Raw genomic sequence first — 55,630 nt, 5'->3', positions numbered from 1 at the left:
TGGATTATTGAACCCAAAACACAAGTCGTGGAAATTTATGCCTTCCAAAACGGCGACTACGATTTGGTTGAATATGCAATGGAAAAAGGTTTGGTAAAATCAAAAATTTTGCAAAATTTTCAATTGGAAGTAGAGCAAATTTTCAAAGCATAAGCAATGGAAATGGTTTTAGAAAAATATCAAGTAAATGACTTCCTTCAAAAAGAAGATTTTGAAGAAGGCTTCATCTATGAACTTTTGAATGGTACGATTGTGAAACGCTCCGCACCCAATCCTTTTCATCAAATTATTTCAGGAAAATTGTTTGAACTATTAAGCAAACACATCAAAGAAAAACAATTAGGCATTGCTATCTATGCTCCCATTGATGTAATTTTAGACGAAGAAAATTTAGTAGTACCTGATTTGGTTTTTATACAAGAAAGCCGAAAAAATATCATTACTGAAAAAGGCATTGAGGGCAAACCCGATTTGGTTGTAGAAATTCTATCACCTTCTACGGCTCGCTACGATAGAGGCGAAAAAATGAAACTTTACAAAAAACACCAAATCCCTGAATATTGGATTATTGAACCCAAAACACAAGTCGTGGAAATTTATGCCTTCCAAAACGGCGACTACGATTTGGTTGAATATGCAATGGAAAAAGGTTTGGTAAAATCAAAAATTTTGCAAAATTTGCAGTTTGAGGTAGAAAGTATTTTCAAAACATAAAAACTATGGGATATGTTCTTTGTGCAAACGGACATTACTACGAAGACACCAATCAGGTTTGTCCGTATTGCCCCACACCACAAGCTACCGATTTCAACAAAACCCAAATTATGAACAACGACAAAACCAAAGTAATGCAGGGTAACGAAGATAAAACCTTTGTGCAAAACGAGAAAATTGCAAATTTCAACAAAACTGCAATTTTTACAGGTACGCCTTCGCAAGAAATAACCCCGCAATCTCAAACCGTTCAGCCACAAAGCACTGGCAGAAAGCTCGTGGGTTGGCTTGTTTCTTACACCTTAGACCCGCTGGGGCAAGATTTCAAACTTCGCGAAGGGCGAAACATCATAGGCTCGGATAGTGCTTGCGATATTGTAATTCCTGACAGCCAAGTTTCAGGTAAACATCTCACCATTTTGTACCGAATGGGTGATTTTAAGTTCAAAGATGAACTTTCTACCAACGGAACTTTTATCAACGAGGAATTTGTAGAAGAGGGAAATTTGAAAGATGGCGATACCATTCGCATTGGGCAAACCGTACTGAAATTTAGAACAGCTCTCTGAAAAAATAACGCATAACCTTTTGAAATATTAAACTTTTTCAATATGCCTTTGGATAGAAACGGAATTGCTAAACGCATCGCTCAAGAACTCAAAGATGGCTACTATGTAAATTTGGGTATCGGTATACCTACCTTGGTGGCAAATTACATTCCCAAAGGAATGAACGTAGTTTTGCAGTCGGAAAATGGCTTGCTGGGCATAGGTCCTTTCCCTACGGAAGCCGAAGTAGATCCCGACCTTATCAATGCAGGCAAGCAGACTATTACAATGATACCCGGCTCCTCGCTGTTCAGTTCTGCTGATAGTTTTGCTATGATACGCGGCGAACACATTGATTTGACCATTTTGGGAGCTATGGAAGTAAGCGAAAATGGCGATATTGCCAATTGGAAAATACCCGGTAAAATGGTAAAAGGTATGGGTGGAGCTATGGATTTGGTAGCGGCGGCAAAAAATATCATTGTTGCAATGCAACAGGTTAATAAAGCAGGGGAATCCAAACTTTTACCCAAATGTACGCTTCCGCTTACAGGGGTGCGTTGTGTGAAAAAGGTTGTTACGGAACTAGGCGTATATGAAATTTTACCCGAAGGAGGCTTCAAACTCATTGAAAAAGCCGCAGATGTAAGTATAGAAGACATCAAAAAAGCCACCATAGGCAAACTCGTAATTGCAGACGAAGTGAAAGATATTGCAGTTTGATGAATAGTTTGGCTCAAACGGCTGTTGTGATACTCAATTACAATGGCAAGCATTGGCTCAAAGCATTTTTGCCTTCGTTGATTGCTCATTCTGCCAATGCTCAAATAATTGTTGCCGATAATGCTTCCACTGATAATTCAGTGGATTTTTTACGTACTCACTATCCACAAATCCGACTGATTTGCTTTGAGCAAAATTTAGGCTTTTGCAAAGGCTACAACGAGGCTTTGAAAAGCATTGAGGCAAAATATTTTGTTTTGCTCAATTCGGATATTGAAGTAAGTCCGAATTGGCTTTTGCCTATGATTGATTTTCTGGAAAAAAATAAGGAAGTTGTTGCCGTTCAACCCAAAATCAAATCTTTTCATCAGAAAACGCATTTTGAATATGCAGGTGCGGCAGGAGGCTTTTTGGATAAGTGGGGATATGCCTTTTGCCGTGGCAGAATTTTTGATACTTGCGAAAAAGATGAAGGTCAGTATGATGAAATTTGTGAAATTTTTTGGGCAACAGGGGCTTGTATGGTAGTTCGTGCCGAATGGTGGCACAAGCTCGGCGGTTTTGATGAAAACCTATTTGCTCATTTTGAAGAAATTGATTTTTGTTGGCGAGTACAAAGAGCAGGTGGTAAAATATTCTGCATTACAGAAAGTGAAGTTTTCCACGTGGGCGGTGGTACGCTCAATGCGAGCAATCCTCGCAAAACTTTTCTAAATTATCGCAACAACCTTATTATTTTGGCTAAAAATTTGCCTTTTCCGCAAAGTTTTTACAAGGTATTTATACGGCTTTTTTTAGACGGATTTTCCGCTTTGCTTTTTCTCAAAAAAGGCGAATGGAGGCATATTTGGGCAATTATCAAGGCTCATTGGGCTTTTTACGCTTATCTGCTTTTTAGTAAAAAGCAAATACAAGATTTGCCTAAAAAAGCAAATTTACCGAATTTTTCAGTAGTTTGGGCTTATTTTGTGAAAGGGAAAAAGACTTTCAGAAGGATAACATAGCAAACTGTTCTATTTTATTTCATTACGCAATCGTTCAATTTCGGTAAGGGGTAAATCAGTAATTTTAGCAATAAAATCGTTATCAGCACCTTCTCTGATAGCCTTTTTGGCAACTCGTATAATGGCTTCATCTATGCGGGCAGTTTCATCAAGGTATCTTTTATACTGCCCCTCGTAATATTCACGCTCTTTTTCGTTGAAATACATCATTTCCAGCTTTTCAGTTGCTTTTCTGATAGCTTCTATTTCAGCAAGTTCGGGAGGCAAATTTTCTTTGGAATACAGATTGGCACTATTCAGAAACTTAATCCACCTATCCAATGCTGTTTTGACTTGCTTATGTTTTTTTTCAAATTTTTGTAGCTCAACAAAATATAAATCTAAATAATTGAGGTCAGTATGCGTTTCATTCGTTTCTCGGTCTTTGAGCATAAAACAACGATGATACCGCTCATCACTGAAAAAATCAAAATCCATCAAGCTAATCACAATGCACTTGTTCAAATCAATGTATGATTTTCCCTTCTTTTCTTTTTTCCTAATTTCCTCTTCTGTTTGGTAGTCTAACTGCGAACCAAACATTTTTGCCCAATAGTACAAAGTACGTTTTCCGTAAAAATCGCTTCCTCTGATTTGAATTTCAATGTCATAAAGATTGCCTACCTCATCTTCTGCTTTGATGTCTAAAATAGAGAGTTTGCCTTCTGCATAATCGGAAATGTTGTAAGGATTTTTTATTTTCAAATTTGCTATTTGCTGGTTTTCAGGCAAAATTGCATTTACCAAAGACAAAAGAATATCTTTGTTTTCCTCAGAGCCAAATAGCTTTTTGAATACCAAATCAATTTTGGGATTTACCTTGCTCATACAATTTTTTTTCAGAACAAAAGTAATAAACTTCTTCCACTATTTCGCTGTTTAGATATTACTTGCTACTTCTTTGGCAAAGTAAGTCAAGATAATATCTGCCCCTGCCCTTTTGATACTCAAAAGGCTTTCCAAAATTACCTTTTCGCTCAACCATCCTTTTTCTATGGCGGCTTTGAGCATAGCATACTCACCACTCACATTGTAAGCGGCAATAGGAACTGCATAGTTATCTTTCAGCAAGCGTATTACATCTAAATAAGGCAAAGCAGGTTTTACCATAATTATATCTGCCCCTTCGGCAATATCTAACTCTGCTTCTAGCAGGGCTTCACGAGCATTAGCAGGGTTCATTTGATACGTTTTTTTATCACCAAATTTAGGAGCAGATTCCAAAGCATCACGAAAAGGTCCATAAAAAGCACTTGCATATTTAGCCGTATAGGCGAGAATGGATACATTGGTAAAGCCATTTTGGTCTAAAACGCTTCGCAAATAGCCTACTCTGCCGTCCATCATATCGGAAGGAGCAATGCAGTCAGTTCCTGATTGGGCTTGCACAAGAGCCATTTTACCCAAAATTTCCAAAGTTTCATCATTCAAAATTTCGCCATTATGTACAATGCCATCGTGTCCGTCAGAGCTATAAGGGTCTAAGGCAACATCAGTAAAAAGCATTACTTCGGGGAAGTTTTCTTTGATAGTACGAATTACACGGGGATATAAACCTTCGGGATTGTAGCTTTCCGAGCCAATTTTATCTTTTTTATCTTCGGGAATTTGCGGAAAAGGAGCAAAAGCATTGATACCCAATTTTACACAAGCCTCTATTTCTGCCAAAAGCAAATCCAAGGAATAACGAAAAATGCCGGGCATTGAAGGTATCGGAATTTTCTGATTTTTGCCTTCGCATACAAAAAGCGGGAAAATTAAATCATTTTTAGAAAGCCAAGTTTCTTGGGTCAGGTTTCGGATAACTTCATTTTTACGATTACGGCGAGGACGACGCCAAAGCAATTCATTCATAGCTCTAATCAAAGTTTTTTTTCAAGAATTGATGCAAAACAATCAGTACCCACAAACGATTGTAGAAAAAATCATTGCCTTTCAGGAATTTTTCCTTCAATTCTTTTACCTTTTCATATTTCACAAGGTCGTAATGAGTAACTATCTTATGGTTCAAAAATTCATCAATCAGATAACGTAAATCCGTTCTAAGCCATTGCATCAGTGGAATGGCAAAACCCCATTTAGGTCGTCTGAATAGCTCGCTGGGTAAGTAATGAAACAATATTTTTTTAAGCAAATACTTGGTAGTTTTGTTCTGATATTTGAGCGAAGTATCCAAATTGAGAGCAAACTCTACTATTCTATAATCCAAAAGCGGAGAACGTACTTCCAAAGCATAACGCATAGAAGCTCTATCAACTTTTACAAGCAAATCATCTTGCAGATAGTATTGCAAGTCAAAAAGGGCTTGTTGCTCACGAGGCGGGCATTTCATCAGACCAAACTGCGTAGAAAGTAAAGGCTCGGAGCTTGTTATAGGAAAAGTAACCAAATCTTCCACTTCTTTTTGGGAAAAAAGAAACTGCTCTTGCGAAAAAATATGGCTTGCTAAATGCTTACCTTTGGGATAGCGAAACATTTGAGCCCCTTTCTGAAAGGAAACATCTTTTTTCAGGCTCAAAATTTGAGCAATGGCAAAACGCCAAGGTTTGAAAAAAGGCTTTTTCAGTCGCTCTGCCCATTCATACATTCCATAACCTTGGAACAGCTCATCGCCCCCATCGCCTGCAAGTGCAACGCTCACGTATTTTTTAGCAAAAGCCGAAATAAGCATTGTAGGCACAGCAGAGCTATCGGCAAAGGGTTCGTCATACACATCAATAATTTCAGGAACAAGTTTTTTGGCTTCTTGGGCAGAAAGTATGAGTTCGTGGTGTTCGGTTTGGAGATGCTCGGCAACTTTGCGAGAAAAAGGAGCTTCGTTATATTTTTCATTTTCAAAACCAATAGAAAAGGTTTTGATTTTTTCATTGCTTACATTTTGAGCAAGTGCCGCTACAAGGCTGGAGTCTATCCCACCACTCAAAAAAACGCCCAAGGGAACATCGCTTATCAAACGATAGCGAACCGAACTTTGGAGCAATGTTTCCAACTGCTTTTCGGCTTCGCTTTCGTTATTATTTTTCTGTTTTTTGATGCAGGCTTGAATATCCCAATACATATTTTCCTCAATGCCCTTACGAGAAACTTTCAGCCAGTAGCCCGAAAACATCTTGAAAACATCTTCGTAAATACTATGTGGGCGAGGGATATAGCCTAAATGCAAAAAATCCTCAATGGCAAGATAGTTCAAATCTTTTTTGATAAAAGGCAAAACCATCAAAGATTTCAGTTCGGAGGCAAATGCAAAATAATGCCCATTCCAGAAATAATAAAGTGGTTTTTTCCCGATTCTATCTCGGCACAAGTGCAATTCTTTTTTGTGAGTGTCGTAGATAGCAAAAGCAAACATTCCATTGAACAATTGCACGCAAGCCATACCTTTTAGAGCAAAGGCTTCTACCAAAATTTCGGTATCGGAAGTAGTACGAGGCTTGATTTGCAATTTTTCGGCAACTTCTCGGTAGTTGTAGATTTCGCCATTAAATACTACCACATATCTGCCGTCTTTTGAAAAAAAAGGCTGATTTGCCTGTTCCGAAAGGTCAATGATGCTCAAACGGCGATGTCCTAATCCACAAAATTCGTCTTGGAAAAAGCCTTCGGCATCAGGACCGCGATGAGCGAGCTGGGCAGTCATTGCTTGCAGAAGGCTTCGGTCTAATGTTTTCTCAAAACAGAGAAAACCCGCAATACCACACATAAAAGAGGGTTTCTTGAATAAAATTTCAGAAAGCAAAAATACATAAAAGTTGAGAAAGTTTGAGAGGTGAATGTTATTTTACAAACTTTTTTGAAAACCTTGCTTATCAATTAAGATGAAATGCTTCTAGCAATTTTAATACTTGTTCTTTTTTCACTCCCTCAAAATCTTCTAAAAAAGTTTCAATTGTTTCCCCTGTTTCTAGATAGTCAAAAAGATTTTTTATGGGTACTCTTGTACCATAAAAGACGGGAGTACCACCCAAAATTTCAGGGTCAATATGCAAAACTTTAGCTTCCATAAAACAACTAAATTCAATCCCACCTCAAATGTTTTACCGATTCTCCTGAATGAGCCAGTTCCAAAAGAGCATCTATACCAATTTGAAGGTGTTTTTCTACATATTGAGCAGTAACTTTTTTATCACTTTCACTGGTTTTTACGCCTTCGGGAATCATTGGATTATCAGAAACCAGTAGCAAAGCCCCTCTTGGAATTTCATTGATAAAACCCACGGTGAAAATAGTAGCCGTTTCCATATCAATAGCGGCGGCACGTATTTTACGCAAATATTCTTTGAATTCCTCGTCGTGTTCCCATACGCGGCGATTGGTAGTATAAACCGTACCTGTCCAGTAGTCTAACTCGTGTTTTTTTATCATTGACGAAACAGAACGAAGCAAACGGAACGAAGGCAAAGACGGCACTTCGGGGGGCATATATTCGGCACTTGTACCTTCGCCTCGTATAGCGGCAATAGGCAAAATCATATCGCCTACTTGGGTTTTTCGCTTCAAGCCACCACATTTACCCAAAAATAAAACAGCCTTAGGAGCAACTGCCAATAGCAAATCCATCACCGTTGCCGCCATAGCACTACCCATACCAAAATTGATTAGCGTAAGTTCATCGCTACTTACGGCTTGCATAGGTTTCTCTTCGCCATAGATAGGTGCATTAAATTTTTCAGCAAACATATCTACATAATTGCGAAAGTTTGTGAGCAAAATATAAGGGCGAAATAGCTCTAAGGGCATTCCTGTATAGCGTGGTAGCCAGTCGCGTACAATTTCTTCTTTCGTTTTCATAAATCTGTCTTTTTAGTTTTTTTCAGACGAATAAGAAGCCAAAAACCTACAAGCACAAAAGGAATACTGAGTAGTTGTCCTAAGTTTAGTTGAATGGCTTGTTGCATAGCATTTTCGCCTTCTACTTGGTTTTCTTTGAGGAATTCGTACAAAAATCTAAGCGAGAACAAGATAATCAAAAAAAGTCCGAAAATCAAGCCTTCGGGTGTTTTTTGTTTGTAACGATAGTACAAAGCAAGTAAAAAAGCAAATAATAACAAGCTGGAAATACTTTCATAGAGTTGTGAAGGGTGGCGAGGTATGCCATAGGCTTGCCAGGTTACTTCTATCTCTTTATCGTTTTCTGTCGCTGAAAAATTAGGCTTCGGACTTAAAACAACGTGTTCGGCTACATCTTTGTTTTTGCTTACTATTACAGGAATATTCATTTGCAAGAACTGCATAGCTTCGCTTTGAGAAACTTTTTCAGCATCAAAATACGTATGCACCCGTAAAGGTACAAGCCGAATGCCATTGATAGTGGTATCTTTGAAATCTGCTTTTTCGGTAAAATTTCGCTTGTAACCTATCTGATAGCTTTCATCATAGCTTTCCAAAGCATTATCAATCCATCTGTTGGCAAAAACAAAAGCAAAAGGTATATTGGAAGGTTTCCCAATAATTTCAGAGTTCATCAGGTTGCCTAAACGTATAAAACAACCTCCCAAAGCTACCACTATCACAAGCCTATCCAAAATCCACAGATAAGAAACTTTATATTTTCGGCTAAAAAGATACACCGCCAGCAAAATACCCATAGCGGCACCGTGGCTGGCAAGTCCGCCTTCCCAAACCTTAAAAATATCTATTGGATGGCTAAAATAATAATCAGGTTGGTAGAAAAGTACGTGTCCGAGTCTTGCCCCTATTACGGTGGCAATGATAACATAGAACGAAAAAGTCGCTAAATCGTCTTCGGTTTTACCTTCAATTTTGAATATTTTGCCCAAAATGTACTGCCCTGCAAGAAAAGCAAATGCAAACAGCAAGCCATACCAAGCGGCTCGTATAGCACCAATTCGGATAAATTCGGGGTGAATGTTCCAGATAATATAGGAAAGCATTGGTCTATTTTTTGATTTTGCCCCAAAGTTTGAAAAAAATTAGCCAAAAGACAAATCTTTCAGAAAATATGCGGATTAGCCTCCAAGAAATCTGCTAATTTTTTCACAGCAATAGCCCTATGGCTGATAGCATTTTTATCTTGCATATTCATTTCGGCAAAAGTTAGTCCATAGCCTTCGGGTAAAAAAACAGGGTCGTAGCCGAAACCTTGTGAGCCTCGTTTTTCCTCTAAAATTTTCCCTTTTACAATGCCTTCAAATTGCCACTTTCCTTTTGCTGTAATGAGTGTAATACAAGTCCGAAATTGAGCTTTACGATTGGGTTTGTTTTGCAAATTTTGCAAAAGCAAAGCTATATTTTTTTCATCATTTTTGGGCAAACCCGCATAGCGAGCCGAATGCACCCCTGGTGCATTGGCAAGGCTTTCCACTTCCAAACCGCTATCATCTGCAAAACAAGGGATTTGGTATTTTTGCCAGACATATTCCGCTTTTTGAGCAGAATTTTCTTCCAGAGTATTTCCTGTTTCGGGTAACTCTTCCAAACAGCCGACTTCGGCAAGCGAAACAAGTTCAAATTTTTTGCCTACAATGGCTTGCACTTCGGCAATTTTGTGCGAGTTGTTGGTTGCAAAACAAACTTTCATTGTGTTGAGACTTACTGATTACTTGTTCAAAAAATATTCTATTGCCAAATCATAACCCTGCAAGCCCAAACCCGAAATAATCCCTGCCGCCACCATAGAAATATAACTTTTGTGCCGAAAAGCCTCGCGAGCAAAAATATTTGAAATATGCACTTCTATCACAGGCGATTGTATAGAACGAATTGCATCGGCAAGGGCAATAGAAGTATGTGTATAGGCTCCTGCGTTCAAAATAATACCTTTTGCCGAAAAACCTACTTCGTGTAAGCGATTGATAAGTTCGCCTTCAATATTGGACTGGAAATAGCCAATTTCTGCTTGTGGATATTTTTTTTGTAATTTTTCCAAGTACATCTCAAAAGTGTCCGAACCGTAAATATGCGGTTCTCTTTTGCCCAAAAGGTTCAGATTTGCCCCATTGATGATTTCTATTTGCATATTTTTGTGTTTTAGACTTTAGAAAAAAGCCATAAATTAAAAAATTGCTTGAAAATTTGCCTTAAATTTCTGCATAAAATTCGGATTTCCGTATATTGCGAAAAAATTTTTTCAGCAATGAAATTTGGCGTAGTTGTTTTCCCTGGCTCCAATTGTGATGATGATATGGTTGATGCCCTTGAAAGTTTAGGGCAAAAAGTAGTAAAACTTTGGCACAAAGAAAAAAACTTGCAAGGCTGTGATTTTATCGTATTACCCGGTGGCTTTTCGTATGGAGATTATCTGCGTACAGGAGCAATAGCCCGCTTTTCGCCTATTATGAGTGAAATTGTTGATTTTGCTGAAAAAGGGGGCTTTGTTTTAGGCATTTGCAACGGCTTTCAGATACTCACCGAAGCAGGTCTTCTGCCCGGTGTTTTGCTCAAAAATACTTCGCAAAAGTATATTTGCAAAAATGTATTTATTCGCCCTCAAAACGATGATACACTCATCACCTACAAATTGCCTCGCAAAAAAGCCTATAAAATTCCCATTGCTCACGGGGAAGGGCGTTTCTATGCTCCCGAAAAAGATTTACAAGAAATTTTAGCCAATGGACAAGTAATTTTCAGGTATTGCGATGAAAATGGCGAAATCACCAAAGAAGCCAATCCCAATGGCTCTTTGGAAAATATTGCAGGTGTTTGCAATAAAAAAGGCAATGTAATGGGAATGATGCCTCACCCTGAAAGAGCCTCTAATGCTCTGCTCGGAAATACTGACGGCGAATTTTTACTCAAAAGTATTATTGAAACTATCTCGCTATGAGATAGTTTCTGCTTACTTCTTATAGTTTTTCTCTTGCCGTTCTTTTTCATTTTTACCTTCTTTGAGTTGTCTTTTGAACTCTCGCCAAGCCGAAGGACTAAAAACATTGAGCGTAGGCAAAGAGCTACTCGTTACAGGTTTCATTGATTGCATTTGTAACTGCTGTTGGGCGGAATTTTGACTATCTTGGGACATCTTGCGAGAAGCATCTAACATTTTGCCCTTATCTAAATTTTCTCTCATTGCTTTTACTTCGTCAGTTTCAGTTTCCATATTCAAGAAAGCCTCGCGAAAGGTATGCTCATCGGAATAAGGAAAAACTTGAATAGGAGCAATAGTTTCAACAGCTTCTTCCAGGGGCAAAATGACAGAATAAGATTCTTCCTGCTTGGTAGGCACTTTGTAAAAGGCTGTTCTATAATGAGCAGAACGAATAATTAGGCTATCTCCTGCACTAACCCGCAAACTAAACATTCCTTTTTCGTTGGAAATTGTACCACGACTAGCAGTATAATTGATTACCCGAACCCCCGAAACTGGTGTTTTGGTATGCTTATCAATCAGCATACCCGAAAGCATAATCTGTTGGGCTTGTGCTTGTAAAGCTATCACTAAGAAAGCTACCCAAAAAAATTTTGCAAGTTTCATAAATTTGCTTTTTTGAATTTTTAACACAAAGCTGAACATAAAAGTTTTTCTCTAACTTAATTTTCCAAATACTTTTGTATCATATCTAACTTTTTTTTAACTTCCTCATTAATATTATTCAAAAAGTCTATCAGTACATAAAAGTTTGATTTAGTGAGTAATAAAGGTTCTTTTTCAAGTTCTGATAACCTATTAAACACGTTCTCCAACAACTTACTCAATTTATGATTGACTGCCATATTTTGAAATTGCTGATTTTGTAAGTTTATAGTCAAATCTTTAAAATCTTGCAGTGCTTGCAAGTCTTGATTTAACACGGGTAAAATCAATTCACTTTCAATAATGTTTCGTAACCTTTCTACCTTTTGCTGAATGTACTCCGAAAAAATACTCCCTAATCTTTTTTCCCACTCTTTCCTAGCAAAAGCCTCAATAGTTTGAGGTGTTATGAAGTAATTTTCTATTTCATATCTTTCCCAGAAAAGAATAGCCAAATGGTCATTGATTTCATTTTGGCGTTTTTGGGCATCGCTATCAAAAATACCAATGCCTTTCAGACGAGGTACAACGCTTTTGATTGCCTGAAAATGTGATTTACAAGAGCGATACCCTCCTGATATTCTACCCAATTCATCTTCAATGGTTTCTTCCGATATTTCGTTTTTTATGAAATAATAGTTTAGTAATCCATTCAAAGTGTTTAATGCGGGGTGATTGAGTTTTCTAGCAAATGCACGTAAGATTTCTAAATCGCTACTACTCTCTACATACAAGATGTGTGGATTAATTTGAGCTTTATAGTAATGTTCAATACCAAAATGTCTAAGTGCCTCTTTTACAAATTTAGTTTCATTGTTTTGATTTGAAATTTCTTGAGCATTTGCTGTTTGCAGAAAAATGACATGCTCTGCTTCATTCAAAATAACTTCAGAATGTGTTACAATGATTATCTGAGAGCTATACTTTTGGGCAAGATATTTCAGCAAGGCAAAAATCTGACTCTGCCGCAAAATTTCTAAATGAGCATCAGGTTCATCAATCATCAAAACAGAATTTGGATTGGCAAGCAAATAAGCTATAACAAGCAACATTTGTTGCTGTCCATAACCAGCAAGAGAAATATCTAAATCTTGAATACTTTTTAGCTCTTTTGTAGCATAGTTGAAATAGAGTTCTATCAATCCATTAGGTAGTACAATTGGTTTTTTTAGTTCTACTGCAAAGAGCGTTTTTATCAAATTTACCAACTCTTGCCATTTTGCTTTATCATTTTCGTAAAGATAATTGCAAATATTTCTAATCACAGAAGCCGCTTGCCCTTGTCCAATAATTCTTTGAATAGAGCCATAACCTAAATAATCTTCTTCTGGCTTCATTCCTACAATGGGATAAAGCAAATTTATTTTTATTTGTTCAGCATATTCTAATATTTCTTTGTTGGCTAAACTTTTTTCATCAGGTTGGCAATAAATAATCTCAGGACTATGATATTTGAATAAAACCCCTACTTCTTGTAACTGATTTTTCCAAAATAGACCTACTTTAATTTTCAGTTCAGTATTGGTGTTACTATCCTTACGAATTTTTGCTTTATGCCAAAAAAATCGCATTTCTTTAATCATAACTTGAGGGATTTCTTTTCTATAAAGTGCCACCCCTCTTTCTTTAAGTGATTTTGATTTTTTCTTCTTCTCAATCCAAGTCTGAATAGCCCAACTCCACAAGGAAAGAGCTTGAATAACTGATGTTTTCCCTGAATTATTTGCACCGATAAGCACTGATAAATTGCTTAAAGGAATAAATGTCTCTTGCTCAAAAATTTTGAAGTTCTCTAATTTGATATAATGAATTGGGTGCATAAATCTTACCACTTAATATCCTTAATTCGCAATTGGAGTGTTGTATTTTCCCTGTAATGATTCTCTTCCAAATGATAGCAAATATGAAAGGGCTTCCCTGTGCGTAACTCTTCGGCTAAATGTCCCATTCCGAATGCAATACAATCAAACACCGCCGAATTTTCTTGCTTTACTCTGAATTTGAGATGAGTTTTGGGGTCTTCTTTGCCTACCAGCGAGACACTTTCAGGAAGGACTCTTACATCTTCCGAAACAAACAGCGGTTGCATATTCCCAGGTCCAAAAGGAGCAAGTTGGTTCAACATACGCATAAACTTATCTGTCGCATTTTTGAGTGGCAGTTTCATATCTACTTCCAAGTGGGGAGAAAGTTGTTCGGGCTTGATACGAGATGCTACTACCTGCTCAAATTTTTCTTGAAAAGCACGCAAATTTTCAAGTTTGAGCGTAAGTCCTGCGGCGTGTTTATGCCCACCAAATTGCTCAAGCAAATCGGCACAAGCCTCAATGGCTTCATAAACGTCAAAATCGTGAACAGAGCGAGCCGAACCAGCTATTTTGCCATTAGATTGGGTAAGAATAATGGTTGGTCGGTGATAATGTTCTATGCAACGCGATGCCACAATACCAATCACGCCTTTGTGCCAATCGGGCTTGAATAGTACGGTAGTTTTGGCATTTTGTAGGTTTTGAGCCTCAATCATTTGTAAAGCCTCTTGGGTAATAGACTTGTCAAGGTCTTTGCGGTCTTGGTTATGTTCGTGGATAATTTCAGCAAATCGTTTAGCTTCTTCCTCATTTTCAGCTAAAAGCACTTTTACCGCATTACGGGCGTGTTCTATTCTGCCTGCGGCATTGATACGCGGTCCTATGCCAAAAACTACATTCGTAATGCTCATTGCTTTATCTTCGCCATAGCCTGCTACTTCCCGAAGTTTTCGCAAACCTCGCAGAGGTCTGCTGTTTAGTTTATCAAGTCCGCAAAAAGCAAGCACTCTATTTTCGCCTGTAATGGGTACAATATCGCAAGCAATGCTTACTACTACCAAATCCAAAAATTGGTGCAGATGCTCTTGTGTTATTTTCTTATGCAAAGAAAAGCCTTGCAAAAGTTTGAACCCTACTCCACAACCCGATAGCTCTTTGTAAGGATACTGACAATCGGGGCGTTTGGGGTCTAAAACAGCTACGGCTTTGGGAATTTCGGCACCGGGCAAATGGTGGTCGCAAATAATAAAATCAATACCTTTTGATTTGGCATATTCTACAAGTTCTATGGATTTAATACCGCAATCCAGAGCTATCATAAGCGTAAAGCCATTTTCTTTGGCATAATCTATTCCCTGTTTGGAAATGCCATAACCTTCTTTGTAGCGGTCGGGAATGTAAAAATCAAAGTTATTTTTATCAGGGAAAACCCTTTTGAAAAATTGATACACCAAAGCCACCGAAGTTGTGCCATCTACGTCGTAGTCGCCGTAAATCATAATTTTTTCATTATTTTCAAAAGCCTGCTCCAAACGCAAAACAGCTTTGTCCATATCTTTCATCAGAAATGGGTTGTGCAAATGTTCTATTCTGGGGTTAAAAAAAAGACGAGCTTCCTCATAATTAGTAACTCCTCTTTGCACAAGCAAATAAGCGGCAACTTCATCTGCCCCCGTTTCTTTCATAAAATTTTTTACCATTATTGGGTCAGGTGTAGGACGAAACAACCAACGAATTTCGGGCATAAGTTTTAAGGTTTTTACGAAATAATGACAATTTTACCTGAAAAATAGTTTATAAGAATAGGCTCAAAACTTGGAGCAAAAAACGAGCCTTATAGGGGCTTTTTAATAAAAATTTTTCCCAAAGAAACCAACAAACCCCATTCAAAGGTAGGAATTTTTGAAAAATTTTCCTTGATTTTTTGTAATTTTGAGCAAAAAATTGTAGCTTTTGTTAAAATTGAACAAAATTTATGAAAAAAGTTGCTGTATTACTTGGAATTTGGTGCTACTCGTTACTGCTTTGGGGGCAAGCATTAGACAAAGAACAAGAAAAAATTTGGCGTGAAAAATTAGAAAAAACTTCGGTAGAAGAATTCAAAGCTATTTCGGAGGCAAATAGCCTTTTACCTGCACGCATCAGTAAGACCAAAAAAGAACTTGCTGAAACTCAAGCTCTTGTTAGTGCTAAAAATGAGGAAATCAATCTTTTACAGAAAAGAGTACAAGAACTAGAAAAAGAACTTGGGGGGAAACCCACTGCTTCTGCTAATTCTGCAAGCAATACTAAAACAGAACCCACCAACTACAACAATACCTCTACTGCAAGCAAAGAAAATTTTGACAAAGGGGTGGTATTTCGCTTGCAAATTGCCGCTTCCGACAAATTAGACCTCGCTGTAAGCAATGAATACGATTTAAGAGTAGAGCAAGACGGCAAAATGAAAAAATACACTTTGGGTAATTTTAGAAATTTTGAAAAAGCCGACAGCTTCAAGAATTGCTTGCCTGAAATTGGTGTAAAAGGTGGCTGGATTGTTGCATACAAAGACGGCGTGAGAGTGCCTCTGAAGGAAGTTAAATAGTTTCTTGTAATTGTTTTATAGTTTGCAGTAAAGAAACTATATTTTACACAATTGATGTCAAACACAGAAAAAGCCCTTGGACTCTTGAACTTCAAACATCAAACTTTTTGAACGTAAATAATAAATAATTACTTCTTGATACAAAATTTATTAGGTATGAAAGCAAAATTATTCGGTGTAATAGTCTGTTTGGGAGCAGTATTTAGTGCTTTTGCCCAAGAATTGAGCAAAGAAGAAAAAGCCCTTTTGCGTCAGTGGGAAAAACGTAAAAAAGAAACCACTGCCGAACAATTCAAGGCATTGGTAGAAAGCAAGGAAGCCAAAGAAAAAGAACTGCAAAGTTTAGAAGCAGGTATTGAAGGCAATGAACGACAAATTTCACAGAAAAATGCTGAAATAGCTCAACTGCGTGCCAAAATCAAAGATTTAGAGCAGAAAAGAGCCGAAATGAATAGTCAAGAAACTGATGAAATACCTTCTACGCCTCAAAAAGAAAGCCCTAAAAAAAATCAGAAAAAAACTGAAAATCAATCGGGAACTTTTCAAGTGCAAACAGAATGTGGCGGCACCGTACTTGTTTTAGGCGTTTTTAAGTCAATGGCAGAAGCCCAAAAATTTCAGAATACATTAAAGAAAATCCAAATCACCAATAGCCAGATTGTTAGAAATTAAAGCCTTCTTTTGCAGTTTTGTACCAAACCTTTATGCCTGATTTTTCAACGAATATTACACTACAAGCAGGAAAAAAAGTTTATTTCGCTTCCGATTTCCATTTGGGGGTACGCAATAGCCACGAAAGAGAGCAAAAAATCTGCGATTTTTTAGAGCAAATAAGCCACGATGCTCAAATTATTTTCCTGCTCGGCGATATTTTTGATTTCTGGTTTGAATACAAACACGCCATCCCCAAAGGCTTCATTCGCTTTCAGGCAAAACTGATTGAAATTTTAGACCGAAATATCCCCATTGTTTTTTTCACAGGCAACCACGATATGTGGCTCTTTGATTATTTTACCAAAGAACTTGGTATTCCTATTTTCCGCAATCCCATTGAAATCAGCATCAACCAAAAAACTTTCTTGATAGGACACGGCGATGGATTGGGACCTGGTGATACCAAATATAAAATTCTGAAAAAAATTTTTGCCAATAAGCTCTGCCAGTGGCTTTTCAGGCAAATTCACCCCGATTGGGGCATTGCACTGGCTCAGTTTTGGTCAAAGCATAGCCGATTGCAAAGTGAAAAAAAGGGAGCTGAAAAATTTTTAGGAGATGACGAGTGGCTATGGACATACTGCAAAGAACAAGAGGCTCTCAAACACCGAGATTATTATATTTTCGGGCATAGGCATTTACCCTTATTTTTATCCGTAGGCAAGAACGCTCATTATATCAATATTGGCGAGTGGATTTATCATTGCACCTATGCCACTTTTGATGGCGAAAATGTAGAGTTGCTCACTTGGCAGAAAACTGAAAAATGGCAAAACGTAATGGTTTGAAAAAACTTAAATTTCGCCCGAACCAATCCCTATTTTTTGTTTCCTGCTTCCAAGAAATAAAATGCCCGCAACGCAAAAGAAGCAAGCCAATGCTCACCTTCGTAGTTGCCGTCTGTGATAACAGGCAAAGAAAAACGCAAGTGTTCTTCGGCTACTTTTTGTAAATGAGCCAATTCGCTATAACGACTTGCCAAATCAAACAAATTCCAAGCCCTACTGAAATTCAAGCCGCCCAGATGAACCAGATGACCATCTTTGCGGTCTGATACTTTGGCAACTTCCCAACGAAAATTTTTTTGAAACAACGCAGGTGCAAACTTTTTTGCCCACTCTAAAAAGGCTTGCTTGGGCAAAACTCTCATCATCAGAGCCATTTCCTCTATGCAAGGCGAAAGGAAATCAGTGCCACTTGGCTCCCAAGCAAAAGGACAAGCTACATCTTTACCAAAGAGCCTTTGAGCTTCTTTTCGCAAAAGTTCCTGAAAAGTAGCATTTTGGGTAGCAACGGCATAATCCCAAGCCAAATTCATTCCAAAAGCAGTGTTTGTATGCGTACCTACGCGTATTGGGTACAACAGCTTTGGCAAAAACTCCTGATAACGAGCTACCAGCAAATCGGAAAGTGGTTGCAGATGATTTGCTAAACTTTGCAATCGTGGCTCGGGGTGTGTATTCAGTTCTTGTTGTAAAGCCAAAAGCCAAGCCCAGCCATAAGTTCGCTCAAAAGCGTATTCGTGTTTTTTGGCAAAATAAGCGATTTCTTTTTGAATGTTGCTCACCGAAAGATGAGCAGAAAGTTTTTGGATAATCTCCTCTTTTTGAGGCAAGTTTGGAAATTTACGAAGCAAATATGCCAAACTCCAATGCCCGTGTACCGCCGAGTGCCAATCAAAACAGCCATAAAAAGCAGGGTGTAAATTTTTGGGACTTTCTAAGTCTTTTTCATCTGCAAGCACCTGATTGAGTTTGTTGGGGTATTCTTGTTCCAAGCATTTCAAAGGCAGTTGGGCAAGTCTTTGGGCTTGTTCTTGGCTAAGGGTTTGAGCAAGCGATAGAAAAGGCAAATACAAAAGAAACAAAGCAAAAAAACGCATAAGGCTATCTATTTACGATTTTGGCGATTTTATCTACCGCTTTCAAGCCTGAACCTGTAAGCACCGAAACAATTTTTTCATTTTCCCAGAACTGCTCCACATATTTTTGCACCCCTGCCACTACCGCCGCCGAAGTAGGCTCAATGAAATACCCCCTACTGCACATCAGCAGTAATGCTTCTTTAATTTCCTCTTCACTTACAGATAAGAAAATACCTTCGGTCAGTTCCACGTATTGCAACATTTGCTTACCACGTACAGGTTTGGCTATTGCTATGCCTTCGGCGAGAGTAGGTAAAGTTTCTATTTCGGGAATGTAGGGCAAACCCTCGTTGTAGGCTTCGTACAGCGGTGAGCAATTGGCGGCTTGTACGCCAATTATTTTAGGAATTTTATCTGTAATGCCTGCCTTCATTAGCTCCCGAAAGCCGATATATGCCCCGATAAGCAAAGTGCCGTTCCCTGCGGGTAAAATAACCACATCAGGGGCTTTCCAGCCAAGTTGCTCGGCTACTTCAAAAGCAAAGGTTTTTGTTCCTTGAAAGAAAAATGGATTCCAGCAATGACTGGCATAGTAGCTATTTTTTGCCGCTTCCAAAGCCGCCTGAGCTGTATCTTCACGAGAGCCGTCAATGATTTTTACATTAGCCCCAAAAGCCCGAATTTGAGCAAGCTTTGCCTCCGAAACTCCTTTCGGCACGTAAATATCGCAAGCAATATCCGCTTTGGCACAATAGGCGGCTATGGAACTTCCTGCATTCCCCGAAGAATCTTGAACTACGTGCCTTATGCCAAGTTCTTTAATTTTACTGATAAGCACTGCACTGCCTCTATCTTTGTAAGAGCCTGTCGGAAACAAAAAATCTAACTTGAAATGTACATCTACCCCTGCAATATTGATTTTTTGCATAGGGGTTGCTCCTTCACCAAAACTAACGATATTTTCTTCTTTTCCGATAGGAATAGCCTCTCTATAACGCCACAAATTGGCAGGGCGAGTGCGAGTGAAAGTTTTATCCAGAAAAGGACGAAAGCGAATATCCAAAAGATGACCTTCGGGGCTTTGCCAGATAGGCTCATCAAGCGGATACTCCTCTCCTGTTTGCGTACATATCAGAGCGTTGGGCTTCAAGGCTATAAGGTTTGGGCGAAATATGCAATTTTTTTCAAAAAATCACAACTTAATTTGAGCGGAAAATTTTATCCCAAAGGGTTTGGCGGTATCTAAATTCAGATAAGTAAGCCTATGAAAAAAATCTACACGGAAAAATTTTAGAATATTATCTATCCCGTACCCCACTTCCACATAAGGCATCTGATAGTTGAGACTCTGAATAGGCGGCAAAGGGCTACCAAAAATATCAAAATCTGCGATTAAATCTTTGTTTTCTTGCCTTAACCCACCATAAACTGCATTCAGACTTAGAACCAAACGCCAATCCAAAAATTTATTCGCTTTCTTGAAAAGTGGCAAACGACTGAAAATCAGATTTTCAAAGTAATGTGCGTAATGCAAAGCTACATAATGGTCGCTCACAAACTCAAAGCCGCTCATTTGGTTGAAGGCTTTTTCTATCAGAAAAGGGGTATTATTGCCCAAATGAGCCCGAAGCAAAGGAAATGGCACCTGCCCAAAATAGTAGCCTGCACTGATGAAATAATTGGCGTGTCCGATACCCAAAATGCGGGCATTGTACTTGGAAATATCCAGCTGAATTTGTTGATAGTTAAAATCTCCGCCTGCAAAGCCTTTTAGCCCCCAAGCGGTGGTAAGTGTAAATTTAGGTGAAGAACCTCCTCCAATGGTAATTTCGCTATTATCCAACAAGCGAATCCGATTTCCTCCTTTGCGAAAAGTGGTTTGCAATACCACTTCGGTAGTATTGATTTCTGTACGCAAATCGGCACTTTCAGGAACTTTATAGGCAAATCCGTGCAAGGGTGTCAGTTGCCGAGTTCGGAAAGTTAGCTTTTCTGTAAAGGAAGGGTGAATAGCACTTTCTATGGAAAAAAGATTTTCTTTTTTGAAAAAAGGTTTTCGCCCCGAAAGTGTAAAAAAGCGATTGGAAGCTATGAAAATATCGGGTAGATTCTCAAATTGGTTCAGGAAAATCAGCGGTTCAATGTCTTCGGTTCGGCTGAAAGTAGCTTTGGTGAAAAACTTTCGGGAAAGAATCTGACTTACTTCCACAAAATATTTACCCTTTTGGTCGCGTAAGCCATAACCTACTCTTGTTTTGAAAGTGAAATTTTTGCTCAAAAAGCGATTGGTGCGGAAACCAATATTGAAACGATGCCCTTCAATATCATTCCAAGCATAATAACGTGCATAATGCCCCAAATCAATGCCTTTCATTTCATAATACCCCGTAGTAAGTACGGTGAGGATAGTGGTATAGCGTTGCACCGAAGGAATGGTTTTCAGGGAATCTATTATCTGATACACATTTACTTTGCTTACCAAAGAGCTATCGTTCTTTCTGTAAATATTCCAATAGCTGGTATCTTTGTTTTCGTTGTTGGGGGGTAATGGGGGTTCGTCATAAAAACTCTTTTCACGAACTTCGTTGAGCAGATAATTGTGGTATTGCGTATGGGTACGCACGTAAATATTAGGGATAATTTCCGAAAATTCTGACACTTCCACTTCAAAATCAACTTTTTCAGGAAGCCAATATCCTTCGCTACTACGAAAAGCCGTTTGCCTGATTTTTAAGCCTTTGATAAAATTGATATTCGCCTCTTTGGTCATTTGTACGTCAATTTTTTTGAGGGCATAGTCGCTTTTACTTATCCACATTTTGCCTTCAAAAACCAAATCTTGTCGGTTACGAGGTACAATATTTAGCACATAACAAGTATCTTTATCCACCAAAACACTATCCAAAAGGTCATAATCATATTTCAATCGCCAGCCATCAGCAATAGGCGAAGTAAAATACTTATCCAGAATGTTCATTTGATTGCGATAAAAGTTGTAGTCGTTGAGCTTGCCACCTGTAAAAATTTGTCCAATCCCTTCGGCATTTTCCAGCCCAATACCTGATAAATTCGTTACTTTTACATCTTCACGCTCTTTTTCGGGCTTACCCATATAATAGTAGCGTGAAAAACTCTCACTCGCCAAAATAGGTATTAGCACTTTACCTTTGCTATCTCGCAAGTTGGGAATGGTAGCGGCGGCACGACTCATATCTTTCATTACACGCAAATTGCTAATACCTTTTTCGTTATCATTTACATAGCCCTCTATACGATTGTAGATATCACATTCATAGAATTTGGCTCGGCGTTTATCGTTTTTGCTTTTGTTTTTTACAACCTTTCTTAAAATAGCATAAGCAGGATTTTCGCCGGGAACCACAGTAATTTCCTCAATTTCTTGGGTATCTTCTTCCAAAAGTAGGCTAAAAACCTGCTGAGCTTGGGTAGTAAAGGCTACTTTTTTGGTTTTATAGCCTGTGTATTCAAATACAAGGGAATCTTTGAGGTAATTGAAGGATAATTTGAAATTACCGTTTTCGTCTGTTACGGTTCCGATTTGCTTATTTTGCGAAAGGCGTACAATAGCTCCTATCAGCGGTTCTTGGGTTTTGGCATCTGCCAGCTTGCCCGTGATAGTGATTTTTTGAGCAAAAATAAAGCTCGTAATCAAGCAAAATATAAACGTGAGTAGATGTTTTTTCAAATTTTTAGATGTTTTTTAGCAAATTTACATCAACTTCTCCGATTTCACAAATAAGGTCAAACTCCTCTTGGGTAAGCGGCACCACGGAAAGACGGCTCTGCCTTACCAAAGCCATATTTTGTAAAATATGATGAGCCTTTATGGTTGCCAAACTAACAGGTTTTTTCAAACTACATACAGGGGCTACATCAACCATTACCCAATCGGGTTCATCGGTGGTGTGGTCGGGATAGGCTTCTTTGATAATTTTCACAATCCCAACAATTTCTTTACCTTCGTTGCTATGATAAAAACACGCTAAATCTCCTTGCTTCATAGCTTTCAAATTGTTGCGAGCCTGAAAGTTACGCACTCCGTCCCAAAATGTAGAACCATCTTGAAGCAACTGCTCCCAGCTATATTTGAAGGGTTCAGATTTCAAAAGCCAATATTGCATATGAGTTTAGCGTTTGATGTTCAAATCTTTAAGGGCTTTATCTCTCATTTTTTCTGTCTGATTTCTAAAATCCTGTTTCCTTACTGCAAACTATACTTAAACAATTACGCGTATAGAAGCATAATTTATGCTACAAAGATAAATGTTTTGGCATATTTCCGTAGCGATAAAGCAATTTTTTTGATATTGACTTTTTCCAATTTTGGTGAATTTGGGGTAAAGTGCTAACTTTGCCAATTATTACAAAATTTCAACCTCTATGGCAGAATATCATTTCCGAGAAATTGAGGCTAAATGGCAAAAATATTGGGAAGAAAACCATATTTACCAAACCAAAGAAGACACTTCGAAGCCTAAATATTATGTTTTGGATATGTTTCCCTATCCTTCGGGAGCAGGGTTGCACGTAGGGCATCCGCTTGGCTATATTGCCTCTGATGTAGTTGCCCGTTACAAAAGAGCCAAAGGCTTTAATGTATTGCACCCTATGGGTTTTGATAGTTTCGGGTTGCCTGCCGAACAATATGCTATCCAGACAGGACAGCACCCTGCTATCACTACTGCCGAAAACATCAAGCGTTACAAAGAACAACTCAAAAATATTGGCTTTTCTTACGATTGGAGCAGAGAAGTACAAACTTCTGACCCGAACTATTACAAATGGACGCAATGGATTTTTATGCGTTTGTTTGAGGCTTGGTACAATCAAAAAACTAACAAAGCCGAACATATCCACACACTTATTGCTGAGTTTGAAAGAAACGGGAATTTAGAAGTGCAAGCCGCTTGTGATGAAGATACCCCTGCTTTTACAGCTGAAATGTGGAAGAATTTTTCTGAAAGAGAGCGTTCTGATATTCTTTTGAAATATCGCCTTACCTATCTTGCCGATGCTTATGTGAATTGGTGCCCCGCACTTGGAACAGTACTTGCCAATGACGAAGTAAAGGACGGCGTTTCGGAAAGAGGTGGCTATCCCGTAGAACGCAAACTAATGCGACAATGGATGATGAGAATAACTGCTTATGCAGAACGCTTATTACAAGATTTGGAAACTCTGGATTGGTCTGAAAGCATCAAAGAAGTTCAAAGAAATTGGATAGGCAAAAGTATGGGGGCTGAGGTTCGTTTTTACCTCACCCACAACCCCCTCTCCAAAACTATCACCGTTTTTACTACCCGTATAGATACTATTTTTGGAGTTACTTTTTTAGTGCTTGCACCCGAACACGAACTTGTCAGTGAAATTACTACCCACGAGCAAAAAGCAGAAGTTGAAGCCTACATAGAAAAGGCTATCAATCGGAGTGAGCGAGAACGTATGAGTGAGGTAAAAATAGTTTCAGGTGTCTTTACAGGAGCGTATGCTATCAATCCTTTTACCCAAGAGCCTATTCCTATTTGGATATCGGATTATGTGCTTGCAGGTTATGGCACAGGAGCAGTGATGGGCGTACCAAGCTCTGATGATAGAGATTATCGTTTTGCTAAATTTTTTGATTTACCTATAACTCCCGTGATTGAAGGCACAGAGCATTTGGAAAATCCAACTGAAAAAAAGTATGGTAAAATGATAAATTCAGGCTTTTTGAATGGATTAGATACCCCTGATGCCATTGAAAAAGCTATTGAATATGCCGAAAAAAATGGTTTTGGTAAGCGTAAAATCAACTACAAATTGCGTGATGCAGTGTTTAGTCGTCAGCGATATTGGGGCGAGCCTGTACCTGTATATTTCAAAGACGGCATACCTCACTTAATTGCTGAAGCCAATTTGCCTTTGGTGTTGCCCAAAATTGATAAATACTTGCCTACCGAAACGGGAGAGCCACCGCTTGGCAGGGCTGAAAATTGGAAGTATCAAGGTGTTTATGATTACGAACTCAATACTATGCCGGGCTGGGCAGGAAGCAGTTGGTATTGGCTTCGCTATATGGACCCGCATAACGATAAAGCGTTTGTAAGCAAAGAAAAAGAGCAGTATTGGAGAAATGTAGATTTATACATTGGTGGTGCAGAACACGGCACGGGGCATTTGCTTTATTCTCGTTTTTGGAATAAGGTTCTTTATGATTTGGGTTATATTTCTTCTCCCGAACCATTCCAAAAAATGATAAATCAGGGAATGATACAAGGACGAAGTAACTTTGTGTATAAGGTACTCTACAAAGAGGCACAAGCCCACAAACGTCTTGCTGAATATCTTTTACCCTTAGGTTTTGAGGCAAATGTCTTGCCCGGTGATATGCAATTGGATTTTGTTCATAAAGAAAAGAAAATTGCCGTTGAAATTCGCTCACAATCTATTATTAAAGAAAATTGGCAAAGTTATCTGAGCAAATATGCTGAATTTATGCCCGCCTGCCAAGTAATGTTTGTTTCGGTAGAAGAGATTTTTACGAATGTAGAAGAAGCTGTTATGAGGGTAAAAAAGGCTTTGTTGGGCGAAGAATTTACTCAGTTCCCTGAAAATGAATATGAGTTGCCTAATCTGTTTGTTTCATACAATTTGCGAGAGGGCTATGAAACTGTTGCCTTACACGTTGATGTAAATATTGTAGAAAATGATATTTTAGACATTGATGCTTTTCGCAAGTGGCGTCCTGATTTGGCAAATGCAGAGTTCATTTTAGAAGATGGCAAGTATATTTGCGGAGCAGAAGTAGAAAAAATGTCCAAATCTAAATATAATGTAGTCAATCCTGATAATGTAGTAGAGCGTTATGGAGCAGATACATTGCGGTTGTATGAGATGTTTTTGGGTCCTTTGGAGCAATTTAAGCCTTGGAATACCAATGGAATAGAAGGAACACATAAGTTTTTGCGAAAGTTATGGCGTTTGTTTCACGATGAAAAGGGCAATTTCAGTGTAAGTGAGCAAGAACCTACACAAGCCGAACTCAAAATTTTACATCATACTATCAAGCGTGTAACCGAAGATATTGAGCGATATTCTTTCAATACTCCTGTAAGTACCTTTATGATTTGCGTAAATGAACTTACAGACCTAAAATGCAAAAAAAAAGCTATTTTAGAGGCTCTTTTGGTACTTTTAGCCCCTTATGCACCGCATATTACAGAAGAGCTTTGGCATTTGCTTGGGCATAAGGAAAGCATCAATTTCGCTCCTTATCCTGTCTATGAAGAAAAATATTTGCAAGAAAGCACTTTCAACTATCCTATTTCGGTAAATGGGAAGCTACGTACGAGTATTGAAATTGCTTTGGATTTGCCACAAACCGATATTGAAAAGATTGTTTTATCTAACGAAATCGTACAGAAATGGCTTGATGGCAAACCTGCTAAAAAAGTAATTATCGTTCCTAAAAAAATTGTGAATGTTGTAGTATAAAAATTGCCTCCCAAGTTTGGGAAGCAATTTTTACAAAACGAGTTCCTCTGCTACTGGCTCATTTTCTTGTAAATGAGCTTTTTTTGCACGCGAAAGATAGCTATACATTGTTGGTACTACATACAAAGTGAGTATAAGGCTGAACAGCACCCCTCCTACAATTACGGTTCCCAGTGGCATACGGCTCTGTGCCGCCGCTCCCAAAGATAAAGCAATAGGTAAGGCTCCAAGCACTGTTGCCAGCGAAGTCATCAAAATAGGTCTTAAACGCTGTTTGGAGGCTTCCAGCAAGGCTTTGCCTTTTTCCATACCTTGCTCTTGCTTTTGGTTGGCAAATTCAACAATCAGAATACCATTTTTGGTAACCAAACCAATGAGCATAATCATACCGATTTGTGAAAAAATATTGATAGTTTGCCCCAAAATCCACAAGCTAAGTAAAGCCCCCGCAAGAGCCAAAGGCACCGTAAACATTATTACAAAAGGGTCTATGAAACTTTCAAATTGAGCCGAGAGCACCAAATACACCAGCAAAAGTGCTAAAAAGAACGCAAAAGCTGTATTAGATGAACTTTCTACATAATCTCTTGAAGGTCCAGAAAGCGAGGTGGCAAAACTATCATCTAAGAGTTTTTTCCCTATTGCCTGCATAGTAGCAATGCCATCGCCAATGGTTTTACCCGGTGCCAGCGAAGCCGAAATCGTTGCCGATTTATAGCGGTTGTAATGAAATAATTGAGGTGGGTTACTTGTTTCACGAATAGTTACCAAATTGCTCAACTGCACAAGTTCGCCCCTATTATTTCGCAAATATATTTGGCTTAAGTCCGTAGGTTCATCACGAAATTCACGTTTCACTTGTCCTATCACTTGGTACTGCTTGCCATTCATAATAAAATATCCCATTCGCCTGCCACTATAAGCCGCCTGCAAAGCCTCAGCAATATCGGCAGTGCTTACTCCTGCATCTTTGGCTTTGAGCCTATCAATCGTAATTTCAATTTCAGGTTTATTGAATTTTAGATTAGCATCAACTGCCAGAAAAGTTCCACTTTTGCGGGCTTCTTCCAAAAAAATAGGCAAAACCTTTTTGATTTTTTCAAAATCAAAGTTTTGAATGACAAACTGCACAGGCAAAGCCCCACGCGAACCCAAACCCACCGAAATAGTTTGCTCCTGAACTATAAAAATGCGACCATCATTAAATTGCGATAGTTTTTTATTTACATAATCTACTATTTGCTGCTGAGAACGTTTTCGTTCTTTGGGTTCTACTAAAATAGCCCTTACAAAAGCCGTATTAGAGCCACCTCCAATGAAAGTGGGTGCCGTAGAACTAAATACGCCCTTTGCTTCGGGAACAGAGTCGCGTACAAAAGAGGCAAATCTATCTACATACTCGGTCATATAATCAAACGATACCCCTTCGGGAGCCGTTACGCTCATACGGAAATTGCTTCTATCTTCCATAGGAGCAAGTTCGGAAGGGATTTTTTGCAAGAAAAAGTAAATCATTCCCAAACAAGCAAGCACAAGCACTATACCCACCCAACGCACACGCAAAAAAAACTGCAAAGTTTTAGCGTAAAAATTTTCCATTCCTGTAAAAAATGACTCTGTAACCCTATAAAACCAAGAGGGTTTATCTTTGGGACGATTGAGCCAAACACTCAGAATAGGTGTAAGTGTAAGCGAAACAAATGCCGAAATCAGCACTGCACCCGCTACCACTACACCAAACTCACGAAAGAGGCTTCCTACAAAACCTTGTAAAAACATTATAGGTAAAAAAACCACCGCTAGGGTAATAGAAGTAGAAATAACTGCAAATACAATTTCTTTTGTACCTTCGGCGGCGGCTCGGCGAATAGGGTAGCCCTGCTCCAATTTGCGGAAAATATTTTCTGTAACTACAATGCCATCATCTACTACCAAACCCGTAGCAAGCACAATTCCAAGCATTGTAAGAATATTGATAGAAAACCCTGCCAAATACATTATGAAAAAAGTTGCCACCAGCGAAACAGGAATATCTATCAATGGACGAATAGCAATGAGCCAATTCCTAAAAAAGAGGTAGATAATCAGCACCACCAATCCAAATGCTATCAGCAGGGTTTCTGCTACTTCCTCAATAGATTTTTTGATGTATTTGGTTACATCATACAGCACTTCAAAGCGGATATGCTCGGGTATTTCTTTTTTGAGTTCTTCCAGACGCTTGTAAAAATCGTTTGAAATCTTGACATAATTAGAACCGGGTTGTGGCACAATCGCCATAGCCAAACCCCCATTACCATTGAGTTTCCAATTCGTTTCTTCAATTTCTACCCCCAATTCTACTTCGGCAACATCTTTCAATCTGACAATTCCTTCATTGTTGGAACGAATAATTACTTCTTCAAATTCTTTTTCCGTAGAAAGTTTGCCCAAAGTGCGAATAGTAAGTTCGGTCTGATTGCCAAATACTTTTCCTGCGGGCAATTCTACATTCTCACGCAAAAGAGCCTGCTGAATATCATTTACGGTGATATTGTAAGCTTGCAGTCGGTCTGGCTTGAACCATAAACGCATTGCATAGCGTTTTTCGCCAAAAATATTGATACGACTCACATCGGGAATAGTTTGCAAACGCTCTTGCAAAACATTCACGGCAAAATCGTTTATTTCAAACAGATTGAACTGCTTGCTCTGTACTGCTAAAATTATTATTGGGTCTGCGGAAACATCAGCTTTGGAAACCACAGGCGGAGCATCTAAATCTTGTGGGAGTTGTCGTAAAGTTTGGCTCACCTTATCGCGTACATCATTGGCGGCGGCTTCCAAATCTATGCCCAACTCAAACTCTACTGTTATGCTACTTACCCCTTGCGAACTGGTAGAAGATATGGTACGAACACCTTGTATGCCATTGATAGCCTTTTCCAAAGGTTCTGTAATTTGGCTCTCAATAATATCAGAATTGGCACCTGTATAGGCAGTACGAACCGTAATAACAGGCGGGTCTATGGCAGGATAGTCCCTGACACTCAGAAACTTATATCCAATCCCCCCGAAAAGCATCAGAATCAAAGACATTACGATTGCCAAAACAGGTCGGCGAAGACTCAAATCAGCTATTCCCATACGAGAGTTTTTTTTCAATAAAACGCAAAAAACATAGAAAATTTTACATTCCGAATAAGTTTTTTTGATGAAAGTTTATTTTCTTGCTAAAAATTTGTAATTTGCTTACGCAAGTAAAAATCTTATTTTTATGGAAAAGAAGCTCAAATTTGCAGTTTTACTTTCTGGTTGTGGCGTGTATGATGGTGCTGAAATACACGAGTCGGTGAGTGTATTGCTTGCTATGGATAAAATGGGCATAGAAGCAGTTTGCACAGCCCCCAATGTAGAACAACACCACGTTATCAATCATCTTACTGGCGAGGAAATGTCCGAAAAACGCAATGTACTCATAGAAGCGGCACGCATAGCACGCGGCAATATTGTTGATGTAGCTCATTTGAACGTTGCTGAACTTGACGGCTTGGTGATGCCCGGCGGTTTTGGCGTAGCCAAAAACTTTACCAAATGGGCTTTTGAAGGTCCCGCAGGGGCTATTATTGAGCCTATCAAGAAAGTGATACAAGATTTCTACAAAGCAGGCAAACCCATTGGGGCAGTTTGTATGTCGCCTACCACGGTGGCAAAGGCATTGGAAGGTGTTGCAAACGTACAGCTTACGGTAGGCAATACCATAGAAAAATCCCCTTACGACATTAAAGCTATCAGCGAAGGCATCAATCAAACAGGTAATACTGCCGTAATGGTTAGCGTAAATGATGTTTTTGTGGATAAAGTCAATAAAATTGTTACCAGTCCTTGTTATATGATGGAAGCCTCTATCTCTCAAATTTATGTAGGTGCCGAAAATACTATCGCCAAAATGAAAGAGTTGGTATAAAATTTGAAACATATTTATCACTGAAACCTTCACCCCTTATTGAAGGTTTCAGTGTCAATTTTCACGAAACTAAATTTCTATAGCCAGATGTTCAGCGAAAGAATTTGGGATATATTGAGAGCCTACATCAATGATGCCATTGACCAAGCTTTGGAGGAAAGAGGTATTGGCAAAAAGGAACGAGAGTCCCAAGAAAAAAATCATAAGCAAAAAACTGCCTTTGAAGAATTTGAAGAAAACTACCGCAAATATCAAAAATATCAGCAGGAGTATCAATCTTACCAGAAACAGAACCAAAGCCACCAAAAAACTTCCACGTACCAAAACTCAAACACACAAGAACTCAAGTATTATGCTTGGTTGGAAGTTCCCGCAGGTAGCAATTTTGAGGAAATCAGAAAATCGTACAAAAATCTAATGAAAAAATATCACCCCGATAATTTTCATCACAACGAAAGCAAACGCAAAACCGCCGAAGAGTTGTGCCAAAAGCTCAATGAAGCCTACCAGTATTTTGAGAAAAAATTTGGGAAAAAATAACAATGCAGTCAGTTTATCAAACGCTACGTATTTTTTTATATGTGGCATTTTTCATAAGCCTATGGAAAGGCTTTGAGTTTAGCAGAAAATTTTGGGACAAACACTATTCCTTTCAGAAAGAAACAAATTTTTTACAAAAAACTGAAATAAATTCCAAAAACAAATGGATTGATAGCCTACAAAGCACTTACAGCCATAGCTCTCTTGTACTCCCCCCAAAAAGCTATCAAGCTAAGGATAGTCAAAAAATCAAGCAAAGAACCTCAACAGATACGCTTCAGGCAGAATTTCTGCAAAAAACTTTTTTAGCCTATCCTCAGAATAATCTGAAAACACTTCAGGCATTTTTCGGTGCTTTGCAAAATTTAGAAAACAATGCTGGTGAGCATTATCGTATTTTTTACTTTGCAGATTCACAAATAGAAGGCGACAGAATTACAGCAACCCTGCGAACTGCTCTGCAAGAAAAACTTGGGGGCTGTGGAGTGGGTTTGCAAGGTTTTACCAATACCAACAACATCAAGTTTAGCATACAGCAAGAAAATGACGAAAAACTCAAAAATTATTTTTTGCTCGGAAAAGCTCTGCCCCATAAAAATCAGACCTATGGCATTTTAGGACAAACTTATCTTTATTCTGAAAAAGATACAGCAAGCTATACCATTTTTCGTAAATCTGACAAAGCAAGCGAAAAGGCTCAAAAAGTAGAAAATATCAAAATTCTTTTTCGCAACACCCAAACACCAACCCAGATAGATATTTGGGAAGGAGAAAATAAGCTTTCACAAAAAAGTTTTGAGCCTTCCCCGCAGAGTATTTATTGGTCTGTTCCTTTGCAAAATGAGTTTTCAGAAATAAAAATTACTTGGCAATCGGCGAAAAGCCCCGAAATGTATGGCGTAGCGTTGGATTGTAACCGAGGCATTACCGTAGATAATATTCCCTTGCGAGGCAGTGCAGGGCTGGAATTTAACAAAATGAACCTCACTACCCTACAAGCCCAAGCCGAACAGCTCAAACCTTGTTTGGTGATTTTACATTTTGGGGTAAATGTAACAATGAATAGCACTGATTTTGGTTTTTATGAAAGAAAAATGCTTGAACAAATTGCTTTCTTAAAAAAAGCCTTTCCCCAAGCCTCTTTTGTACTTGTGGGTATCTCCGACAGAAGTTATAGAACTGAAAATGGCTTTGAAACTTATCCTGCGGTAGAAATTTTACGCAGAGTCCAAAAAAGAATCGCTCTCCAAGCTGATTGTGCCTTTTGGGACTTGTACGAAGCAATGGGGGGCAAAAATACAATGCCTCTTTGGGTAGAAAAAGGCTTGGCAAGTAAAGATTACACGCATTTCACACTCAAAGGAGCAGAAATTATTGGTAATATGCTCTTTGAAGCTCTTTGGAAAGACTTTCAGAGCTATAAAGGTGTTCAGTAGGCTTCTAAATACGTTTGCAAGTCGCTATACATTTGCTCAAATCGTTTTTTTACACACCCTAAAAATTCCTGATTTTGAGCAAGTTCTAAAACTTCCGCTTCGCTGTATTCCAGCTCGCTAACCTTGTAGGTTTGTTCAAGCTGATTTTGTTCAAATTTCAAGATAAATTTCTGATTCCACCAAAAAAGCGTAATGGCAAGCGAACCCTCGCTGAATTGCTTTAATTGTTTCATTTTGGGCGTATTAGAGGTTGTAAGGCAAATTTTTTGCAAAAATAAATTTTTTTTGATACTCACTTGCCTGATATACATTTTAACTTATCTTTGTAACCACAAAAAATGTTTGAATGTCCAAAAATTCACCTGTTGTAGATTTGTTCGTGCCTTGTTTTATAGACCAAGTTCGCCCCAAAATTGCTTGGGACACCATCAAGGTACTCAAAAGTGTGGGTTGTAGGGTACGTTACAAGGCAAAACAAACTTGTTGCGGGCAACCTGCCTACAATGCAGGTTTTTGGAAAGAGGCTTGCAGTGTTGCCGAAAAATTCATTGATGAATTTGATGATGAAAATGCCTATGTAGTAGCTCCTTCGGCTTCGTGTATAGGAATGATTAGAAACGCTTACACTGATATTTTGAAAAGCGAAAAAAAATTAGACAAGTATTATAGTTTGCAGAAAAGAGCTTTTGAGCTCAGTGAGTTTTTGGTAGATGTGCTGGGCATAGAGCAGTTAGAAAATGTTTGCTTCCCGCATCGCATCACCTATCACGATTCTTGTTCGGCTCTTAGAGAGTGCTACATCAGTGATGCACCACGCAAATTGCTTCAAAACATTAAAGGTTTAGAAATTGTTGAAATGAGTAGCACTGAAACTTGTTGCGGTTTTGGTGGGACATTTGCGGTGAAATTTCCTGCCATTTCAGCGGCTATGGCAGAACAAAAACTACAAAATGCCTCTCAAACTGCTACCGAATATGTAGTTTCTACTGATTTTTCTTGTTTAATGCATTTGGAAAGTTATGCTCAAAAAAACAATATATCATTGAAATTCTTACATATAGCAGAAATTTTAGCAAATGATTGCTAAAAAATTTGCTTTTTATCGTAAATTTTCAAAAATTTCCGCAAATTAAATCTTCATAGCTTATGTCTATTGTGGATAGGTATCACCAAATTATTCAGAAAGAAAAGGTCTTGCTCGCTTACAAGGGCTGTATTGATGGTGATGCAGTTACTTATCTTGTCAAGCTCGCCGAAAAAAATGTGGCTTCTATCAACGAAAAACTAACTATTCGTAAGAAAGTAATTAGCATTTTGGTAGAGGCTATTCAAAATATCGTAAATTATTTCGCTGAAGAATCCTTGGATAAATCCTTTGAAAATGAATCTTTTGTGATTGTTACCGCTCAACAAAATCAATATGAAGTTTTAGTAGGCAATTACATTTCAGGACATAGAATGCGAGCCTTAAAAAAACGCATAGATAACGTAAATATGATGTCGGCAGAAGATTTGCAAAAGGTTTATTTGGATATTTTAGAAAATCCTAAGGTATCCATCACACGAGGAGCAGGTCTGGGCTTAATAGATATGGCAAGACGCACCCAAAATAAAATTAACTATTCTTTTGCCGAATACGACCAAGACCACGTACTTTTTATGATGAGTATGACCGTAGCTCGTGTAAAAGATGTTGTACTAAGCTAAACCTTCATAAAATATATGGAAAGTTTGATAATAGAAAATACTAATAAAACGCCTAAAGTTTTTTTTAATGCTTTAAGTGGTAAAATGGAACTAGCGGGCAGGTCAATTCCTGAAAACTCGTATCAGTTCTATGAGCCATTATTGCAATGGCTCGATGAATACGCCAAGAACCCACAAGAGCAAACGCATTTCACATTCAAGCTAGACTATTTCAATACAAGCTCTTCTATGTATATTTTGGGTATTCTGAAAAAATTAGAAAAAATGCACGCAGACGGCAAAAAAGTGAGAGTTTCTTGGTATTACGACTCCGAAGATGAAGATATGCTCCAAACAGGTGAGGATTTAAGACAAATTGTCAAAATTCCTATTGAAATGACTGAATTAGAAAGCTAATTTTACCCCAAACTCATTGTTGTAAGCAAAGAAAAAATCTTTTTTCTTTGCTTTTTTTGTAAAAAACTTATGACAACTATCACCCAGACCAAAAGCAAAAGTTTAGGAAGTTACCCTTATACCAGTGTAATGACAAGTATCACAATTGCTCTCATTGCATTGGGCGTACTACTTATGCTTATCATAGGTATTATCAATTTTGCCGAAAGAGTGAAAGAAAATGTAGAAGTACAAGTAATGCTGGATAACGGCTTAGAAAACGAGCAGATAGCACAATTGCGTCAATTACTTTCTGATAAAAAATACATCAGGAAATTTGCAGGGCAAGCCGATATAGCCTTCAAACACAAAGACGAAGCCGCCAAAGAACTTATCAAGGACTTGAAAGAGGACTTTATTACTTTACTGGGTGAAAACCCTTTACGTCATTCGTTTTTATTACACATCAAATCCGAATTTTGTAGCAGAGAAGGGCTGGAGCAAATCAAAAAAGAAATTGAGCAAATAAAGGGGGTTTTTGAAGTATCGTATGCACAAGAATTTTCAGAGGAAGTGAATCAGAATGTAGCAATGGTAAGTTTTGTACTTTCAGCTTTTGCTCTTTTTATGATGATTATTGTAGTAATACTGATACACAATACCATACGATTAGCTTTATTTTCGCAAAGATTTATTATCCGTACAATGCAACTGGTAGGAGCTACAGCCTCTTTTATTCGTCGTCCTTTTTTAGCTACTGCTTTTTGGCAAGGACTTCTGAGTGGAGCTATCGCTTTTACACTTATCTATGTAAGTTTGCCCTATTTGAATGTAGGTTTTATTAGACTTTCAGAGATGTTTAGCCCCTTGCAAGTTCTAATTATTGGGGGGATTTTAGTTGTTTTGGGCATATTTTTAAGTCTTTTCAGCTCTTACCGAGCTGTGAATAAATACCTAAGTATGAACTTGGACGAATTGTACTAAAAAAAGCCTTTTATTCTGCTTGCAGAATACTTTTTGAAAAAAAGTGTGAAAAATTTGGAACAAATCGTAGATATTTTTGTATAATAGCGATAAATTTGCCATATTAAATTCAATTAACCCAAACTTAACAACTTTTTTATGAAGCGACTAAGTTTTACTATTTTAGGTCTGTGTGCCGCATTATGGGCAGAAGCAGGCGGCTTTCAAGTAGTCTTACAAGGTGTAAGGCAAACAGGTATGGGAAATACTGGTTCTGCCTTGGCTGATGTGAGCAATATGTTCTACAACCCTGGTGCCATTGGCTTCATTGAAGGCGGTGGAGTAGCGGCTGGGGTAAATGCCATTTTTGGTAAAACAGAATTTGCCTCTTTGGACGGTAACATTTACAAAACTGAAAACCCTGTAAGTACGCCTTTTTACTTACACGCCGCTTTTGGTTTCGGAAAAGACAAAGCTATCAAAGCAGGTTTAAGCGTAGTTACCCCTTATGGCTCTACCGTAAAATGGGAAGATGGCTGGATTGGAAAAACCAACTTGGAGCAAATTGCTTTAAGAGCTATTTATATTCAGCCTACCATTGCCTACCGAGTAAATCATAAGTTTTCAATTGGAGCAGGTTTCCAATATATGACAGGTAGCGTAAATCTACAAAGACAAAACGCTCTGCCTGTTAATGGTCTTTTTGTAGATGCTGAACTTGATGGAAAAGCAACAGGTATGGGCTGGAACTTAGGAGTAGCCTATAAACTCTTTGATGAAGTAACGCTTGGCTTGGCTTATCGTTCCAAAATTGTTGCAAAAGTAGAAGATGGTACTGCTACCTTCACGAATATACCTTCTTTGGGTGGTCCCGTAGGAGCAGCCATTGCTGGCAATTTCCCCAATCTAAGTGGTAGCACGGCTTCTACCAAGTTTTCATCAGAATTGCCTTTGCCTGCTGTACTTACTGCGGGGGTTACTTGGAAATATAGCGATAACCTATTATTCAACTTTGATGCTCGTTATACATTCTGGAGTGCCTACAAAGAACTGGCTTTCAATTTCACTGACCCTGTAGCTGGCTCTAACACCTCTGTTTCGCCTCGTGAATATCAAGACCGTATCACTATTGGTGCAGGAGCAGAATATAAAAAAGGAGCTTTGGCAATCAGAGGAGGTACTTACTTTGACCCTTCTCCTGTAAAAGATGGCTTTATGACTGCCGAAACCCCTGATGCAAATACTTTTGCTGGCACATTGGGCTTGGGCTACTCTTTTGGAAAAGTAAGCGTTGATTTGGGTGGTATTTACCTTACAAGACCCACTCGCGACAACAGAAATCCTGCAACTGATGCCAATGGCAATTTTGTGGGTCCTCGTGGCGACTTCAAAACCAAAGCCATAGTTGGCACCTTTGGTGTAACGTTTAATTTCTAAAAATGGTTGAACTAAAAAATTCAAAATAGATATGAAACTCAACATACTGAAAGGAACATTAGCCGTTTCTGCAAGTGCTTTTATTCTGAGTGCTTGTGCCCCTAAAATAGACCCTATCCCTGCCAACAAAGGCAATTTAGATTTGAGCAAATATATCGCTGTTGGTAACTCGCTTACTGCGGGTGTCGCTGATAATGGTTTGTATAATGCGTCTATGATGAACTCTTACCCCAAATTTATTGCCGAGCAATTCAAATTAGCGGGTGGCGGAGAGTTTCATCAGGCTTTATTCAATGACGGACAGCAAAATGGTTCAGGTTTCTTGAAAATTACAGGCTGGAACACCAATGGAACGCCTATTATTTCGCAAGAAACCAGTAACTTAGCAGTTGTAAGTCCAAGTCCGCTCAAACTTGCCCGCTACGAAGGACCCCTCAATAACTATGGTATTTCGGGCATCAGGGTAGTTGATGTAACCGTACCTGCTTATAGCCAGCTAAACCCTTTCTTTGAGCGTTTGCTTCCCCCTCTTACTACAAAATCTTATGTTGATTTTGTAGGCGAAGCCAATGCTACTTTCTTTACTTGCTGGATTGGTAACAATGACGTTTTGGGCTTTGCAACCAGTGGTGGCGACCCCAATGCTAACCCTATTCGTTCCAATACAATTGCCCCTAACCAGTTCCCTTACAGCACTGATGGCTCTTTGGGTGCTATTACCGAAATCAATGTGTTCAATGCAAGCTTTGATGCCTTGATAAATAAACTTACCGCCAACGGTGCAAAAGGTGTAGTTGCTACAATTCCTGATGTAGCCTCTATCCCTTATGTTACGCTTGTGAATCAGCAAATCAGAGGAACATTACCTACTTTCCCTTTTATCCCTAAAAGTGCGGCTGAAATTACTGTAAGAAGAGAGTTTACTGCATCTGAAGCAAGCTTGTTAAATGCTATTTATTTAGGTATTACCGTAGACCCTGATGGTCCTGGTCCTTTGCCTCCTATTCCCGGTTGGGACCCTGATGGTCCTGGACCTATTGTAGGTGGTACAAGTCCTGGACTTGTTGCTGGTAACAACAGATTTATAATTGTGAAAGGTATTGCTCCTTCTAGCTCTATACCTACTTCCATTTGCCCTGTTTGCCCAGCAGATCCTCCCGGTTCTTTGAGAGTAATTGTAGAGCAAATGGATGCCGCATCAGATTTTATTCTTTTGCCTGCACAGCAAGGTTTGCTCACTCCTACCAATTTTGCCAACGGATTAGGCTTTGTAAATCCTACTACTTTCCAACCTTTCCCTTTCCCTGATTGGGCAGTATTAGATGAACAAGAAACAGGTTTTGTTAGAAATGCTACCAACTTCTATAATGCTAAAATTCGTGCCGTAGCACAAGCTAAAAACTTGGCTTTGGTAGATGCCGATGCTTTGTTCAATCAAATTATCAGAAACAGAAGCATTGATGGCGTACAAGTTTCAACAGATTTTATCAGTGGTGGCTTGTTCTCGCTTGATGGGGTTCATCTTACTCCCAAAGGTTATGCCATTGTTGCCAATCAGATTATTAAAGCTATAAATGCTAAATATGGCACAAGCATACCTCTTATTGACATAAATGCCCGAAACATTAGAGGTGTATTGTTCCCTTAATAATACACCCCTCCCACATAAGTTTCAACCTCCAAGACAAAAGTTTTGGAGGTTTTTTATATCTTTGCCAAAAATTATGAAATGCCTAAGCGTAAATATTATTGGATTGTCATCAGTCTTTGGGTATTTTACTCTTTCTGTTTGGCTCAAACCCCTTTTGAAATAGGCTTGCATACCGATTATGGCTTTATTTTTCGGCACGCCCCTAAAATCGGACACCTGCAATCGCACCCTTGGGCTATTACGGCTTATTACAATCGTTTTCATCTTGGAAAACGTACTTGGGAGCAAGATTTCCGCTATCCCCAAAGTTCTTTTGCTCTTACTTATTTCAATTACCAAAATTCTATCATAGGGCACTCCCTTGCACTATCGGCAAATATGCTTTTGCCTATCTACCGAGCGGAAAAAAGTACCTTACAATTCAAAATCGGTACAGGGCTTGCCTTTGCCTCTAATCCTTTTGATATTGAAACCAATTTTCAAAACAATGTTTTGAGTAATATTTGGAGCTATGTAATGCAAGGGGGATTTTGGTGGAACTATCACCTCAACTCTCATTTCAGACTTAAAACAGGCTTGCAAATTACGCATTATTCTAATGGAGCTTTCAAATTGCCCAATGCAGGTGTAAATGTTATTACCACCTTTGCAGGCATTAGTTATGTGTTTAATCCTGAAAAAATTGCTTTTCAAAAAAGTGAAAAAACCGCTTTCAGCAAAAATTGGTATCTGCAAACGGCACTTGGAGGCAGTCTGATAGAAACAGAAATCAATCAACCTCACAAACATTCTGTTTTCAATGTAGGTTTGTATGTAGCTCGTGATATAAATCGCAAACACCGCTTTAATGCAGGTTTGGATATTTCTTGGAACGAAGGTATCAAGTACCAAATTGAGCAAAAATTTGGAAGTCAGAACCCAAAACCCGATTACAGACGCATAGGCATAGCAGTAGGCGATGAAATTACTTTTGGCGATATGAGTCTAAATATCCAACTCGGCTATTACATTCGTAGGCAATTTGAAGCCAAAACAGATATGCCTTTTTATCAGCGTTATGGCTTAAAATGGTATTTCCATAAAAATATTTTTGCAGGGCTACTGCTCAAAACGCACGCCTCTGTAGCCGAATGTGCAGAATTTACACTTGGAACGCATTGGCAAATCAAGAGAAATGAACGAGAAAAATAAGTTTTTTGTTGAAAAAATCACCGCTTGGTATAGAAAGCATCACCGCAAACTTCCTTGGCGAAACACACAAGACCCCTATCTCATTTGGCTTTCCGAAATTATTTTACAACAAACACGTGTCAAGCAAGGCTTGCCCTACTATCAAAAATTTGTAGAAAACTACCCAAACCTACAAGATTTGGCTTTGGCAAACGATATGGAAGTGTTCCGATTGTGGCAAGGTTTGGGCTACTACAACCGAGCTAAAAATATGCTGGCTACGGCTCGGCAACTTTGCGAAAAAAATGAAGGGCAATTTCCCAAAAGTTACCGAGAGCTACTTAAACTTAAAGGCATAGGCAAATACACAGCAGCGGCGATAGCGTCTTTTGCCTTCAACGAACCCGTAGCGGTTTTGGACGGCAATGTGTATAGAGTGCTGGCTCGCTATTTTGGTATTTTCACAGATATTGCCAGCCCACAAGGCGAAAAAGAATTTAGAGCTTTGGCTCAAAGCCTAATTCCCGAAAATAGCAATGAATACAATCAGGCAATTATGGAATTTGGGGCTTTGCAATGTACTCCACAAAAACCCAATTGCATGTTTTGCCCCTTACAAGAAAACTGCTTCGCCTTTGTCTATCAAGAACAAGAAAACTTACCTGTAAAAATTAACAAAACGCAAATGCGTGAGCGTTTTTTTGCCTATCTGGTTTGGCATAAGGAAGAGAAAATCGCTCTTAAAAAACGCTTGGAAAAAGATATTTGGCAAAATCTTTACGATTTTGATTTGCAGGAAAAAGAGAATTTATACGAATTGGAGCAGATACCCCTCGTAAAAGGAAGTTTTATACACAAATCAAGTATATTCAAACATCAACTCACACATCAAAGAATCTTTGTTTGCTTTTTTCATTTTGAAATAAACGAGAACTTTCCTCTTTCCCCAAATTTGGAATGGCACACTTGGGAGGATATTCAAAATTTACCCAAACCTATTCTCATAGCCAATTACTTGCAAACTTGGCAAACAAAAAACCTACAAGGTTGAGCCTTGTAGGTTTTAAGACGCAGTGCAGAACTTGTTACAAATTCTTTATTTCTACACGGCGATTAGCGGCACGCTGTTGAGGTGTCTTGTTACCTGCTTTAATATCGGTGCTACCATCAGCAGGTTTTTCATCTCCATAACCAATGGCTTGGATACGGTCGGCACTGATACCTTTTTTCACCAAGTAGGCTTTGATAGCATCAGCACGCTGTTGAGAAAGTTTTTTATTGGCGGCTCTATTACCCACATTATCTGTATGCCCTTCTACTGCAATCTTCACGCTAGGATTTTGACTCAAAAGTGCGGCAAGATTATCTAACGAAGCAAAAGAAGTACGCAAAATAGTAGCCTTTCCTGTGGCAAAGTTGATACTTTTAGCTATTTTCAAGAGTTCTTGCTCGTTAATTTTAGCAGGACAACCTTTTTCTTCAGGCACACCGGGTACATCGGGACAAGCATCATCTACATCAGGAATTTTATCACCGTCTCTATCAGGACAGCCCTTGAAAGTAGCCAAACCGGGTTGGTCAGGACAGCGGTCGTCTTTATCTGCAATGCCATCACCATCTTTATCAGGACAGCCTTGCAATTCAGGTTTTCCAGCTTCGGTAGGGCAAGCGTCTTCATTATCAGGTAAGCCGTCACCGTCTGTATCAGGGCAACCTTGGAATTGAGCTAAACCGGGAGTATCAGGACATTTATCATCTTTATCAATGATTTTATCACCGTCTCTATCAGGGCAACCATTAAACTCTTTTGCCCCTGCCTCCGTAGGACAAGCATCTTCGCCATCTACAATGCCATCGTTGTCTGTATCAGGACAACCCGCAAACTGCTTCAAACCTTTTTCATTGGGGCATTTGTCTTTTTTATCAGGAATTCCGTCTCCGTCAGAATCTTTGGGTTTAGCTAAACCAAAACGGAAACCACCTCTATAATGCAAATAATCAGCAAAATCAAACATATAATTGTAGCCTGCTTGCAAGTTGATGGCTACAAGGTCATCTACCCAATAGTTGAAGCCCAAACCGCCTTCCAAAACACCATAAGTTTTACGGCGAAGGTAATTTGCACCGCCACCCAAAGTGAGATAAGGGTCAAATTTCTTTTCAGGTAAAAAATGAAGTTGCCCTGCAAGACTACCTTGCACACTTGCCGCCGTTTGCCCTGTGGTGAAAATATCATTCGGGAACAAATCGCTAAAATTGCGAATTTCTACTACCGAAACCGAAGGGGCAATTTGAATCATAGGACTGATTTTTTTGGAGGCAGTGATATACGGACCCCAGTTCCAGTCGCTCATACTCAAACCTCTTTTGGCAGGTACACCGAAATCAAAGGCTGTTACGCCTGCTCCCAAAGTCCAGTCAGAGCCTTGGGCTTGGGCATTGTACCAAGAGCAAAAAACTACAAAGAGCAGTAAAGTTATTTTCTTCATAAGGATATGATTTTTACGTTTGCAAAATATTTTCGCAATATTAAAAAAAAATTTCGTACTACCTACAAAAAAATGATTTTTATGCTAAATTTTGCTTCAAAATGCAAATTTACTGCTCATTAAGTAAGAAATAATCAAAACATTATGCAAAAATACGTCAAATGAGGTATAGGAAAAGCCACAATAATTTGGTCTTTTTGCTGAAACCAAATTATTCAGAACCTATATGAAACGTATTTTTGCAGTTCTCTCGTTTGTATGCTTGCTGTTTGGAGCAAATGCCCAAACCATAGAAGTAGAAAAAATGCACGAACTTTCCAAACGTGCCAAAAGAGGCTACCTTTACCACGTTAATCAAGACGCAGAAACAGGTAATATTGACCTTGTTTTTATCACATCGCAAAATAGCAGACGTATCAAGATGGAAATTTATTCTTTCGACAAAGAATATAACCTACTTGACCAACGCCAAGAAGAACAAGAAATTGAGAACAACCGCATCAAATTACGCTTGGGCAAATCTGATGTAGAAATTAAGGTAAAGTACAAAGAGCCTATTGTAAAGGAAGGGATTAGTGTGGAAAGAAATATTTCTAACATTTTAGTACTCAAACGCAAGCGTGTAACTTACACGTGGAGTACCTATTATCAGGAATATGAAAAAAGTGTAAAAACCCTTGAAAAAGTAAAGCCCAAAACCGATGAAGGTGATAAATATTTCCTTATCAACTACTACGAAGATGATTACACAGGTGAAGCAGTTGTAGTTGCTACCCCCAAAAATGATATGGCTGGAAGACGCTTTACTCTAATGAAATTTAACAACAATTTAGATTTGGTAGCCAAGAAAGACGTAGATTTCCCTTATTCTATGACGGGCATTTACAAAGCTGTAATCAATAGACAAAATCCCGAAGATGAGGATATTCCTGTTGCCGAAGGAGCTTTCTTTATACTTGCTCCCAGCCGCTGGGGCAAAGAAAAAGCACCCAAAGACAAAACCAATGAGTTTGAAATTTTCCGTTTTGATAGCGATTTCAAAAATATTCTTAGAGTGCCTTTCAAAGCCGCTACCTCTGTTTGGCGTATAGACGAAGACTTTACCCACGGCACCAGTCATTACTTCTATGGTCTTTCGGTGGATGCCAAAGGCAAATACTACGACCAAGTCATTAACCCCAATAAATTTAAGTCTATTCAAGTAATGAAATTCAACGAAGAAACTAACCAAGTAGAATACATCACCAACACGAACCTTGATGAAATGAAAGCCAAAATCAAAACGCCTCCTGCCCAAAAACGTAAGCCCGTATTCAAAGGAGGACAATTTGATAAAAAAGTAGTTTTTGTGAATGATAGAGAGGAGTTTGTAATGTCAGGACAAAATTTCAAAGTTTCCAAAAACAAAAAAATATATCAAGATGTAATCACACTCTATTTTGATAAGCAAGGTGTTTTGAAAGCTATGTATGGCGTAGATCCAGTAGAAAACAATAAGTGGTCAAAAGCCTATGGTGCCCCTCAGTATGTTTTAGATACAGGCGACTCTAAACAAAATATGTATCTGATTCTCACAGAAATAGATGGCTATGATTTGGGAGATAGCAGATTGGAAATTTACCCTCGTATCGCCAAAATTTCTAAAAATGATGCCTCTATTAGTAATTTTACAACTTTGGGCGTAATGAACAAAAAGAAATTTTACTTGGATAAAAACTTCCCATTTTTCAATCCCGCCCCCAACAAAATTACCTTCTTTGGCTCAACCTCTAATGGTAAGTACATTTATTTTGGTAGGGTAAAATTAGATTAGCAGTTTTTTCTTGAAAACCTCGCAGATAGTGTTTGCGAGGTTTTTTATTCTCCAAAAATTCCCCCTGTATGCACCAAAAGCACCTTGCAGTTTTCAGAAAAGTATCCTTTTTGCAGTAAATCAAAAAAAGCAAAAAACATCTTTCCTGTATAAACAAACTCCGTAGGAATTTGAAACTTTTGCACAAAATTTTCTAAAAAACTCAAAAGTTCGCTTGTTTTTTTGGCATAACCACCAAAATGATAGTCTAAAAGCAATTCAAAAGGCTGGAAAGAAGTACCTTGAAGTAAATTGTATATTTCATCATACAAAAAGGACGCATTTTTCAGGACAGGGATTCCTAATAATCGGGTGTTTGTGCCGAAAAGGCTTTTGGCAAGCCCTGCAAGCGTTCCACCTGTTCCTACACAACACAACACATAATCAAAACTGAAAGAAAGTTGTGGTAAGAAATCCAGTATCTCACTCGTACCCTGCACTGCTAATGTATTAGAGCCTCCTTCGGGAATAAGATAAAATTTTCCAAATTTTTGTTCCAAATTGCGAATAAAATTCTCGTCATTTTTATTACGATAGCTCTGCCGACTAATAAAATGCAATACCATTCCCCATTTTTCGGCTTGTAGAAGTCTTTCGTTGAGCTTGAGTGGCTTTTCGCCTCTGATAACCCCAATGGTTTCAAATCCCCAACGCTCTCCTGCCGAAGCCACTGCCAAAATATGATTAGAATATGCTCCTCCAAAAGTCAGCAATCTATTCAAGCCTAATTTTTTTGCTTCTTGTAAATTGTATTTCAGTTTGAACCACTTATTACCCGAAATGTAGCTATCAATTTTATCCAAACGCAAAACATAGGTTTCTACTTTTTCTGTCAAATTTACCTTTTCTAAAAAATGTAAAGAGTTGATAAAAATCATAGCTTCGTTTTGAAAATACTTGTAACTTGTAAGAAAATGTAAGTCCTATGACAGCCGAACAATCTGCAATTATTAAGCAATCATTTCCCAAAGTTCTGGCAAGAACTCTTGGCAATGCCCAAATTCTTTACGACAAACTCTTTGAGCTTGCCCCCGAAACCAAAGAGCTTTTCAAAAATACTTCAATGGAACGACAATCGCAAATGCTTGTAGCGGCGATAGGAAAACTTGTCCGAAGTATTGATAACTGGGAAAGCGTAAAACCCGATTTAGAAGCCCTTGCCAAACGCCACGCAGGTTATGGCTTAAAACCCGAACACTTTGTTTCTTTCGGGATAGCTTTTTTGCATATGCTCAAAAGTATGTACGAAAACGAATGGAATAGCGGTTTGGAAGATGCTTGGAAAGCTATATATCAAAGAATTTCAGAAGTAATGGTTAGCACACTCTTTGCAAGTTGATAAACCTAATTCGGCTCTATGGCTTGCTGTGCTTTCCACAAAGAATCTTGCAGACGTTTCATTCGCTCTCGCTCCAATTTTTCTTTCAAGAAATACAATGCTTGGCGAGCTACTAAATCCTCGGCATCTTGCTTGGTAGCCTTCTGATAAAACTCCAAGGCAAGTTCGTTTTTACCTAATTTTTCATAACAAAGCCCCATAAAATAATTGATTTTCGGCAAAGCGGGTGCATACCGATAAGCATTTTCCAAGAAATTGAGTGCTTCTTGATATTTTTCTGCTTTGAGAGCCTGCTCACCCAAGAAAAAAGAAGCCTGATACAAACGATTGTTTTGCTGATAGGCTTTCAGAAAATATTTGGCGGCACTATCTTTTTCTTTAAGTTTTTGCAGAGCAAGGGCTTTTTCCAAAAGCAAACTATCGTATAAATTTCTTATTTTCAAGCCTTTATTTGCCCATTCTAAAGCCCTTGTAGGCTGGTTTTGCTGGTTATATAAGTGGCTCAGCAGTTTGTAACCTTCTGTATTAGTAGGGTTTTGCTCAATGGCTTTTTGCAAAAAATGATAGGCTTGCAAAGTATCATTTTTCAAAAAAGCGAGTTTTCCTTTGGCAAAAGTAAGTTGAGGGGCTTCGGGATAATTTTTTTCAAGTTTTTGCAAATATTTTTCTGCTTCTTGCCACTCGCTTTGCTCTACGGCAAAATGAAAAGCAAAAAATAAAGTCAGAAAGTCATTTTTTCCAATTTTCAGGGCTTGTTGCAGATTTTTTCTTGTCTCTGTAAAGTTTTTCAAGCCATTTTCGCATTGAGCTTTTAGCAAATAGTATTCTGCTTTTTCTACAAGTTCAAGAGCTTTTTGGGTAAAATCTTTGGCTTTGCTATACTCTTTCTGATGAAAATACCACAAAGCAAGCTGATAAGCCGTTACATCACTTTCAGGGTCATTTTCCCAAGCCTTTTGGAGCGTTTGCAAAGAAGCCAACGAAAAAAATGCATCTATTTGAGCATTTTCTCGCACCGCAAAACGGGCTTTCTGCTCTTGGCAAGCCCAAAACATCAAAGTAACTAAACAGCTAAAAATAGATTTTCGCAAAATATCCATTTATCGTACTCCACTAAAATTGCTTTGAAGTAGTTTCAAAGAAAAAATTAAAATTTGAAGTGTTGCCCAATTTATGAGTGGCAATATCACTATTAGTGATATTGCCACTTTGATAACTTAAAACTTTAAGAGAAAATCTTACTAGTACAATGCAGGAAACTTTTGTGGATTAGCCTCACTCATCATTGCATAGATTTTATCAAAGATGTCTTCGGCGTTGGGTTTAGAGAAATAGTCGCCATCGGAAGCATAGGCAGGGCGATGGTCTTGTGCGTGAATGGTTATAGGGGCAGAATCCAGATAGCGATATGCTCCTTGTACCTCTAAAACCTGTTGCATCATAAATGCCGAAGCCCCTCCTTCTACATCTTCATCAGCAAATACAACTCTATTCGTTTTCTTGACAGACTGCAAAATACTATGGTGTATATCAAAAGGCAAAAGTGTTTGCACATCAATCACTTCTACACTTATACCCACTTCGGCGAGTTGTGTGGCGGCGTCCATTGCTATTCGGCACATTGAGCCATACGTAACCAGCGTAACATCAGTACCCTCACGTAAGATTTCAGGCACTCCCAAAGGGATAGTAAATTCGCCCAAATTAAGTGGCATTTTTTCTTTCAAACGATAGCCATTCAGACACTCAATAATGAGAGCAGGTTCATCAGTTTGAAGCATTGTATTGTAAAAACCCGCCGCAATAGTCATATTACGAGGCACAAGTACCCGAATGCCCCGAATGGCGTGCAGAATCATTCCAATAGGCGAACCTGAATGCCAAATGCCTTCCAAACGATGCCCACGTGTGCGTATAATAACAGGGGCTTTTTGTCCGCCTTTGGTACGATATTGCAAGCAAGCCAAATCGTCAGACATAATCTGAATAGCGTAAAGCAAATAATCCAGATACTGAATTTCGGCAATGGGGCGTAAGCCTCGCATCGCCGCACCAATTCCTTGCCCCAGAATCGTACATTCGCGAATACTGGTATCAGTAATGCGAATTTCGCCAAATTTTTCTTGCAAACCTGCAAAACCCTGATTTACATCACCAATTTTGCCAACATCTTCGCCAAATGCTACTACCAAAGGATTATTTCGGAAAATTGCCTCAAAATTTGCCTGCAAAACTTCTCTGCCATCTACCATTTTGGCATCAGGGGCGTAGAGTGGCTTTATTTCTTTTACGTGTAAAGCGTTTTTGGCAGATTCGCTGTACAAAAAGGAGTTATATTCATCACGAGCCAATGCTTGCTTGCTTCTGAGCGTTTGGAGTAATTCTTTTTTGGCAAGTTCAGGCTCATTACGCAAAATACGTATAGCTTTTTTGAGAGCAACAATAGAATCTTTTTTGATAGGATTGACGGTACTTTTTAGCTCTTGCTTAACTTTCTGCAAAGACTCTTGGTAAGCAGGATTTTGAGCTATCGCCCAATCCAATGCTTTTTCAGTATCTTCCTGATAGCGTTTGATAGATTTCAGAAAATTATTCCAAGCCGTAGTTTTAGCCTGTTTTACACGCTCTTTTGCTTCTTCTTCAATGCGATTAAGTTCCGTGATAGTAGCTATGCCGTGTTCTAAAATCCATTCCTTGAACATTCGGTTGCAATCAAAGCTCATTTCCCACTCCAAGCGTTCTTTGGATTTGTAGCGTTCGTGAGAGCCTGATGTAGAGTGTCCTTGTTGTTGGGTAACTTCAATCACGTGTACAAGTACAGGTGTATGCGTTTCGCGACAGATTTTAGCGGCTCTCTGATATACATCAATGAGTTTGAGATAATCCCAAGCCTTTACTTTGAAAATTTCAAAGCCTTTTTGTTGAGGATTTTCCCGCTGAAAGCCTGCCAAAGCATCGGAAATACTATGTTTGATAGTGTGGTATTCTTTGGAAACAGAAATGCCGTATTCATCGTCCCAAACCGACATCAGCAGAGGCACTTGCAATACTCCTGCGGCATTGAGAGCCTCAAAGAACATTCCTTCGGAAGTAGAAGCATTGCCAATAGTTCCAAAAGCAATTTCATTTCCATTGTTTGAAAATTGCGAAAATCCACGCAATTCAGGATTAAGACGATACAATTTAGAAGCCCAAGCCAGCCCCAAAAGTCGTGGCATTTGCCCTGCGGTGGGGGAAATATCGGCTGATGAAATTTTGAGTTCAGTCAGATTTTTCCAAGAACCATCTTCATTGAGCAAGCGAGTAGCAAAGTGTGAGTTCATACATCTACCCGCCGATGCAGGTTCGTTTTCAATTTGCGTATCGGCATAAAGTTGGGCAAAAAAGGCTTCCAAAGTAAGCTCGCCAATAGCCATCATAAAGGTTTGGTCGCGGTAGTACCCCGAACGCCAATCGCCTGCTTTGAAGGCTTTTGCCATTGCAATCTGAGGCAATTCTTTGCCATCGCCAAAAATACCAAATTTGGCTTTTCCTGCAAAGACTTCTTTGCGTCCCATAAGACTTGCCTCTCGGCTTTCGCAAGCAAGTCGGTAATCGGCTAAAATATCTTCTTTCGTCAGGCTAATCCCCGTAGCCGTATTCTGAATGTAAAAGCTCATAAAATACAATGTTTGGAGTGGCAAAATTACACTTGAAAGGCAATATACCAAAAAAAATCTTTTTTACAAAGGAATATTGCCGTGTTTCTTTTTAGGCAATGAAGCAACTTTATTTTCAAGCATTTTGAAAGCCTTTATCAGCTTTTGTCGGGTTTGTGAAGGCATTATCACTTCATCAATATACCCTCGGAAAGCCGCTCTATAAGGATTGGCAAACTTTCTTTCATACTCTTCTATTTTTTCTTGAAGTTTGGCTTCGGGGTTTTCGGCTTCCATAATTTCTTTACGGAAAATGATTTCGGCGGCACCTTTTGCCCCCATTACGGCAATTTCGGCAGTAGGCCAAGCATAGTTCATATCTGCCCCTATGTGTTTAGAGTTCATCACATCATAAGCACCGCCATAGGCTTTGCGTGTAATAACGGTTACTCTCGGCACGGTAGCTTCGCAAAAAGCATACAAAAGTTTTGCCCCGTGATTGATAATGCCGTGCCACTCTTGGTCGGTACCGGGCAAAAAGCCTGGTACATCTTCAAAAACAAGCAGTGGAATATTAAAACAATCACAAAAACGCACAAAGCGAGCCGCCTTGATGCTGGCATTGATATCCAAAACCCCCGCCAGCACCGCAGGCTGATTGCCCACAATACCAATGCTTTTACCTGCCAAACGAGCAAAACCTACTACAATATTTTCAGCAAAGTTTTTATGCACCTCCAGAAACGAACCTTCATCTACGATACTTTCTATAATTTCTCGCATATCATAAGGCTGATTGGGATTATCGGGAATAATATCGTCAAGATGAGGACGCAATTCGTCATCTTTGCTGGTGTAAGCGTAAGCAGGCGAATCTTCCTCACAATTTTGAGGAATGTAGGAAAGCAGTTTTTTGATGGTTTCCAGCGTTTCAATCTCGTTGGCACAAGCAAAATGAGTAACCCCCGATTTGGTGCTATGCGTAGATGCTCCACCCAATTCTTCGGAAGTTACTTCTTCGTGGGTAACGGTTTTTACCACATTAGGACCTGTTACGAACATATACGAAGTGCCTTCGGTCATCAGAATAAAATCTGTAATAGCCGGCGAATAGACTGCTCCGCCCGCACAAGGTCCCATAATTGCAGAAATTTGTGGGATTACCCCCGAAGCGAGTGTATTTCGGTAGAAAATATCGGCATAACCCGCCAAAGAAACTACTCCTTCTTGGATTCTTGCTCCTCCCGAATCGTTCAAGCCAATCACGGGGGCACCGTTTTTCATTGCCAAATCCATTATTTTGCAGATTTTTTCGGCATACGCCTCCGAAAGCGAGCCACCAAAAACCGTAAAATCTTGCGAAAATACATACACGAGCCTTCCATTGATAGTACCATAACCCGTAACTACGCCATCGCCTAAATAATGCTGTTTATCCATACCGAAATCGCGGGCTCGGTGCATTACAAACTTGCCAATTTCTTCAAAAGAACCTTTGTCTAAAAGCAATTCTATACGCTCACGAGCTGTGAGTTTGCCTTTTTTGTGTTGTGCTTCAATTTTATCTTTTCCACCTCCCAAGAGGGCTTCAGCATTTTTTTCTGCTAAAATCTGATATTTTTCAGCTTTGGTTTTTCCTGATTCCATCATTTTTGCAAAAGGTTTTTTGCCAAAAATACAAAAAGGTTATTATTTTTGCGTAGCAAAGTAAAAATTTTCATAGAAAATCTTTCACAGAGGCAAATTTTCATAGTTTTACTTTGAAAAAATTTATCTGATGTTTTGCATAGTAGCAATAATGTCCTAGTTGAAAAAGAGTTTTATCTTTTTGCTGAAATTACATTAGCACCAGTTCAAAGTCATTGCAAGTCTTATTTTTAGCTTATGAATATTCTTTCAAGACACCAACAAACTTGGAGGCAAAAAAAAATTTTGAGAATAATCTACGAGGAGTGGTATCGCAAAATTATTAAGGATTTAATCAATCATCCCAAAACTTTGGAGTTGGGAGCTGGTACGGGTAACTTCAAAGAATACAAGCCTGATGTAATTTCAGCGGATATAGACCCACAGCCTTGGTTAGATATGTGTTTTGATGCACATCAGATACCTTTTCAAGATGGTGAGGTTGGCAATATTGTACTTATAGATGTTTTTCATCACTTAGCCAATCCTATTTTATTTTTAGAAGAAGCTCATAGGGTTCTTTGTAAAGGAGGACGAATTGTTATGTTGGAGCCTTTTCCTTCTGCGTTTTCATTACCTATATACAGGAAGTTTCACCCCGAGCCTTTTATTATGAATATAGATTATTTTTCAAAACAAGGTTTGGAGCAAAAGGATCCTTGGGACTCAAATCAGGCTATTCCCTTTCTAATTTTTTTTAAGCACTACAAAAGTTTTTTGGATAAATTTGGTGAAAAGTTTAAGATTATCAAGAAGGAAAAATTAAGTTTTTTGCTCTATCCTGCCTCTGGCGGATTTGAAAATAAAGCAATGATTCCAGATTGGTCTATTCCTTTTTTTCAATTTATTGAAAAAATTTTATATCCGCTTCGCTCTCTGCTGGCTTTTAGATGTTATATCGTTTTAGAAAAAAAATAATAACTGATGAAACCTCTGGGAAAACTTCTAAAAAATCTTTTTCTTTTATGGCTGATACAGGTTTGTGCTTGCTTTAGCATTCTTTGGATAGATTGGCAGATGAAATCCGTTGTAATTATTGACGGCGAAGATGATATTCCAACTTTTCCCCGAAATTTTTTTCCAGAAATACAATTTTCACTTTTTTTAGGCATTTTTCTAATTTCTATTCTACTTTTTTATCTTTTTCTGAAACTTAAAAAGCATAAAGAAATATACATTCAGCAAAAATATTTTGTACTTTTTATTTTTATTGGTTTAGCTTGTTTTTATTTTGCAATATTGGATATTCTCAATAACTATCAAGCCCTCAATGTTTTGAGTTATCAAAAATACACCTCTGCTCAAATAGTTAGCGAAATTAAAAATATTCCTGATTATCAAGGCGATGATTTCATATTTTTCAAATCTGGCAAAATTCAAAGCAAAGATATGCTTATTCAGAGTGTTATTAAGCAAATGTATATTGTTCCTGATAACTTAAACTACATAAAACAACTTACAGCAAAAAGTGATAAACCAGAAGCATACTGGATATACAAAATAGCTATTTACCACTATATTCAACAATATCCAGAAAAAACTAGAAAAAATGCAAAAGAATGAAACTGCTAAAAATTTTTGTTTTTTGGGTACTTCCTCTGATTTTTGGATACACTCTTTATTTGGCAAAAGCATCTTTTACCGATTTTCATACAGGCTATAACTCCGACCCAAGCTATGTGTATCTTATCAATGCCACTAATTTAGCTTACGGGAAAAATCCTCAACACGTAGATCATCCTGGTACAACCTTACAGTATCTCGGTGTAGTTGTTATTAGAACGTTATACTGGATAGACGGAGAAAAAAGCACCTTAGCCGAAGATGTTTTGACTTACCCTGAAAAGTATTTACATACATTTGCCAATGTTATTATTGTTCTAAATGTATTGGCTTCTTTTGTAATAGGTTGGATAGCTTATCATTATACTCAAAAGCTCTGGATAGGTATTTATTTACAACTTACCCCTTTTTTATTCCTGCATATTGCGGCATTTAATATACCCAGAGTTGCCGCTGAATCTCTATTATGGATACACAGCACTATCATTGCTCTTTACTGCATTCTTTTTTATACACAAAAGGAACGATTTTTAGATACAACCAAGCAGATTTGGGGCTTTTCTTTGGCAATAATTTCAGGTATTGTTACTAAAATCACATTAGCTCCATTAGGTTTATTGCCATTTTTCTTTTTGAAAAAGAAAAATGACAAAATGTATTATGTATTGGTTTGCATAGTATTATTTGCAATTTTAGCTATGCCAGCTTTATTTTCTCACGAATACTTCTACTTTTGGGTTAGAGGGTTGCTAATTAGGTCTGGGTACTACAATTCAGGAGAAGCCAATTTTCTTAATTTTAATATGTTCAAAGAAAATATTAGAGATTTATTTAGTACCCAAGGCTCTTACTTCATAATCGCATTTTTAAGTAGTTTTATAGTATTTTTAGCTTGGATACAAAAAAAGAGCGAAATAGATGAAAGCATTAGGAAAAAATTACTACTTTGCCTGTTAGCTTTTGTATGTATCAACATAATTTATTTAATTTTTATAGGCAAACACTATCAATATCGCTATGCACTGCCACTGCTTTCATTTGGTTATTGTTTTTTGGTAATATTTTATATGTTTTTATCAAGGATTTTCAAATGGTACTGGTTAGTAATGCCCTCTGTGATAACATCAATATACATCATTTCGCATCAAAAACAACTATTTCAAGAAGAATTAGTCAATACCAAAAATGAGGTTATTAAAAGAAAACAGATTCAAGAAAATGCTCTTAATGAGAAAAATGCTATCATTCTATATTATTATCCTTGTTCTTCACCCAAATATGCTCTTGGATTTGGACTAGGTTATTCTGGTGCTATGAAAGTAAATTATAGAAATATCTTAAAAAAAATATATCCTGATTATTTAGAATTCAATATTTGGAATAATTGGTGCTATAGTTGGGGAGAACCAATTAGTATTGATGAAATTATATCTAAAAACAAAAGAATTTTGATGGTGGGAGGGGCTATAACCACTTCCCCGCTAGAAATTAGAAAAAATGATACTGAAATTTTGAGCTTACCTATTAGATTGGTAATGGAAAATGGTTCAGGAGAATTTATCTATGAGATTTTACACCAAAAATAATAAATATGAAAAAATACCTGTACAAATTGTTAGCTAAATACATCAGCTTCTACATCAGACCCAACGATAAAGTGTTTGAGATAAAACCTAAAAACAATTTGTTACAAAAAGAGTTAAATTGTAACGAGTATGTATCTGGGGAAAACGTTGTAGAAATTCCTCCAAGCACGGAATATGTGATTTTGAATGGAACACTCCATTACGAAGAAGATATCCAAATCCTTTTAACACAAATATACCATAAAATTAACGCAAATACACGATTGATACTTGTTTATTATAGTGCTTTGTGGTCTCCTTTAATAAAATTAGCATCTTTTCTGGGGTTACGTAAAAAAACGCCTTCAATGAACTGGATAACTCACGAAGATGTACAAAACTTTGCCTTATTGTCTAATTTTGAGATAGTTCAAAGAAACCCTAGAATTCTTTGTCCCGTCTTTATTCCTGTTCTTAGCTATATTCTAAACAAATGGTTATTGCCTCTACCCTTTTTTCGTCTTTTTGGTTTATTAAATGTTGCTGTCTTGCGTCCCAGACTAAAAAAGACATTAGAGAATGCATCTGTATCAATTATAGTAGCGGCACGTAATGAAGCAGGCAACATAGAACAAATTGTTCAAAGATTACCTAAAATGGGAGAAAATGATGAGTTGATTTTTGTTGAAGGTGGTTCTTCAGATAATACTTGGGAAGAGATACAAAGAGTTCAAGAATTGTACAAAAACAAGATAAAAATTCGCTCAGCAAAGCAAGATGGTAAAGGGAAAGGCGATGCTGTTAGAAAGGGGTTTGCTATGGCAGAGCAAGAAATACTTATGATTTTAGATGCCGATATGACTGTTCCACCGGAAGATTTGCCTAAATTTTATGCAGCTATCAGAAATGATTTAGGTGAATTTATCAATGGAAGTCGTTTAGTGTATCCAATGGAAAAAGAGGCTATGAGATTTTTTAATTTAATTGGGAACAAATTTTTTGCATCTGCTTTTTCTTTTACTTTAAGCCAATCCCTAAAAGATACTTTATGTGGAACAAAAGTTTTATCCAGAAGTAATTACCAGAAATTAGCTGCCAACAGGGCTTATTTCGGAGAGTTTGACCCCTTTGGAGATTTTGACCTACTTTTTGGAGCTTCACGATTAGGGCTCAAAATTATTGAGCTACCTATCAGATATAAAGCCCGAACTTATGGAACAACAAACATCCAAAGATGGAAACACGGAGTTATTTTATTGAGAATGCTGCTGTTCGCTATGACAAGAATTAAGTTTCTATGAAGCAATATAAAGAGAGGAATGAACTTTATGACAGGAAAAACGTATATCAAGAGTTCCTAATACTCGGTAAGATATGTGAGTAAAAATAACTCAAATCACTCAAAAGCAAGTAGCTATAAAAACCAAAACGACCACAGCTATTTCAAGGTGTGGTCGTTTTAATAGCTTTTGTCTTTTCTTATGGACTTACCAAGTAAATACCTACACTCACATAAGGAGTATTGCCAATATCGTTGTTGAGCAAGAATTTCTTATTAAATAGCCCTTCTTTTACATCGCGAGCTTCGGAAAGGTTAAACTTGTAATTGTAGCGAAAACCTGCTTGCACTGAAATCCAAATAAAGTTTTTCAGAGCTTGCTCATAAATAGCCCTGATTTTTACTTCCGAGCGGCGAAGTTGCAAATCGTCATAAGGACGCAAATCTGAGCCTACTTGCGTGCTTACATTGCTAATATGATAAGAGTTTCCAACAATTTCATAACCCAATTGCAAAAGAGATTTGGGTGAGAAATTTCTACGGAAATGCAGACGTGCAGGGAAAAGCACTTCTATACCCCAGCGGTCATTGAAAGTGCGGTTGTAAAGCAAAATGGGAATATGCAAAGTTTCGCCCCCACGATAGGTGCGTGTAACCCCAATCCCCCACATAAAGCGGTCGCTTTTTTTCCAACCATATACAAAAGCCCCACTAAACGTCAGCCCACTACTAAAAGCCGTACCTAGCTCACTGGATTTGAAATCGCCGTTTATATCGGCTTGTGCCTGAAAAATCATAAAACGGCTTTCGTTGAGCGGCTTGAAAATAGTGGTGCCAATACCCCCTGTACGCAAACCTCTATCATTGAGGCTTTGGTACAGACTATACCCTTTGGGGTCTTCAATAATAAAACGACTTTCCTGATATTGAGCAGTTAGGCTCACTATTAGGCTGGATTTGGAAATAATCGGATAATTTACGTTTAGATGTAAGCCGTGAACAGCCTGCACTTTTACATCATCGGGGCTA

At 38.3% G+C, this 55,630-nt stretch carries 49 protein-coding genes; 26 read left to right on the top strand and 23 right to left on the bottom strand.

What is annotated here, in order from left to right; all coding sequences use genetic code 11:
• Positions 1 to 156: 156 nt before the first annotated feature.
• The 4 genes from ACWITO_RS00355 to ACWITO_RS00340 are packed head-to-tail and all read left to right on the top strand — an operon-like array spanning position 157 to position 2,989.
• Positions 157 to 714 (top strand): Uma2 family endonuclease, encoded by a 558-nt coding sequence (locus tag ACWITO_RS00355; RefSeq protein WP_448528016.1) that lies wholly within the window; start codon positions 157 to 159, stop codon positions 712 to 714.
• A gap of 5 nt (positions 715 to 719) precedes the next feature.
• Positions 720 to 1,283 carry an FHA domain-containing protein gene (locus ACWITO_RS00350; protein ID WP_448528015.1) on the top strand — a complete coding sequence of 188 codons (564 nt, stop codon included), beginning with the start codon at positions 720 to 722 and terminating at the stop codon, positions 1,281 to 1,283.
• A 42-nt stretch (positions 1,284 to 1,325) separates the two neighbouring features.
• Complete coding sequence (locus tag ACWITO_RS00345; RefSeq protein ID WP_448528014.1) at positions 1,326 to 1,985, top strand: 3-oxoacid CoA-transferase subunit B; 660 nt, start codon at positions 1,326 to 1,328, stop codon at positions 1,983 to 1,985.
• Complete coding sequence (locus ACWITO_RS00340; protein ID WP_448528018.1) at positions 1,985 to 2,989, top strand: glycosyltransferase family 2 protein; 1,005 nt, start codon at positions 1,985 to 1,987, stop codon at positions 2,987 to 2,989. The genes ACWITO_RS00345 and ACWITO_RS00340 overlap by 1 nt, the downstream gene beginning before the upstream one ends.
• Positions 2,990 to 2,998: 9 nt before the next feature.
• On the opposite strand, the gene ACWITO_RS00335 is transcribed toward ACWITO_RS00340, so the two are convergent.
• From ACWITO_RS00335 to aroQ, 8 genes are all read right to left on the bottom strand, one after another.
• Positions 2,999 to 3,856, bottom strand: a complete 858-nt coding sequence (locus ACWITO_RS00335) for an Rpn family recombination-promoting nuclease/putative transposase (RefSeq protein ID WP_448528013.1) — start codon at positions 3,854 to 3,856, stop codon at positions 2,999 to 3,001.
• Positions 3,857 to 3,907: 51 nt separating this feature from the next.
• Complete coding sequence (gene hemB / locus ACWITO_RS00330) at positions 3,908 to 4,882, bottom strand: porphobilinogen synthase (protein WP_448528012.1); 975 nt, start codon at positions 4,880 to 4,882, stop codon at positions 3,908 to 3,910.
• Positions 4,883 to 4,886: 4 nt separating this feature from the next.
• Entirely contained in the window at positions 4,887 to 6,728 is a 1,842-nt protein-coding gene (gene asnB, locus ACWITO_RS00325) for an asparagine synthase (glutamine-hydrolyzing) (RefSeq protein ID WP_448528011.1), read from the bottom strand.
• Between the two features lie 106 nt (positions 6,729 to 6,834).
• Complete coding sequence (locus ACWITO_RS00320) at positions 6,835 to 7,029, bottom strand: DUF433 domain-containing protein (RefSeq protein WP_448528010.1); 195 nt, start codon at positions 7,027 to 7,029, stop codon at positions 6,835 to 6,837.
• A gap of 13 nt (positions 7,030 to 7,042) precedes the next feature.
• On the bottom strand, positions 7,043 to 7,816 hold the full coding sequence (locus ACWITO_RS00315; protein WP_448528009.1) for an AMP nucleosidase: 774 nt from the start codon (positions 7,814 to 7,816) through the stop codon (positions 7,043 to 7,045).
• A complete protein-coding gene (locus ACWITO_RS00310) occupies positions 7,813 to 8,919 on the bottom strand; it encodes a prolipoprotein diacylglyceryl transferase (protein ID WP_448528008.1) in 1,107 nt (368 codons plus the stop codon). The genes ACWITO_RS00315 and ACWITO_RS00310 overlap by 4 nt, the downstream gene beginning before the upstream one ends.
• Before the next feature lie 59 nt (positions 8,920 to 8,978).
• On the bottom strand, positions 8,979 to 9,566 hold the full coding sequence (locus ACWITO_RS00305; RefSeq protein ID WP_448528007.1) for a non-canonical purine NTP diphosphatase: 588 nt from the start codon (positions 9,564 to 9,566) through the stop codon (positions 8,979 to 8,981).
• A gap of 18 nt (positions 9,567 to 9,584) precedes the next feature.
• Positions 9,585 to 10,004 carry a type II 3-dehydroquinate dehydratase gene (gene aroQ, locus ACWITO_RS00300; protein WP_448528006.1) on the bottom strand — a complete coding sequence of 140 codons (420 nt, stop codon included), beginning with the start codon at positions 10,002 to 10,004 and terminating at the stop codon, positions 9,585 to 9,587.
• Positions 10,005 to 10,121: 117 nt separating this feature from the next.
• Between aroQ and purQ the strand changes: the two genes are divergently transcribed.
• Positions 10,122 to 10,811: a phosphoribosylformylglycinamidine synthase I gene (gene purQ, locus ACWITO_RS00295; RefSeq protein ID WP_448528005.1), complete on the top strand. Its 690-nt coding sequence runs from the start codon at positions 10,122 to 10,124 to the stop codon at positions 10,809 to 10,811.
• Between the two features lie 12 nt (positions 10,812 to 10,823).
• On the opposite strand, the gene ACWITO_RS00290 is transcribed toward purQ, so the two are convergent.
• From ACWITO_RS00290 to recJ, 3 genes are read right to left on the bottom strand one after another with little or no spacing between them, the layout of a single operon-like run.
• Positions 10,824 to 11,459, bottom strand: coding sequence for a carboxypeptidase-like regulatory domain-containing protein (locus ACWITO_RS00290; protein ID WP_448528004.1), 636 nt, complete (start codon positions 11,457 to 11,459; stop codon positions 10,824 to 10,826).
• Between the two features lie 56 nt (positions 11,460 to 11,515).
• Positions 11,516 to 13,318 (bottom strand): AAA family ATPase, encoded by a 1,803-nt coding sequence (locus ACWITO_RS00285; protein ID WP_448528003.1) that lies wholly within the window; start codon positions 13,316 to 13,318, stop codon positions 11,516 to 11,518.
• Positions 13,319 to 13,323: 5 nt separating this feature from the next.
• A complete protein-coding gene (gene recJ / locus ACWITO_RS00280; RefSeq protein WP_448528002.1) occupies positions 13,324 to 15,051 on the bottom strand; it encodes a single-stranded-DNA-specific exonuclease RecJ in 1,728 nt (575 codons plus the stop codon).
• A 230-nt stretch (positions 15,052 to 15,281) separates the two neighbouring features.
• On the opposite strand from recJ, the gene ACWITO_RS00275 reads away from it, so the two are divergent.
• The 3 genes from ACWITO_RS00275 to ACWITO_RS00265 all read left to right on the top strand — a co-directional run bounded on the left by ACWITO_RS00275 (position 15,282) and on the right by ACWITO_RS00265 (position 17,395).
• A complete protein-coding gene (locus ACWITO_RS00275) occupies positions 15,282 to 15,893 on the top strand; it encodes a hypothetical protein (RefSeq protein WP_448528001.1) in 612 nt (203 codons plus the stop codon).
• A 156-nt stretch (positions 15,894 to 16,049) separates the two neighbouring features.
• The gene (locus ACWITO_RS00270) at positions 16,050 to 16,565 is read left to right on the top strand and encodes a hypothetical protein (RefSeq protein WP_448528000.1); all 516 of its coding nucleotides are present in this window, start codon (positions 16,050 to 16,052) and stop codon (positions 16,563 to 16,565) included.
• A gap of 32 nt (positions 16,566 to 16,597) precedes the next feature.
• A complete protein-coding gene (locus tag ACWITO_RS00265) occupies positions 16,598 to 17,395 on the top strand; it encodes a UDP-2,3-diacylglucosamine diphosphatase (protein ID WP_448527999.1) in 798 nt (265 codons plus the stop codon).
• A gap of 29 nt (positions 17,396 to 17,424) precedes the next feature.
• Here ACWITO_RS00265 and ACWITO_RS00260 read toward each other — a convergent pair whose 3' ends face one another.
• Genes ACWITO_RS00260 through ACWITO_RS00245 form a run of 4 tightly spaced genes read right to left on the bottom strand, consistent with a single transcriptional unit; the run spans position 17,425 to position 22,613 of the window.
• The gene (locus ACWITO_RS00260; protein WP_448527998.1) at positions 17,425 to 18,489 is read right to left on the bottom strand and encodes a DUF2891 domain-containing protein; all 1,065 of its coding nucleotides are present in this window, start codon (positions 18,487 to 18,489) and stop codon (positions 17,425 to 17,427) included.
• Between the two features lie 4 nt (positions 18,490 to 18,493).
• On the bottom strand, positions 18,494 to 19,621 hold the full coding sequence (gene thrC / locus ACWITO_RS00255; protein WP_448527997.1) for a threonine synthase: 1,128 nt from the start codon (positions 19,619 to 19,621) through the stop codon (positions 18,494 to 18,496).
• Positions 19,622 to 19,663: 42 nt separating this feature from the next.
• On the bottom strand, positions 19,664 to 22,177 hold the full coding sequence (locus ACWITO_RS00250) for a DUF5686 family protein (RefSeq protein ID WP_448527996.1): 2,514 nt from the start codon (positions 22,175 to 22,177) through the stop codon (positions 19,664 to 19,666).
• Positions 22,178 to 22,181: 4 nt separating this feature from the next.
• Positions 22,182 to 22,613 carry an EVE domain-containing protein gene (locus ACWITO_RS00245; protein ID WP_448527995.1) on the bottom strand — a complete coding sequence of 144 codons (432 nt, stop codon included), beginning with the start codon at positions 22,611 to 22,613 and terminating at the stop codon, positions 22,182 to 22,184.
• Positions 22,614 to 22,872: 259 nt separating this feature from the next.
• Between ACWITO_RS00245 and ACWITO_RS00240 the strand changes: the two genes are divergently transcribed.
• On the top strand, positions 22,873 to 25,965 hold the full coding sequence (locus ACWITO_RS00240) for a leucine--tRNA ligase (protein WP_448527994.1): 3,093 nt from the start codon (positions 22,873 to 22,875) through the stop codon (positions 25,963 to 25,965).
• A gap of 30 nt (positions 25,966 to 25,995) precedes the next feature.
• Here the strand turns inward: ACWITO_RS00240 and ACWITO_RS00235 are convergent, their stop codons facing one another.
• Positions 25,996 to 29,091: an efflux RND transporter permease subunit gene (locus ACWITO_RS00235; RefSeq protein WP_448527993.1), complete on the bottom strand. Its 3,096-nt coding sequence runs from the start codon at positions 29,089 to 29,091 to the stop codon at positions 25,996 to 25,998.
• A gap of 130 nt (positions 29,092 to 29,221) precedes the next feature.
• On the opposite strand from ACWITO_RS00235, the gene elbB reads away from it, so the two are divergent.
• The 3 genes from elbB (at position 29,222) to ACWITO_RS00220 (ending at position 31,887) form a co-directional block, all read left to right on the top strand.
• Positions 29,222 to 29,911: an isoprenoid biosynthesis glyoxalase ElbB gene (elbB, locus tag ACWITO_RS00230; protein ID WP_448527992.1), complete on the top strand. Its 690-nt coding sequence runs from the start codon at positions 29,222 to 29,224 to the stop codon at positions 29,909 to 29,911.
• A gap of 87 nt (positions 29,912 to 29,998) precedes the next feature.
• Positions 29,999 to 30,451: a J domain-containing protein gene (locus ACWITO_RS00225; RefSeq protein ID WP_448527991.1), complete on the top strand. Its 453-nt coding sequence runs from the start codon at positions 29,999 to 30,001 to the stop codon at positions 30,449 to 30,451.
• 2 nt (positions 30,452 to 30,453) lie between these two features.
• Complete coding sequence (locus ACWITO_RS00220; protein ID WP_448527990.1) at positions 30,454 to 31,887, top strand: hypothetical protein; 1,434 nt, start codon at positions 30,454 to 30,456, stop codon at positions 31,885 to 31,887.
• Here the strand turns inward: ACWITO_RS00220 and ACWITO_RS00215 are convergent.
• Entirely contained in the window at positions 31,881 to 32,159 is a 279-nt protein-coding gene (locus ACWITO_RS00215) for a hypothetical protein (RefSeq protein ID WP_448527989.1), read from the bottom strand. The genes ACWITO_RS00220 and ACWITO_RS00215 overlap by 7 nt on opposite strands.
• 74 nt (positions 32,160 to 32,233) lie before the next feature.
• On the opposite strand from ACWITO_RS00215, the gene ACWITO_RS00210 reads away from it, so the two are divergent.
• The 8 genes from ACWITO_RS00210 (at position 32,234) to mutY (ending at position 40,241) form a co-directional block, all read left to right on the top strand.
• A complete protein-coding gene (locus tag ACWITO_RS00210; protein WP_448527988.1) occupies positions 32,234 to 32,974 on the top strand; it encodes a (Fe-S)-binding protein in 741 nt (246 codons plus the stop codon).
• A 59-nt stretch (positions 32,975 to 33,033) separates the two neighbouring features.
• Positions 33,034 to 33,594, top strand: a complete 561-nt coding sequence (locus tag ACWITO_RS00205; protein WP_448527987.1) for a SiaB family protein kinase — start codon at positions 33,034 to 33,036, stop codon at positions 33,592 to 33,594.
• A 15-nt stretch (positions 33,595 to 33,609) separates the two neighbouring features.
• Entirely contained in the window at positions 33,610 to 33,990 is a 381-nt protein-coding gene (locus tag ACWITO_RS00200; protein WP_448527986.1) for a DUF1987 domain-containing protein, read from the top strand.
• Positions 33,991 to 34,059: 69 nt separating this feature from the next.
• Positions 34,060 to 34,953: a cell division protein FtsX gene (locus tag ACWITO_RS00195; protein WP_448527985.1), complete on the top strand. Its 894-nt coding sequence runs from the start codon at positions 34,060 to 34,062 to the stop codon at positions 34,951 to 34,953.
• Between the two features lie 138 nt (positions 34,954 to 35,091).
• Positions 35,092 to 36,369 (top strand): OmpP1/FadL family transporter, encoded by a 1,278-nt coding sequence (locus ACWITO_RS00190; protein ID WP_448527984.1) that lies wholly within the window; start codon positions 35,092 to 35,094, stop codon positions 36,367 to 36,369.
• Positions 36,370 to 36,400: 31 nt separating this feature from the next.
• Complete coding sequence (locus tag ACWITO_RS00185) at positions 36,401 to 38,017, top strand: SGNH/GDSL hydrolase family protein (RefSeq protein WP_448527983.1); 1,617 nt, start codon at positions 36,401 to 36,403, stop codon at positions 38,015 to 38,017.
• Between the two features lie 81 nt (positions 38,018 to 38,098).
• Positions 38,099 to 39,211, top strand: a complete 1,113-nt coding sequence (locus tag ACWITO_RS00180; RefSeq protein WP_448527982.1) for an acyloxyacyl hydrolase — start codon at positions 38,099 to 38,101, stop codon at positions 39,209 to 39,211.
• Positions 39,195 to 40,241, top strand: a complete 1,047-nt coding sequence (mutY, locus tag ACWITO_RS00175) for an A/G-specific adenine glycosylase (RefSeq protein WP_448527981.1) — start codon at positions 39,195 to 39,197, stop codon at positions 40,239 to 40,241. Before ACWITO_RS00180 ends, mutY begins: the two co-directional genes overlap by 17 nt.
• A 34-nt stretch (positions 40,242 to 40,275) precedes the next feature.
• Here the strand turns inward: mutY and ACWITO_RS00170 are convergent, their stop codons facing one another.
• Positions 40,276 to 41,679 carry an OmpA family protein gene (locus tag ACWITO_RS00170; protein ID WP_448527980.1) on the bottom strand — a complete coding sequence of 468 codons (1,404 nt, stop codon included), beginning with the start codon at positions 41,677 to 41,679 and terminating at the stop codon, positions 40,276 to 40,278.
• Between the two features lie 226 nt (positions 41,680 to 41,905).
• On the opposite strand from ACWITO_RS00170, the gene ACWITO_RS00165 reads away from it, so the two are divergent.
• On the top strand, positions 41,906 to 43,492 hold the full coding sequence (locus tag ACWITO_RS00165; RefSeq protein ID WP_448527979.1) for a hypothetical protein: 1,587 nt from the start codon (positions 41,906 to 41,908) through the stop codon (positions 43,490 to 43,492).
• Between the two features lie 44 nt (positions 43,493 to 43,536).
• Here ACWITO_RS00165 and ACWITO_RS00160 read toward each other — a convergent pair whose 3' ends face one another.
• Positions 43,537 to 44,409: a 1-aminocyclopropane-1-carboxylate deaminase/D-cysteine desulfhydrase gene (locus ACWITO_RS00160; RefSeq protein ID WP_448527978.1), complete on the bottom strand. Its 873-nt coding sequence runs from the start codon at positions 44,407 to 44,409 to the stop codon at positions 43,537 to 43,539.
• Between the two features lie 47 nt (positions 44,410 to 44,456).
• Here ACWITO_RS00160 and ACWITO_RS00155 point away from each other — a divergent pair, with 47 nt between their 5' ends.
• Positions 44,457 to 44,870 carry a globin domain-containing protein gene (locus ACWITO_RS00155; protein ID WP_448527977.1) on the top strand — a complete coding sequence of 138 codons (414 nt, stop codon included), beginning with the start codon at positions 44,457 to 44,459 and terminating at the stop codon, positions 44,868 to 44,870.
• 5 nt (positions 44,871 to 44,875) lie between these two features.
• Here ACWITO_RS00155 and ACWITO_RS00150 read toward each other — a convergent pair whose 3' ends face one another.
• The 3 genes from ACWITO_RS00150 to ACWITO_RS00140 all read right to left on the bottom strand — a co-directional run bounded on the left by ACWITO_RS00150 (position 44,876) and on the right by ACWITO_RS00140 (position 50,155).
• Positions 44,876 to 45,961 carry a tetratricopeptide repeat protein gene (locus ACWITO_RS00150; protein ID WP_448527976.1) on the bottom strand — a complete coding sequence of 362 codons (1,086 nt, stop codon included), beginning with the start codon at positions 45,959 to 45,961 and terminating at the stop codon, positions 44,876 to 44,878.
• Between the two features lie 150 nt (positions 45,962 to 46,111).
• Positions 46,112 to 48,529: an alpha-ketoacid dehydrogenase subunit alpha/beta gene (locus ACWITO_RS00145; protein ID WP_448527975.1), complete on the bottom strand. Its 2,418-nt coding sequence runs from the start codon at positions 48,527 to 48,529 to the stop codon at positions 46,112 to 46,114.
• Between the two features lie 63 nt (positions 48,530 to 48,592).
• Positions 48,593 to 50,155 (bottom strand): acyl-CoA carboxylase subunit beta, encoded by a 1,563-nt coding sequence (locus ACWITO_RS00140; protein WP_448528017.1) that lies wholly within the window; start codon positions 50,153 to 50,155, stop codon positions 48,593 to 48,595.
• Between the two features lie 285 nt (positions 50,156 to 50,440).
• Here ACWITO_RS00140 and ACWITO_RS00135 point away from each other — a divergent pair, with 285 nt between their 5' ends.
• Genes ACWITO_RS00135 through ACWITO_RS00120 form a run of 4 tightly spaced genes read left to right on the top strand, consistent with a single transcriptional unit; the run spans position 50,441 to position 54,623 of the window.
• Positions 50,441 to 51,112: a class I SAM-dependent methyltransferase gene (locus ACWITO_RS00135; protein ID WP_448527974.1), complete on the top strand. Its 672-nt coding sequence runs from the start codon at positions 50,441 to 50,443 to the stop codon at positions 51,110 to 51,112.
• Between the two features lie 6 nt (positions 51,113 to 51,118).
• Positions 51,119 to 51,757 carry a hypothetical protein gene (locus ACWITO_RS00130; protein ID WP_448527973.1) on the top strand — a complete coding sequence of 213 codons (639 nt, stop codon included), beginning with the start codon at positions 51,119 to 51,121 and terminating at the stop codon, positions 51,755 to 51,757.
• Positions 51,754 to 53,343: a hypothetical protein gene (locus tag ACWITO_RS00125; protein ID WP_448527972.1), complete on the top strand. Its 1,590-nt coding sequence runs from the start codon at positions 51,754 to 51,756 to the stop codon at positions 53,341 to 53,343. The genes ACWITO_RS00130 and ACWITO_RS00125 overlap by 4 nt, the downstream gene beginning before the upstream one ends.
• Before the next feature lie 5 nt (positions 53,344 to 53,348).
• On the top strand, positions 53,349 to 54,623 hold the full coding sequence (locus tag ACWITO_RS00120; protein ID WP_448527971.1) for a glycosyltransferase family 2 protein: 1,275 nt from the start codon (positions 53,349 to 53,351) through the stop codon (positions 54,621 to 54,623).
• Between the two features lie 178 nt (positions 54,624 to 54,801).
• Here ACWITO_RS00120 and ACWITO_RS00115 read toward each other — a convergent pair.
• A partial coding sequence (locus ACWITO_RS00115; protein WP_448527970.1) for a DUF6268 family outer membrane beta-barrel protein occupies positions 54,802 to 55,630 on the bottom strand: 829 nt, incomplete at its 5' end.

The sequence above is a fragment of the Raineya sp. genome, from assembly GCF_053497555.1.
Note: the sequence above shows the minus strand (reverse complement) of the source record. Positions and strands in the feature narration are given on the sequence as shown.

What these genes read in the sequence shown, in the direction of transcription:
- ACWITO_RS00355 (WP_448528016.1), top strand. Translation starts at nt 157, where the DNA reads ATGGAAATGGTTTTAGAAAAATATCAAGTAAATGACTTCCTTCAAAAA.
- ACWITO_RS00350 (WP_448528015.1), top strand. Translation starts at nt 720, where the DNA reads ATGGGATATGTTCTTTGTGCAAACGGACATTACTACGAAGACACCAAT.
- ACWITO_RS00345 (WP_448528014.1), top strand. Translation starts at nt 1,326, where the DNA reads ATGCCTTTGGATAGAAACGGAATTGCTAAACGCATCGCTCAAGAACTC.
- ACWITO_RS00340 (WP_448528018.1), top strand. Translation starts at nt 1,985, where the DNA reads ATGAATAGTTTGGCTCAAACGGCTGTTGTGATACTCAATTACAATGGC.
- ACWITO_RS00335 (WP_448528013.1), bottom strand. Translation starts at nt 3,856, where the DNA reads ATGAGCAAGGTAAATCCCAAAATTGATTTGGTATTCAAAAAGCTATTT.
- hemB (WP_448528012.1), bottom strand. Translation starts at nt 4,882, where the DNA reads ATGAATGAATTGCTTTGGCGTCGTCCTCGCCGTAATCGTAAAAATGAA.
- asnB (WP_448528011.1), bottom strand. Translation starts at nt 6,728, where the DNA reads ATGTGTGGTATTGCGGGTTTTCTCTGTTTTGAGAAAACATTAGACCGA.
- ACWITO_RS00320 (WP_448528010.1), bottom strand. Translation starts at nt 7,029, where the DNA reads ATGGAAGCTAAAGTTTTGCATATTGACCCTGAAATTTTGGGTGGTACT.
- ACWITO_RS00315 (WP_448528009.1), bottom strand. Translation starts at nt 7,816, where the DNA reads ATGAAAACGAAAGAAGAAATTGTACGCGACTGGCTACCACGCTATACA.
- ACWITO_RS00310 (WP_448528008.1), bottom strand. Translation starts at nt 8,919, where the DNA reads ATGCTTTCCTATATTATCTGGAACATTCACCCCGAATTTATCCGAATT.
- ACWITO_RS00305 (WP_448528007.1), bottom strand. Translation starts at nt 9,566, where the DNA reads ATGAAAGTTTGTTTTGCAACCAACAACTCGCACAAAATTGCCGAAGTG.
- aroQ (WP_448528006.1), bottom strand. Translation starts at nt 10,004, where the DNA reads ATGCAAATAGAAATCATCAATGGGGCAAATCTGAACCTTTTGGGCAAA.
- purQ (WP_448528005.1), top strand. Translation starts at nt 10,122, where the DNA reads ATGAAATTTGGCGTAGTTGTTTTCCCTGGCTCCAATTGTGATGATGAT.
- ACWITO_RS00290 (WP_448528004.1), bottom strand. Translation starts at nt 11,459, where the DNA reads ATGAAACTTGCAAAATTTTTTTGGGTAGCTTTCTTAGTGATAGCTTTA.
- ACWITO_RS00285 (WP_448528003.1), bottom strand. Translation starts at nt 13,318, where the DNA reads ATGCACCCAATTCATTATATCAAATTAGAGAACTTCAAAATTTTTGAG.
- recJ (WP_448528002.1), bottom strand. Translation starts at nt 15,051, where the DNA reads ATGCCCGAAATTCGTTGGTTGTTTCGTCCTACACCTGACCCAATAATG.
- ACWITO_RS00275 (WP_448528001.1), top strand. Translation starts at nt 15,282, where the DNA reads ATGAAAAAAGTTGCTGTATTACTTGGAATTTGGTGCTACTCGTTACTG.
- ACWITO_RS00270 (WP_448528000.1), top strand. Translation starts at nt 16,050, where the DNA reads ATGAAAGCAAAATTATTCGGTGTAATAGTCTGTTTGGGAGCAGTATTT.
- ACWITO_RS00265 (WP_448527999.1), top strand. Translation starts at nt 16,598, where the DNA reads ATGCCTGATTTTTCAACGAATATTACACTACAAGCAGGAAAAAAAGTT.
- ACWITO_RS00260 (WP_448527998.1), bottom strand. Translation starts at nt 18,489, where the DNA reads ATGCGTTTTTTTGCTTTGTTTCTTTTGTATTTGCCTTTTCTATCGCTT.
- ACWITO_RS00245 (WP_448527995.1), bottom strand. Translation starts at nt 22,613, where the DNA reads ATGCAATATTGGCTTTTGAAATCTGAACCCTTCAAATATAGCTGGGAG.
- ACWITO_RS00240 (WP_448527994.1), top strand. Translation starts at nt 22,873, where the DNA reads ATGGCAGAATATCATTTCCGAGAAATTGAGGCTAAATGGCAAAAATAT.
- ACWITO_RS00235 (WP_448527993.1), bottom strand. Translation starts at nt 29,091, where the DNA reads ATGGGAATAGCTGATTTGAGTCTTCGCCGACCTGTTTTGGCAATCGTA.
- elbB (WP_448527992.1), top strand. Translation starts at nt 29,222, where the DNA reads ATGGAAAAGAAGCTCAAATTTGCAGTTTTACTTTCTGGTTGTGGCGTG.
- ACWITO_RS00225 (WP_448527991.1), top strand. Translation starts at nt 29,999, where the DNA reads ATGTTCAGCGAAAGAATTTGGGATATATTGAGAGCCTACATCAATGAT.
- ACWITO_RS00220 (WP_448527990.1), top strand. Translation starts at nt 30,454, where the DNA reads ATGCAGTCAGTTTATCAAACGCTACGTATTTTTTTATATGTGGCATTT.
- ACWITO_RS00210 (WP_448527988.1), top strand. Translation starts at nt 32,234, where the DNA reads ATGTCCAAAAATTCACCTGTTGTAGATTTGTTCGTGCCTTGTTTTATA.
- ACWITO_RS00205 (WP_448527987.1), top strand. Translation starts at nt 33,034, where the DNA reads ATGTCTATTGTGGATAGGTATCACCAAATTATTCAGAAAGAAAAGGTC.
- ACWITO_RS00200 (WP_448527986.1), top strand. Translation starts at nt 33,610, where the DNA reads ATGGAAAGTTTGATAATAGAAAATACTAATAAAACGCCTAAAGTTTTT.
- ACWITO_RS00195 (WP_448527985.1), top strand. Translation starts at nt 34,060, where the DNA reads ATGACAACTATCACCCAGACCAAAAGCAAAAGTTTAGGAAGTTACCCT.
- ACWITO_RS00190 (WP_448527984.1), top strand. Translation starts at nt 35,092, where the DNA reads ATGAAGCGACTAAGTTTTACTATTTTAGGTCTGTGTGCCGCATTATGG.
- ACWITO_RS00185 (WP_448527983.1), top strand. Translation starts at nt 36,401, where the DNA reads ATGAAACTCAACATACTGAAAGGAACATTAGCCGTTTCTGCAAGTGCT.
- ACWITO_RS00180 (WP_448527982.1), top strand. Translation starts at nt 38,099, where the DNA reads ATGCCTAAGCGTAAATATTATTGGATTGTCATCAGTCTTTGGGTATTT.
- mutY (WP_448527981.1), top strand. Translation starts at nt 39,195, where the DNA reads ATGAACGAGAAAAATAAGTTTTTTGTTGAAAAAATCACCGCTTGGTAT.
- ACWITO_RS00170 (WP_448527980.1), bottom strand. Translation starts at nt 41,679, where the DNA reads ATGAAGAAAATAACTTTACTGCTCTTTGTAGTTTTTTGCTCTTGGTAC.
- ACWITO_RS00165 (WP_448527979.1), top strand. Translation starts at nt 41,906, where the DNA reads ATGAAACGTATTTTTGCAGTTCTCTCGTTTGTATGCTTGCTGTTTGGA.
- ACWITO_RS00160 (WP_448527978.1), bottom strand. Translation starts at nt 44,409, where the DNA reads ATGATTTTTATCAACTCTTTACATTTTTTAGAAAAGGTAAATTTGACA.
- ACWITO_RS00155 (WP_448527977.1), top strand. Translation starts at nt 44,457, where the DNA reads ATGACAGCCGAACAATCTGCAATTATTAAGCAATCATTTCCCAAAGTT.
- ACWITO_RS00145 (WP_448527975.1), bottom strand. Translation starts at nt 48,529, where the DNA reads ATGAGCTTTTACATTCAGAATACGGCTACGGGGATTAGCCTGACGAAA.
- ACWITO_RS00140 (WP_448528017.1), bottom strand. Translation starts at nt 50,155, where the DNA reads ATGGAATCAGGAAAAACCAAAGCTGAAAAATATCAGATTTTAGCAGAA.
- ACWITO_RS00130 (WP_448527973.1), top strand. Translation starts at nt 51,119, where the DNA reads ATGAAACCTCTGGGAAAACTTCTAAAAAATCTTTTTCTTTTATGGCTG.
- ACWITO_RS00125 (WP_448527972.1), top strand. Translation starts at nt 51,754, where the DNA reads ATGAAACTGCTAAAAATTTTTGTTTTTTGGGTACTTCCTCTGATTTTT.
- ACWITO_RS00120 (WP_448527971.1), top strand. Translation starts at nt 53,349, where the DNA reads ATGAAAAAATACCTGTACAAATTGTTAGCTAAATACATCAGCTTCTAC.